The sequence below is a fragment of the Vreelandella indica genome (genome assembly GCF_037070225.1).
GTDB lineage: Bacteria > Pseudomonadota > Gammaproteobacteria > Pseudomonadales > Halomonadaceae > Vreelandella > Vreelandella arctica.
In genome coordinates this window covers 1-57671 of record NZ_JBANSO010000027.1, presented here as the reverse complement: position 1 = coordinate 57671, position 57671 = coordinate 1, and the positions used below count along the sequence as shown (strand labels likewise).

Here is a 57671-nt window from a genome sequence, read left to right as displayed (position 1 = left end):
TGTTTAACGACACCCGCGTAATTCCGGCGCGGCTGCACGGCCATAAGGCCAGCGGCGGCAAAGTGGAGATGCTGCTGGAACGCCCGCTGGATGCCCACCGCGGCTTGGCGCATATTCGCTCGAGTAAATCGCCCAAGCCCGGCACGGAGCTGATTTTCGAGGGTGACGTTCACGCCATCGTAGAAGGCCGCCGTGACGCGCTGTTCGAGCTGCGATTTTTAGGCGATACGCCGATGATTGCGCTGCTTGAAAAACACGGCCATATGCCGCTGCCGCCGTATATCACCCGCAAAGACGAGCTTAGCGACCGTGAGCGCTACCAAACGGTTTACGCTCGGCGTGACGGTGCCGTTGCGGCGCCGACCGCTGGGCTGCATTTTGATCAGCCGCTGCTGGATGCGCTGGCAGATAAAGGCATTAACCGTGCCTTTGTGACGCTGCACGTGGGCGCGGGCACTTTTCAGCCGGTGCGCGTCGACAACATCCTTGAACACCACATGCACAGCGAATGGATTGAGGTCACGGAAGCCACCTGCCAGCAAGTGCGCGAGACCCTGGCAGCCGGCAAGCGAGTGATCGCTGTAGGCACCACCAGCGTGCGCTGCCTGGAAAGCGCCTGCATGAAAAGTAGCGATGGCCAGATCGCGCCTTATAGTGGCGATACCGATATTTTTATCTATCCCGGTTACCAGTGGCGCTGCGTGGATGCTTTAATTACCAACTTCCATCTGCCTGAATCGACCCTGTTGATGCTGGTGTCCTCCTTTGTGGGCTACGACACCACCATGCACGCCTACCAACGGGCAGTGGCCGAGCGCTATGCGTTTTTTAGCTATGGCGACGCCATGCTGCTGACCCGCTAGTTACTGACTGCTGATTGTTGCCCCGCTTGCCCTGCTCCAGTCGCGCCAAACGAACGAGATTAACGAGTTACCTTTATGCGAAACGAATGCTTTATGCGCTTTGAGCGCTTGGCCGACGATGGCCGCGCCCGCCGTGGCCGCCTCCACTTTCCCCGTGGCACGGTCGAAACCCCAGCCTTTATGCCAGTGGGCACGTACGGCACGGTAAAAGGCATGACGCCGGATTCGGTCAAAGAGATCGGCGCCGAGATCATCCTGGGCAATACCTTTCACCTATGGCTGCGCCCCGGCACCGAGGTGATTGAAGCTCACGGCGACCTGCACGACTTCGCCCAGTGGGATAAACCGATTCTGACCGACTCCGGCGGCTTTCAGGTCTTTTCCCTGGGCGAAACGCGCAAAATCACCGAGCAGGGCGTGCACTTCCGCTCGCCGGTGGATGGCAGCAAAGTCTTTATGGGCCCGGAGGAGTCCATGGCGGTTCAACGTTCGCTGGGCTCCGATGTGGTCATGATCTTTGATGAGTGCACGCCCTACCCGGCCACCTTTGAGGAAGCCGAAAAATCCATGGAGCTGTCGCTGCGCTGGGCCAAACGCTCGCGGGATGCCCACGGCGACTCCCCTTCCGCGCTGTTCGGCATCATTCAGGGCGGCATGCACCCTGAGCTGCGCGAACGCTCGCTCAAAGGGCTGTTAGAGATCGGTTTTGATGGCCTGGCGATTGGCGGGCTTTCCGTCGGCGAGCCGAAAGAAGAGATGATCAAGGTGCTCGACTATCTGCCCACCTGGATGCCGGATGAGAAGCCGCGCTACTTAATGGGCGTCGGAAAACCTGAAGACCTGGTGGAAGGCGTACGTCGCGGTGTGGATATGTTCGATTGCGTAATGCCCACCCGCAACGCGCGAAACGGCCACCTATTCACCTCGGAAGGCACGGTCAAAATCCGTAACGCCAAGCACCGTTTTGACACCCGTCCGCTCGATGAAGAGTGCGACTGCCATACCTGCAAGAGTTTCTCGCGGGGTTACCTGCACCACTTAGACCGCTGCAATGAAATGCTCGGTTCAATGCTCAACACCATCCACAACTTACGTTACTACCAGCGTGTGATGGCTGATTTGCGCGCGGCAATTGAAGCGGGTACATTGACGACCTTTGTGGAAGGCTTCTATGCACGGCGCGGCCTGCCGGTGCCTCCCCTTGCTACCTAAAACCTAGCGAATTAATCGCCACGCGCCATGGCGGGTGGTTTAAACTGTTTGGTCATATTTAATAACCAAGCTTTTAAAAACTAAGCCTTTCAAAACCAGGCATCTAAAAACCTAAGCTTTTTCTAACTCAGGAGCTCTCTACAATGCTGGATTTCTTCATCTCACCAGCCCATGCCCAAGAAGCCGCCGCTGGCGGTGGTATTGCGCAAATCGTCATGCTGGTCGGCTTCGTGCTGATTTTCTACTTCCTGTTGTGGCGCCCGCAAGCCAAGCGTGCCAAGCAGCACAAGCAACTGGTCAGCAACCTGGACAAAGGCGATGAGATCGTCATTGGCGGCGGTTTGGTGGGTCGTATCACTAAAGTGAGCGACGAATTCCTGACCATCGAGATCTCTGAAGGCACCGAAGTTAACGTGCAGAAGAACGCCGTTGCCGCCGTACTGCCTAAAGGCACCATCAAGTCCATCTAAACCTTGTAGTACCCCTGCCGAGCCAGTGCCAGCCACCCCGGCAGGGGTGACATGGTATAAATGATGGTGAACTTTGCTGTGCACGGCGAGTCCGTGCACAGCATTCCGTTTGTAATTGAAGGCAGGGCTTGCATGCTCAACCGTTACCCCCTGTGGAAGTATCTGCTGATACTGGTCGTCCTGGTGGTTGGCCTTATCTACTCGCTTCCCAATCTGTTCCCCGAAGATCCCGCTATTCAAATCAGCAGCGCCCAAGGCGATTCGCTGAATGAGCAACAGATAGACCGTGTTGAAACCGCGCTCAGCGAAAACGGTATTGCGATCAAAGCACTCGAAGAAGAGAACGGTCAGTGGCTCATTCGTTTGCGCCAAGACGATGATCAACTCCCCGCACGCGACATTGCCGCCGACCTATTGGGCGATGAGGCAACGGTAGCGCTAAACCTTGCTGAAGCAACGCCGGAGTGGCTACAGGCATTCTCTGCCTCCCCCATGACGCTAGGCCTTGATTTGCGCGGTGGCGTGCACTTCCTACTGGAAGTGGACATGGATGCCGCGTTAACCCAGCGCCTTGAAGTCAATGGCAGTGCCATGCGTGAGCTACTGCGCGATGAGCGTATCCGCTACCGCAATACTGAAGTCGAAGAGCGTTCGCTTTCGATCGATTTCGCCAGTGCAGAAGATCGTGATACGGCACGTAGCCTGATTAGCCGTGACTTCCCTGAGTTTGAGTACAGCAGCGAAGGCGATGGCCGCGCTTCCACGCTGGTCATGACGCTTAGCGATCAGTCGGTGAACGAAATCCAGGACTACGCGATCAACCAGAACTTGACCACCTTACGCAACCGGGTCAATGAACTGGGTGTGGCAGAGCCCATGGTGCAGCGTCAGGGGCCCAACCAAATCGTAGTGGAACTGCCCGGCATTCAAGACACCGTGGCCGCCAAGCGGATCGTGGGTGCCACCGCCAACCTGGAATTCCGCCTGGAAGCCCGCCCTGACACCCCGGAAAACGAAACAGAAACCCTGACGTTTCGTAACGAGCCTGGGCGCACCGCTGAGCTAATGCGCGATGTGATCATTACCGGTGATAGCGTTTCCAGCGCCAGCAACAGCTTTGATGAAAATGGCCGCCCTCAGGTCAATATTGACCTGGATGGCACCGGCGGCACGCTGATGAACCGCGCCACGCGCACCAACATTGGTCGCAACATGGCGGTGCTGTTCATTGAGCACAAGAGCGAAGATACCGTGGTGACCGACCCGGAAACGGGTGAAGAAACCATTGAGCGCGAGCCCTATGTTGAGCGCGGCCTGATTAGCTTGGCAACGATTCAAAGCGCTTTGGGTAACAGCTTCCGGATCACCGGCCTGGACTCGCCGACAGAAGCCGCTGAACTGGCGCTGCTGCTGCGTTCGGGCTCACTCGCTGCCCCCATCTACTTCGTGCAAGAGCGCACGATTGGGCCAAGCTTGGGCGCTGAAAACATTGAGCGCGGTTTGCTCTCGGTCCAGATCGGTCTGCTGCTGGTCGTGCTGTTCATGCTGGTGCGTTACAAGGTGTTTGGGGTGTTTGCCAACATCGCCCTGGCGCTGAACTTAACGCTGCTGGTCGCGGTAATGTCGATGCTGGGCGCCACGCTGACGCTGCCGGGTATTGCCGGTATCGTGTTGACGCTGGGCATGGCGGTCGATGCCAACGTGCTGATCTTTGAGCGAATACGCGAAGAGCTGCGCAATGGCATGTCGGTGCAACAGGCGATTCAAGCCGGTTATGAGCGCGCCTTTACCTCCATCGTCGACGCCAATATCACCACGCTGCTAGTGGCCGTTATCCTGTTCTCGATTGGCTCCGGCCCAGTGAAAGGGTTTGCCGTCACGCTCTCTATCGGTATTTTGACGTCGCTGTTCACCGCTCTGATGGTGACTCGCGCCATGGTCAATCTGGCCTATGGCAGCAAACCCGTCAAAAAGCTGTGGATCTAATCCGCGTGCTTAGCCCAGAACTTAAGAGGTGGTAATGAAACCCCTATCACACCTGCGAATCGACTTTATGGGACGGCGCAAAATCGCGTATATCGTCTCCGCACTGCTTTTGATCGTGTCGATTGGCGCCATCCTGATCCAGCAGCTCAACCTGGGGCTGGATTTTACTGGCGGCACGCTGATTGAGGTGCGCTATGGCGCGGCGCCCTCACTCGATGCTATTCGCGTGCTTCTCGAAGAGAGCGGCTTCCAAGATGTTTCGGTGCAAACCTTCGGCGCATCCACCGAGGTACTGATTCGCCTCCAGCAGGCGTTTGATGCCGATGTGGGTGGCGAAGTCGTTAACCTACTACGTGCCGATGGCGACACGGTCAACCTGGTACGCTCTGAGTTTGTGGGCTCCCAGGTAGGTGACCAGCTTCGCGACCAGAGCGGCCTTGGCCTGCTGGTCGCCCTCGGCGTGGTCATGGTTTATGTAGCGTTCCGCTTTCAGTACAAGTTTGCGATTGGCGCACTGCTGGCGTTGCTGCATGACGTCGTGATCGTGGTCGGCGTTTTCGCGCTGTTTCAGCTCGATTTCGACCTCACCGTGCTCGCAGCAATCCTAGCGGTTATCGGCTACTCGTTGAACGATACCATCGTGGTTTATGATCGTGTCCGCGAAGCCATCCGTACCTCGCGAATCGATGATATGCCGCAGATCTTCAACGAAGCGATCAACGCTACGCTCTCGCGTACATTGGCAACCTCGGGCACGACCGTGCTGGTGCTGCTCGCGCTGCTGCTGTTGGGCGGGGATATGATTGAGAACTTTGCCATTGCGCTGCTGGTCGGCATCGTCGTGGGTACGTTCTCTTCTATCTATATTGCCGCGGCGCTGCTGCTACCGCTGAAGCTGTCGAGGGAGGATTTGATTCCCACCAAGAAAGAGCTTGATGAAGAAGAGGAGGAGTTGCCTTAACGGCTCCTCCATTTAGATGGCTTCTTTAGCCGACAAAAAAGCCCCTGCTGGTAACCCAGCAGGGGCTTTTTTCATCTTTACAGCTTTTATCTTTAAAAGCTCAGCATTGCTGCTTAAAAGTGCGGCGTTAGCTGCTTGATCAGTGCCTTGTAAAGACGCGGTCCGGCGGCCATTAGCTGTCCTTCCACTTTCACCGTGGGCTGGCCGTCTGGCGTTCCCATCAAGGCGCCCGACTCTTTCAGGAACAGCGTGCCTACCAGCATGTCCTGCTCTTCCAAGCCGAGCACAAAAGCGCTGTCTACTCGCCCAGTGGCCAACTCACACAAATCCAGCAGTCCACAGCCTGTTGCCAGCAGGTTTTCTACCTGTGGGGCAAGCTGCTGTGAAACGGTTAGATAGGCAGGCAAATTGCGGGGGCGCAGCCAAACTTCTGGCAGGCTCATGGCCATGCGCGTACCGCTAATGGCGGTAGGTTTGCTCACACGCATGCGCTTGTCATTGTGCTGGGCACCGCGACCGCGGCTGGCGATATATTCGTCGTCGGCGAACGGGCAGATAATCACCGCGTGCTCGGGACGACCTTTGATAAGACACACCACTGAGAGTGCAAAGCCCTTACCAGCAACGGCTAAATTGGAGTAACCGTGCATCGGTTCAATTTTCCAGACGGTATCCGCGCCTTCGCCTTCACCCGCGCGATGCGGCGTAAAGCGGCCGGTAACACCGTGCTGGGGATAACCGCGTTCCAACTGCTGAACAATCGTCGCTTCGGCCTTGCGCGCTGTCTCATCGAGCAGGCGGTCAAGGTTAAATTCATCGTGAGCGTTTTCAATACGTTCGCGTACGCGCAGGAAGTGTTCAACAGCGCCACGCGCAGCGCGCAGCGTAAATTGGACCATCGGATTCATGGTTGGGCCTTGTGACAGTGATGTTAAAGAACGTGATGCTAACAATAGAGCATTAAGTAGGCGCAGGTGCCGCCTTTGGCGCGCAATTCTAGCAGACCACTCTCGGGCATGCCATCGACTCATGCTAGACTGCGCGTTTTACGCGATAATCATCACCCTCTTTATTCACCGAGCCTTTTTATTCACCGAGCCTTATTCATGCTTGAGCGCATCCGCATTATTTTAATCGGCACTAGCCATCCTGGTAACATCGGCGGCGTCGCCCGCGCCATGCACAATATGGGCTTGGCAGATTTAGCCCTTGTTGCCCCCCGCTGCGAAGTCATTACCCAGGACAGTATTTCCCGCGCGTCCGGCGCTGACCACCTGCTTCATCAAGCCAGTGTGCACGCTACTCTTGAAGACGCAGTGGCTGATTGCACCCTGGCCGTGGGTGCCAGTGCGCGCTCACGCACTCTGCCCTGGCCAATGCTCTCGCCCAGGGAATTAGCCGACCGGCTGCCCGCCGAGTGCAAAGCGGCTGAGTCACGCGTGGCGTTGGTGTTTGGCCGCGAGGACAGCGGCCTGACCAATGCTGAGCTACAGCGCTGCCACGCCCACGTGCATATCCCGACTAATGCCGATTTCAGCTCGCTCAATTTGGCGGCGGCGGTGCAGGTGCTAGCCTATGAGTGTCGGATGGCTTGGCTAAGCCAGGCAGATGCGCCCTCAGCGACGCCGAGCGATGACGCTGAACTGGCTACCCACGCGGAGCTTGAGCGTTACTTCGAGCACCTGGAGCGCACGCTGATCGGCATTGATTTTCACGACCCTGACCAGCCGCGGCAACTGATGGCGAGACTGCGCCGGCTCTATCTGCGCGCCCGCCCGGAGCGAATGGAAATGAATATATTGCGTGGCATACTGTCGGCCACCGAGAAGGCCGCCAACACCAAGCAAACCAAGTCATAATTTATTAGGCTTGAAGATGCTGACTTGAAGACGTTACCTAACGCCCCCACGTTGAAGGTCTGTTTAGTTATCTTCATGCGATGCACTTTCAGTTGAGTGACTGCACCTCTACCGCCCAAGGATCACCTCATGTTTCAACGTCTACGTGAAGACATCAACAGCGTATTTGACCGCGACCCAGCCGCACGTAACTTTCTTGAGGTGCTGACCAACTACCCCGGCCTGCACGCTCTACTGCTGCATCGCTGCGGCCACTGGCTGTGGAAAAAAAACCTCAAATGGCTAGCGCGGACGCTATCGACGTTTTCACGCTGGCTGACCGGCATCGAGATCCACCCGGGCGCCACCATCGGACGGCGCTTTTTCATCGACCACGGCATGGGCGTGGTGATTGGTGAAACGGCTCAGGTCGGCGATAACGTCACGCTGTACCAGGGAGTTACGCTGGGCGGCACCAGCTGGAACAAAGGCAAGCGCCACCCAACGTTGGGCGATGGGGTGATTGTCGGCGCGGGCGCCAAGATACTAGGCCCCTTTACCGTGGGTGCGGGAGCCAAAATTGGCTCTAACGCGGTGGTCACGAAAGAAGTACCGCCGGGGGCCACGGTGGTTGGCATTCCCGGCAAAATTGTCAAACGCACCGACCCTGATGTGGAAGAGGCGCTGGATGTCGACCCCGCCCGTCGCGAGGCTATCTGCCAGAAATTTGGCTTTGATGCTTATGGTGTCAGCCAGGATATGCCCGACCCCGTAGCCCGCTCGATGCAGGCCATGCTCGACCATATGCACGCCGTGGATGAACGAATTGAGCGCATGTGTTCGACCCTGCGCAAGCTTGATGACAACTACCGTGACGGCCAGCTACCGGCGCTACGCGAAGAAGATTTTGCCGGCATTCTGGATGAGCACGACACCGGCTGCCCAGGCGTTGGCAAACGCTCGGCCACACCGCCATCAGCTAAGCAAGAGGCTGGGCAAGAGACCGAGCAAGAAACACTGCCGCCGCGTAATGGTTGACCAAAGCACTCAGGTTTTCCCATAATGGCAACACATTTGCCGTCAGTGCGCTGAGCGTTCAGCGTCGAGGGGCTTGCCATGCGCTTGACCACCAAAGGCCGTTACGCCGTTACCGCCATGCTCGATTTAGCCTTGCATGCCCACAACGGCCCGACCAGCCTAAGCGATATCTCCCAGCGCCAAGAGATATCGCTCTCCTATTTAGAGCAGCTTTTTGCTCGCCTGCGCCGTGCAGGCTTGGTCAACAGCGTACGCGGCCCAGGCGGCGGGTATCTGCTGTCACAACCTGCGGAAGAGATTAGCGTTTCCAAGGTGATTGACGCGGTGAATGAAAGCGTTGATGCCACGCGCTGCCAGGGGCTTTCCGATTGCCAGCAGGGCGACACCTGCCTGACACACCACTTGTGGTGCGAGCTTTCCGTTCAGATACGCCATTTCTTTGACGAGATGACGCTGGCACAACTGATGCTGCGCCCTGATGTCATACGTATTGCATCGCGACAGAAACAGCGTGCCGAGGCGGGTATTCTTGCCTCCTCACCCTGACCCAACGCTCCCTGACCGACAAACTGCTGGAACATAACGATGACCACACCCACGCTGCCCATTTACCTAGATTACGCCGCCACTGCGCCGGCTGATGCCCGCGTGGTTGAGGTTATGCAGCGCTACCTAACGGTTGACCAACTGTTCGCCAACCCGGCTTCGCGCAGCCATATGTTAGGTTGGCAGGCAGAACAGGTGGTTGAGCAGGCCCGCCGCCAAGTGGCCGACGCGATTGGCGCTGACCCACGAGAAATTGTCTGGACCAGCGGTGCCACCGAAGCGGACAACCTGGCGCTGATCGGCTTTATGCGCGCTAACCGCGAGCGTGGCCTACACTTGGTGACCTCGACGATTGAGCATAAAGCCATCGTAGACACGGCCCATGCGCTGGAGAAAGAGGGGTTTGAGGTAACGTGGCTCACGCCTGGGCGTGACGGCTGTATTCAGCCTGAAAAGCTGCGCGAAGCCATGCGCGACGATACTGCACTGGTCTCACTCATGGCGGTTAATAATGAGCTGGGCAGCATCAACGATATTGCCGCCCTGGCGGCCGTTGCTCATGAGTTTGGGGCGGTCTTTCATACCGATGCCGCCCAGGCGGTAGGTCGCATCCCCTTAGACGTAATGGCCCAGCAGATTGACCTGATGTCGCTCTCCGGTCACAAGACCTACGGCCCCAAAGGTGTCGGCGCGCTGTATGTGAAGCGCCACCCGGATATCCGCGTAGAGGCGTTAATTCATGGCGGCGGTCACGAACGTGGCATGCGTTCCGGCACGCTACCGACGCACCAAATTGCAGGCATGGGTGAAGCTTTCGCGCTGATGCAACAGCAATACGATGACGACAACGCTCACATTACACGTTTACAGCAGCGCTTTTTGCGCGGACTTGAAGGCGTAGAAGGTGTTTTTGCTAACACACCGCTAGATAATGCGGTTCCCAATATTCTCAATCTGGCGTTTGAAGGCGTCGACGGTGAGTCATTACTGATGGCGCTGCGCGATGTAGCGGTCTCTACTGGCTCCGCGTGCAACTCGGCAAGCGTTGACCCTTCTTATGTACTGCTTGGCATCGGCACGCCCCGCTCGCTGGCGCTCTCGTCGCTGCGCTTTAGCTTCGGGCGTTTTACTACCGAAGCAGAAATCGATCATGCGCTAACGCTCATACGCCACGCAGTTAGCGGTTTACGTACACCGCCCGGTTAAGCGGCTGACTATTTTTAAGGAGAACGCCTCATGGCAACACTCAACATTACCCCGGCTGCCGCACAACAGATTCGTCACGTGCTTGATGAGCGTGGACAAGGCCTAGGCCTGCGCGTTTCGGTCAAGCCAAGCGGTTGCTCCGGCTACAGCTACGTACTCGATTTCGCCGACACCGTTAGCGAAGAAGAAGTCCATTTTCAAGAGCACGGCGCAAGTGTCTATGTGGCGCCTGATGCGGTCGAAATGCTCAACGGTAGCGAAGTGGATTATGTCAGCGAAGGTTTAAACCGCTTTTTCCGCTTCAACAACCCTAACGTCAAAGACGAATGCGGTTGCGGCGAAAGCTTTACTGTTTAGCCTTTGCGCGGACAGCTCTTCTCATCGCCGGTATTCATCCCCCGGCTTAAGCGTTATAATCGCGCCCCTGAATACCTAACATCAGGCAGCCGGGTACTCCCGTGCGCTTGTAAAACGCTAGCTGCTGAAACGCTATTAGCCGAATTATTTTCTAGGCCGCCCCGGCTTTACTGGGGCGGCAATTTTGCTTAGCCCCCATTTATGGAGACCATTTACATGGCTACTGAACGCACTCTTTCTATTATCAAGCCTGATGCCGTTGCTAAAAATGCGATCGGTGAAATCATCGCCCGCTTTGAAAAAGCCGGCCTGAACGTTGTTGCCGCGAAGATGGTTCACCTCTCTGAAGAGAAGGCTGGCGGTTTCTACGCAGAGCACAAAGAGCGTCCTTTCTTTAAAGACCTGGTCGGTTTCATGACCTCTGGCCCGGTCGTTGTACAAGTGCTTGAAGGTGAAGGCGCCATCGCTAAAAACCGTGATCTGATGGGCGCAACCAACCCGAAAGAAGCCGCACCTGGCACTATTCGCGCTGATTTCGCGGAAACAATCGATGCGAACGCTGTCCATGGTTCTGATTCTCCGGAAAGCGCTGAGCGCGAAATTAGCTACTTCTTTGGCAACGACGAAATCTGCCCGCGCTAAGCCTTTCAGGTAGCGCCGCCGCATCTACTTCCGTTGCCGGCCATTTTGCGGGGGCCTCGCCCCCGCCCCTTTCTAAAACGCTGACCGCCATGACCACCACTGTAGCCCAACATACGCCCGCCCCCCGTACTGACGCTGATAGCTCAGACGCCGCCAGCACGCCTGCTGCCAAAGCGACGCCTGAACGTCACAACCTGCTTGGCATGTCCCGCGAGCAGATGGAAGACTTCTTTTTGTCCATCGGCGAAAAGAAATTCCGTGCTGCGCAGCTGATGAAGTGGATTCACCAGGAAGGCAGTGATGACTTTGCTGCCATGACGAATCTCTCCAAGCCGCTGCGTGAAAAACTGGCGCGGGTAGCTGAAATTCGTGGCCCAGCGGTGATCTACGAAGGCACCTCTAGCGATGGCACTCGCAAGTGGGTGCTCGAAGTAGAAGATGGCAGTTACGTCGAAACGGTGTTGATTCCGGCCGAAAATGGTAAACGCCGTACGCTGTGCGTTTCATCTCAGGTGGGCTGTTCGCTGGATTGCAGTTTTTGCTCGACCGGCAAGCAAGGGTTTCAGCGCAATTTAACCGCCGCTGAAATTATCGGCCAGGTGTGGGTCGCCCAGCGTAGCGTTGGCCCGCGTCGCGATACGGCCAACCGCCCTGTCACCAACGTCGTAATGATGGGCATGGGTGAACCGTTGCTCAACTTCGACAACGTCGTACCCGCCATGAAGCTGATGCTTGACGACAACGGCTATGGTTTGTCCAAACGCCGCGTGACGCTGTCGACTTCCGGTGTGGTACCGATGATCGATAAGCTCGGCGATGAGATGGATGTCAGCCTGGCGATTTCGCTGCACGCCTCGACCGACGAGCTGCGCAACGAGCTGGTACCGATCAACCGCAAATACAATATTCGTGCCCTGCTGGATGCGTGTCATCGCTATCTGGCCAAGTGCCCGGACAATCGTCAGGTCACGATCGAATATACGCTGATCAAAGACGTTAACGATCAGCAGGAACACGCCGAGCAGCTCGCGGCACTGCTTAAAGAGCTGCCGTGCAAGATCAACTTGATCCCGTTTAATCCGTTCCCCAACTCAGGGTACGAAAAGCCATCGCGCAACCAAGTCATGCGTTTTCAGCAGTGGTTGTATGACTTGAATTACAACGCTACGGTCAGAACGACCCGCGGTGAAGATATCGACGCCGCCTGTGGTCAACTCGTTGGTCGCGTGAAAGACCGTACCAAGCGCAGCGAACGCTATATTCAGTCGGTACAGCTTGATGCTGACTAAACGTAAACAGGGCTTATCTTGACTTCCGCCTAGCACGGCGCTTTGATGGTCACGGTTTTTATGTAGCATCAGGTTAGTTGTTGGACGTTCACCACAAGAGGATTTACATGATCGCTCACCGCAGGCGCCTACACCCATCACGGGTGCCCATGCTAGCCGTTCTTATCGGCAGCTTGTGGCTAGCCGGCTGTGCTTCGTCCAGTACTCAGACACCTCAAGCCAATCCAGAAGCGGCTGACGCCTACACGCAGTTAGGCGTTGCTTACCTGGAACGTAATAACCTTCCTCGCGCACTCAATGCACTGGACCGGGCACTAGAGATTGCTCCACGCCATGCAGAAGCACTGCAAGCACTAGCGCTGGTTTACCAACGCCAGGGCGAGCGCGCGCTTGCCAACGACTATTTTCAACAGGCGGTTAACGCTGAGCCGGATTACACACGCGCCCGCAACAACTATGCGGCGTTTTTATACGGGCAGGGCAATTTCAACGCTGCCTGCGAACAGTTAGAAACCGCATCAGAGGATGCCCAGTACGCCAACCGTGCCCAGCTATTTACTAATTTAGGGCAGTGTTATCTGGCACTGGAAGAATTTGATAAAGCGCGCGCTCGGTTGGAGCGCGCGCAGAGTATTGATCCGCGTAATGCACGCGGCTATTTAATGTTAGCTGAACTCGAATATTCGCAGGGCCGTTACACTCAGGCCTGGGCGCCGCTGCAAACCTATTTACAGCTCGCCGAGCCCGACCAAGCAGCGCTAAGAATGGCGGTTGATATCGCCCACGCACGCGGCGAGCATGATGTTGCCGCCGAATACCAGCGCTTGCTAGGCAACGACTGACTGATTGACGCCCTGATCACCGCTTATTTAATGAAGGATGCTCAGCCATGAGCGATACACAGTCACAAGAAAACATTATCGATAGTCCTAACACTACTGGTAGCGCTTCGCCTGGCGAACTGCTTGCTCGCCAACGCGAGCAGCTCGGCATTCCACTCACCGATGCGGCCCGGGCGCTGAATTTGCGCCCCGCCGTGGTGGAAGGGCTTGAGCAGGATGATTATCAGGAAATCCCCGTCGCCGCTTATCGGCGCGGCTATCTGCGCTCTTACGCCAAATACCTGGGCATGGATGACCGGCTGGTGCTTGAGGCGTATCAAGCCCGCAGTGGCGGTACCGACACCGAACGCAAAGTGACGCCGGTCTCCACCGCCAGGCCGCCCTCCCGCGTTGGCGCTTGGCTATTTAAGCTGGTTACCCTGCTAGTGATCGCAGGCCTTATCGCCGTAACCGTGATGTGGTGGCAAAGCCGGGGCGGCAACGAGCCGCCGGGCTTTGGCTCAACCTCTACGGAAGAAACCGCCAACACCCAGGCGGAGCCAGCCAATGAGCCAGCTGAAGCAGAAAGCCCCACGGCTGGCTCAAGCTTCACCAGTGGCGATGAGAACGCGACGCTGCCGAGCAATGCCACTAACGTGTCGCCTTCGCCGTCAGTTGCCCAGGATCAAGCCCCCAGCGCGCAGGATGACGCTGACGCCGTTGCGGGTCTTAACGAATCAATCCTGGATAGTGACAGCGGCACGTCCAGCACTGCCGCAGAAAGCGATGAAGCGAACAGTACCGAGCAGAATGACAGTGCAGATCTCGCAACCGAACAAGAGAGTAACGCTGACAGCGAGCAAACCGCCGCTGCAGAGCCAGCCACCAATGCCAATGTGCTTGAGCTGACGTTTAACGAGCAGTCGTGGACTGAAATTTTTGATGCCACCAACCAGCGCATTTTCGTTGGCTTACAAACGCCCGGCACCTCGACAAGTGTCGAAGGTGAACCCCCTTTTCGTTTAACCGTGGGTAATGCCACCGGCGTTGAACTGCGCTACCAAGGCGAGGTAGTTGATCTTCCCGCCCGCGCAGGCGCCAACAATGTTGCCCGATTCACCTTGGGAGAGTGACCCGTCCTATGCACGCCCCTTCTCCGATAAAACGCCGCCATTCCCGTCAGATTCAGGTTGGAAATGTAGCCGTGGGCGGTGATGCGCCCATTGCCGTACAAAGCATGACCAACACTAACACCCTGGACGTGGCCGCGACCGTAGCGCAAATTCAGCAGCTGGAAAAAGCCGGCGCAGATATCGTGCGCGTCTCCGTGCCGGATATGGACGCCGCCGAAACCTTTGGCCAGATCAAAAAACTGGTCAATATCCCACTGGTTGCCGACATCCATTTTGATTACAAAATTGCCCTGCGCGTTGCCGAGCTAGGCGTCGACTGCCTGCGTATCAACCCAGGCAACATCGGCCGCGAAGACCGAGTACGCGCGGTGGTAAGTGCGGCCCGTGACCATGGGATTCCGATTCGCATCGGCGTCAACGCTGGGTCGCTTGAAAAAGACCTGCAAAAGAAATACGGCGAGCCAACGCCTGCCGCGCTGGTGGAATCTGCCATGCGCCATATTGACTACCTTGATCGCCTCGATTTCCAAGACTTTAAGGTCAGCGTAAAAGCCTCAGACGTGTTTATGGCGGTCGCCGCCTACCGCGACCTTGCCGAGCGCATTGAACAGCCCCTGCACCTGGGCATTACCGAAGCAGGTGGACTGCGCTCAGGCACGGTGAAATCATCGATTGGCCTGGGCATGCTGTTGATGGACGGTATCGGCGACACGATCCGTGTGTCGCTTGCCGCTGACCCAGTGGAAGAGATTAAAGTCGGCTTCGATATGCTGCGAAGCCTCAAGCTGCGCTCTAAAGGGATTAACTTTATTGCCTGCCCCAGCTGCTCACGCCAGAACTTTGATGTTATCAGCACCATGAACCAGCTCGAAGAGCGGTTAGAAGACGTGATGACGCCGCTGAACGTCTCAGTAATTGGCTGCGTGGTTAATGGCCCCGGCGAAGCCAAAGAGACCGATATCGGCTTAACCGGCGGCAGCCCCGCCAATCTGGTCTATATCGATGGCAAACCGGCCAGCAAGCTACGTAACGACCACTTGGTCGACGACCTGGAGCAGCTGATTCGTGAGAAAGTGCGCGAAAAACAGCAGCAGCAAGACGCTATGATCGCCCGCAGCGTTTAACCGCTGGGGCTAGCTGCCAGCCTGGGCAACCAGCGCTAAACGGCAGAATAAGGAGTTTTCATTGAGCAAGTCCGCCGTTAAAAAGATTCAAGCCATCCGTGGTATGAACGACTTATTGCCCAGCGACAGCCCGCGCTGGCAATTTTTTGAAGCCCAAGTACGCCAGCTCATGCTGCGCTACGGTTTCAATGAAATTCGCACGCCGATTGTTGAGCAAACCGCGCTGTTTGCGCGCTCTATCGGTGAAGTGACCGATATCGTCGAAAAAGAGATGTACACCTTCGACGATCGCAACAGCGAAAGTTTGACGCTGCGCCCTGAGGGCACCGCCAGCTGCGTGCGCGCGGCAATGGAACACGGCCTGCTGTACAACCAAACCCAGCGGTTGTGGTACCAGGGCCCCATGTTCCGTTATGAGCGCCCGCAAAAAGGCCGCTACCGCCAGTTTCATCAAATTGGTGTCGAGGCCTTCGGTTTTGATGGCCCGGATATCGACGCTGAGGTGATTCTGCTTTCAGCGCGGCTTTGGAAAGAGCTGGGGCTAATGGAGCACGTTACCCTTGAGCTTAATTCGCTGGGCTCATCTGAGGCGCGTGCGGCCTATCGCGACACGCTGGTGGCCTATTTTGAGCAGCATCATGACGTGCTTGATGAAGACTCCAAACGCCGTTTGACCAGTAACCCGCTGCGCATTCTTGACTCCAAAAATCCGGCCATGGCCGAGATGCTGGATGCCGCGCCGCAGTTGATGGATCACTTGGACGTGGAATCCCGCGAACACTTCGAGCAGCTCACCAAGATGCTTGAAGCGGCAGGTATAGATTATGTAATCAATCCCCGTCTAGTGCGTGGGCTCGACTACTACTGCCGCACCGTGTTCGAGTGGACCACCACCGCACTGGGCAGCCAAGGCACTGTTTGCGCCGGTGGCCGCTACGACGGTTTGGTCGAACAGCTGGGCGGCAAGCCTACCCCGGCGGTTGGCTTTGCCATGGGCATTGAGCGGCTAATTCTGCTGCTCGACACCCTGGAACTGATTCCTCAGGAGGCGCTCGGCGGCTGCGATGTGTATGTGCTACCGATGGACGATAACGCCACCACGGCGGCGATCACGCTGGCTGAGAATTTGCGCGGTGAACTGCCTGAACTGCAACTGCAGCTTCACTGCGGGGGCGGCAGCTTTAAAAGCCGGATCAAAAAAGCCGATAAGAGTGCCGCCTCAATGGCGATCCTGCTCGGCGAAGATGAGATTGCGCAGCAGTCGGCAACGCTCAAGTTTTTACGCGATGATCGCGAACAACAGCGTGTGCCGTTAGCCACTTTAGGCGCTACGCTGCGTGAGCTATTAGCCCCAGGCGCTTAGCCTACGACTGTTTGTGTCTACGACAATAGAGAAATAGGAGCCCGCCCGTGGTGGAGCTGAGAAGCGAAGAAGAGCAGCTAGACGCCGTTAAGCGCTGGTGGAAAGAGAACGGCATGTCGTTGATTGCAGGCGCTGTCCTGGCAGCGGCGGGGGTATTCGGCTGGAATGCTTGGCAGAACTATCAACAGGGTCAGGCCGAAGCCGCCTCCATGCGCTACCAGCAGTTGGTCAATATGACCGCTGGCAACGAGCTTGAAGACGACCAACTGGCAAGCGCGCGTGAAATGGTCGTTGAACTGACCGACGAGCATGGCAACACGCTCTATGCCGAGCTCGCCCTGCTGCTTGATGCTCGCCTGGCGGTACAGCAAGGCGACCTGGAAGGTGCGCGTACCGCGCTGGAAAGTGCTGCCGACTCATCGCGCCGCTACGTACAAAGCCTGGCATGGCTGCGCTTAGCGCGTGTTGAGCTTGCTGACGGCAACCCCACACAGGCCCTTGCGCTATTAGACGAGCCCATTAGCGACGCGTTAGCCGCCCAACGGGCAAACGTGCGGGGCGATGCCTTTGCTGCTCAAGGCGACACTGACGCGGCCCGTGACGCCTGGGAGACCGCGATGGAAGTGTCTCAAACCCAAGACCAGCCGCTTTACGGCGTGCAGTTCAAGCTTGACGATCTCGGCGCTGAGGAGGCGACACAATGACGATTAGCACAGCACTTAATCAGAGCATCTCCAAAAAGCTGATGCGAGTGAGCCTGGGTGCGCTGACACTGGCACTGTTGGCCGGTTGCGCCAGCAAAGGTGACCCCGCTTTTACGCCCAAAGAGTTGCGCAGTTTCGATGAAACCTCCTCGCTAGACACCCAGTGGGATCGAAACGTGGGCGATGGTTTAGGCCATGCTCGCTACCCTATCGCGCCTTCCCGTGAAGGCGACACTGTGTTTGCCGCCGACGTTGAAGGCGTGGTGATGGCCATGAATGCCAATAGTGGCGAAGTGGAGTGGGAAATCGATCTTGATACCACCATCTCTAGCGCATTAACGGCGATTGCCGGTCAGGTTTATCTAGCGACCGGTAACGGCGAAGTGATCGCACTGGATCAAAGCGATGGCAGCGAAAGCTGGCGTTCACGGGTCTCTAGTGAAGTGCTTGCCGCGCCCCAGGCCAATCAGCAACTGCTGGTCGTGCAAAGTGTCGATGGCCGCGTGACAGCCTTGGACCGCGCCACTGGTGAAGAGCGCTGGGTATACACCAGCTCACAGCCTTCACTCACCCTGCGCGGTACCGGCACGCCGATGGTGATTGACCCGGTTAGTTTTGTTGGCCTGGCCAATGGCCGTCTCGCCACGCTGGATAACCGCAGTGGCCAACCGCTATGGGATATGCAGATTGCCACGCCGCAGGGGCGTAGCGAAGTCGAGCGCCTAGTTGATCTTTCCGGCCAGCCGATCATCAGCCCCGATGGGCGCCTGTTCGTGACCAGCTATAACGGCCGCGTCGTTGCGCTTGAAGCCACCCAAGGCGATCTACTCTGGGAAGCGAACCTGTCTAGCCGCCATACGCCCATCCTGGTCGGCGATTTACTGTTTGTGGTTACCGATAACAGCCAAGTCGTCGCGTTAGATGCTAACAGTGGCCGTGAAATCTGGCGTAATGACGATCTTGAAGATCGTTGGTTGACCGCACCCGCCTTTGCCGATGGCCGTTTGGTCGTGGGCGATTTTGACGGTTATCTTCACCTGATTGACGCTCGTGAAGGCAATATCGTAGGCCGCACTCGCGTGCACAGCTCGGGCATCAGCGTTCGCCCGGTCACTGAAGGCAGCACCATTCATGTCCAGGCCAACAATGGTCGCCTGGAAACCCTGGAAGTAACTCCATGACACCCGTCATTGCTTTAGTCGGTCGCCCCAATGTGGGCAAATCGACGTTGTTTAACCGCCTAACGCGCTCGCGTGATGCCCTAGTGGCCGACTTTCCCGGCCTCACCCGCGACCGCAAGTACGGCAATGGCATGCTGGGCGACAAGGTCTATACGGTGATCGACACTGGCGGCATCAGCGGTGACGAAGAGGGTATCGACGCCGCCATGGCGGAGCAGTCGCTTGCTGCCATTGATGAAGCCGATATTGTGCTGTTTATGGTCGACGCTCGCGCCGGTCTTATCGCCGCAGACCAAGCGATTGCCAACCACCTGCGGGTTAATCAGAAAAAAACCTGGCTGGTGGTGAATAAAACCGACGGCCTGGAAGAGCACTCGGCGATGGGCGACTTCTGGTCGCTGGGCCTTGGCGACCCCTGGCCGATTGCCGCCGCCCACGGGCGCAACGTTTCTACCCTGATTGACGTGGTACTAGAACCGTTTCCCGAGCGCGATGCCAGCATCCCTGCCGATACCGGCAGCAAAGGCGTTCGTATCGGCGTGATTGGTCGCCCGAACGTGGGCAAATCAACATTGGTCAATCGCCTGCTGGGCGAAGACCGTGTGGTGGTTTTTGATGAAGCGGGCACCACCCGCGACGCCATCGAGATCCCCTTCGAGCGCCGCGGCAAGCCTTACGTACTGATTGACACCGCGGGTATCCGGCGGCGTAAGAACGTGAGTGAAATCGCTGAGAAGTTCTCCATCATCAAGACGCTGGATGCGATTAAAGAGTCGCATGTAGTGATCATGGTGCTGGATGGTTCCAGCGGTCTGGTGGAGCAGGATTTGCACCTGCTGGACTACGTATTAACCACCGGGCGCGCGCTGGTGCTGGCGGTTAACAAGTGGGACGGCCTGGAGAGCGAAGCCAAGGACAAGATGCGCACCGAAGTGAAGCGCCGCCTGGGCTTTGCCGATTACGCCGAGCTGCACTTTATCTCCGCTCTGCACGGCACCGCGGTAGGTGACCTTTACCCCTCGATCGACCGCGCCTTTGATGCCGCTAACGCTCACTGGTCGACCAATCGTTTAACGACCCTACTGCAAGATGCCGTCAGCCAGAATCCTCCGCCGATGGTACAAGGCCGACGGATCAAGCTGCGCATGGCTCACCAGGGTGGCAGCAACCCGCCGATTATCGTCGTACACGGTAACCAAACAGAGTCATTGCCTGAAGCGTACCGTCGTTATCTCACCAATACGTTCCGCAAGGTATTGAAGGTACGCGGCACGCCTATTCGCTTTGAGTTTCGCTCGGGCAGCAACCCGTTTGACACCATGGCGGGCGCCAGCGACAAAGAGAAAGCCAAAAAGCGCGAGCTTAACCGCACCAAAGAAGCGCGCAAGAGCCGTCGTTAATTCGCTATCTTGGTTATTCAAATTCGCCCGTTTGCACCGTCAAGCGGGCGTTTTGGTTACCCCCTATCCCAGGTAACACCCGCGATAACAGTTTCGCTTGACAGCGTCCGGTTTCGGCCCTCAAATAGCCGCGATTTTACTGGGCTGTCATTCATGCCCACTCCATATCACCCACCCCCATCACCACTCTTGCTGCCCTACTTGTATGCTGCTTATGCGCTGCGTAGGGGGAGAACGTTATGCTTTATGCTGCTCGCCGTTGGCTAATTCTATTGGGCTTAACCAGCCTGTTAACGGGCTGTCTCGCCCTGCCCCAAACCGGCCTATTTGCGTTTCGCTTGGCGGTGACCTCCCTGGGGGTCGAAGATGTACGCATTGGCCCTTACAGCATTAATGCTGGGTTGGATACGAGTGACCTAACCAGCCTGATTGCTTCCAGCCTGGGCGCGGGCAGCCTGCCCATACAAGCCACTATTGCCATGGGCCTTGGCTTACCCGCAGGCATGCCGCCGGTGGAAATGTCAGGCTTTCGCTGGTCGTTAGATATGCCGGGCGTTGACCCTGTGCAGGGCAACTATGAGCAGGATGTCACGCTCACCTCCGGCGACGATGCCAATTTACGCCTGCCAGTTGCCTTTGATGTGCTGGGAACCGACACTCAACGCATGGCGCCCATGCTGGAGCTTGCCAGTCAGCTGGCGTCTCAAGGCGAGCTACCGCCCGGTAGCCAACTGGCTATCACGCCAGGCGATCTGCGCGGTTTAGGTATGCGGCTCCCTGCAGGTTTGTTGACGCCCACGATTCGCCTAAACGTGGGTGCCGATGGGCAGCTAGTCCCTCAGCGCTGAGGGTTGCTCAGTTCAGCCTCCATGTCCGCCCTCCAGGTGGGTTATGATGGGAGGGATTGATTTACTGTTATCAGCGGTTATCTTGTGAGCAAGAAACCCACTCGTCTATAAGGAAACCGTCTCATGCGTTGGCTTCGCCCTATCGCCGTTACCGCTTTATGCGCTTCTATCGCCGCTTGTACCACGTCTCCCACCGGTCGTTCGCAGCTGTTGCTGCTTTCTGATGGTGAGCTTAATGAGATGGGGCGGCAGGCATTTTCTCAATATCAGCAGGAGCTTCCTACTGCCAACCAGTCTAGCCAGCGCTATGTACAATGCATCGCTGATGCCATCGTCGCGGAATTGCCTGCTGAGCAGCAGCAGCTAGATTGGCAGATTCGCGCATTTGAATCGGAACAGCCTAATGCTTTCGCCCTGCCCGGCGGCTATATGGGCGTGAACACTGGCATGTTGGATATCGCTACCACCCAAGACCAGCTGGCGTCCGTCATCGGCCACGAGATTGGCCACGTGCTAGCGAACCACGCGAATGAGCGCGCCTCTACCGAGAACGCTACCTCATTGGGCCTGTCGGTAATCTCCAGCACTTCTAGCATGCAGTCCGCCGGTGGCCAGCAGCTCATGGGCTTGCTTGGTATGGGCGCACAGTATGGCATTGTGCTGCCGTTCTCGCGGGCGCATGAAAGCGAGGCCGATGTGATTGGTCTGGACCTAATGGCACAAGCTGGCTTCAACCCACGTGAAAGCGTCACCCTGTGGGAAAATATGCAGGCAGCCACAGGCGGCGGTGCTCCGCCCGAGTGGATGTCGACCCACCCAGGCCAAGGCCAACGTATTGAAGGCCTGCAAGGCAACATGGACCAAGCGATGGCCCTCTATGAGCAAGCCCGCAACAATGGTCGCACGCCGAACTGCCCACGCCCTTAACGGTTTACGTTGAGGTTTGACATTCGGCTCTTGAGGTTTCAATGATTAGACTAGGGTTACTGCTGCTGGTATTGCCGCTGTTTGTGCTGATGGGCGTCTTTTTCTGGGAGTTAAACGATGTACGTGCCTGCCAGCTAGACGGCGGTCACTGGAACTATATCGAGAGTGTTTGCGTCGATACCCCGCAGCCGTTCGTCTCCTGGCTGCAGCGCTCGCCACTGCTCGTCAACGGTGGCATGGTGCTCTCGGTGGTAGGCCTGGTGATGTGCATGGTGGGGCTATATGTAAAACGCGCTAAGTGAAGCGTTTTTAGCATCAAAAAAGCGGGACGGATACACTATCCGGCCCGCTTTTTTTCGCAACACTCACCAGCAGCAATGATTACCAGACACAACGTTTACCAGACCTAATGATTAATAATTAAGCGATTGGCGCAGTATTTCCCGCACAGGAACGGTATCAGGCCTGACGTTACGCCAGAGAAAAAACGACTCGGCCGCTTGCTCTACCAACATACCTAAGCCGTCTAGCAGCTTCGCACCGCGCGGGCCTGCCCATTGCAAAAACACCGTCGGCTCGGCCCCGTACATCATGTCGTAAGCCCAGGCATTAACGGCAAAGAGCTCATCAGGTAGCGGCGGCAACTCGCCTGTAAGGCTGGCGCTGGTGCCGTTTATCACCACATCAAAGACGCCGCTGACGGTGTCAAAACTACCGCCATGAATGCTTCCCAGATCGGCAAAATCGCTGGCCAACTGCTCTGCTTTGGCAGCGGTGCGATTAACCACGACGACTTCGCTGGGCTGCTCGGCAAGCATTGGTTCCAGAATGCCACGCACTGCGCCGCCGGCTCCTATCACCAATACACGCTTTCCCGCTAACGCCACGCGGTGGTAGGCCAAATCACGCACTAGGCCAATACCGTCAGTCGTATCGCCGTAGGTGCGGCCGTTGCCGCCAAGAATCAACGTATTGACCGCGCCTGCCCGACGGGCTCGATGGCTCAACGTATCGCACAGCGCGAAAGCATCTTCTTTGAACGGCACGGTGACATTGGCGCCGCGCCCACCTGCGTCGATAAACGCCCGCCAAGCACCCGCAAAGCCATCCACCGGTGCTTCTTCAGTGGTGTACTCAAGGGCTTGTTGCGCCTGATGGGCAAACTCAGTGTGGATCAGCGGTGATTTGGAGTGCTTAACGGGGTTGCCAAACACGCAGTAGCGATCGGTCATCAGAGCTCTCCGCTAGTGGTTAACGGTGTCTCACCAGTGGCTTCGCCGAGCCAGTCCCGGGGGTGTAAAAAGTCCTGCAAACGCGCTTCGGCGCTGCCGGCTTCCGGCTCAAAGGCGTACTCCCAGCGCGCCAAGGGGGGCATCGACATTAAAATGGACTCCGTGCGTCCGCCGCTCTGCAAGCCAAACAGCGTACCGCGATCCCACACTAAATTGAACTCCACGTAGCGGCCACGGCGATAAAGCTGGAACTCGCGCTCGCGCTCGCTCCAGGCATCGTTCTTGCGGCGCTCCACGATGGGCAAATAAGCCTCTAGGAAGCTGTCGCCCACCGCCCGCTGCATGGCAAAACAGTCGGCAAACTCGCCTTCATTTAAGTCATCGAAAAACAGCCCGCCAACGCCGCGGGTTTCATCGCGGTGTTTGAGATAGAAGTACTCATCGCACCAGGATTTGTAGCGGGCGTAAACGTCATCGCCAAAGGGGTCACAGGCGGCTTTTGCTACCCGGTGCCAGTGGACGACATCTTCCATCACAGGATAAAACGGCGTTAAGTCGAAACCGCCGCCAAACCACCATACCGGTGGCTCGCCGACTTTCTCAGCAATAAAGAAGCGCACGTTGCCATGGCTGGTGGGCACATGCGGGTTTTCAGGGTGCAGCACCCAGGAAACACCCACCGCGTGAAAACTTCGCCCAGTAAGCTCAGGGCGCGCGGCGGTAGCGGAAGGCGGCAGCTGGGTGCCATACACATGTGAAAAGTTGACGCCGCCCTTTTCAAATACGCCGCCATTAGTCATCACACGCGAGCGACCACCGCCCCCCTCTTCACGCTCCCAACTATCTTCTTGGAACTGGGCAGCCCCATCGGCTTCGGCTAATCCAGCACAGAGCCGTTCCTGCAGATCAAGAAGGTAGCGTTTAACGTCATCAAGGTGCTCGTGGGCCACGGTAACTCCTGAGGGGTAAAGGGTACATAAATCGACATGAAGGTCTGCTTAAGGACGCATGATTTTGCCAGTGGCTAAATCCCTAATCGTGCTGGGCTTGGCATTGCCGCCTAGCTCGCCTTTCACCACATAAGCCACTTCATCGCCAAAGATTGCAGTGATTTCAGCGGCACTCATGGCGGGCGGCTCTCCAGCCCGATTGGCCGAGGTCGACACCAGCGGGCCACCGAAGGCTTCGCATAAGGCTTTCATCAGCGGATGGTCGGTCACTCGTAGTGCGACTCGCTCATGGGCGCCTCGTACCAGCCCATGGCTGCGACCATAATCGGGCACTAGCCAGGTGTTGGGGCCTGGCCAGCTTGCCGCGAGAGGTGCATGCAGCGCGAGAGGAAGCTGGCTCAACCAGGGTTGGAATTGCTCGATACTGGCGGCAACGAGAATGACCCCTTTAGCCGGGTCACGCTCTTTCATACGCATCAGGTGCGCTAAGGCTTCGTCGTTTTCCGGGTCGCAGCTAAGCCCCCAAACTGCTTCTGTGGGGCAAGCAACCACTCCCCCGGCACGCAGCGCGCTAATCGCTGGGGCTAGATCAGTCGCCAAACTCATGGTCTCTCCTCACGGCTAACATGCCTTTAATGGGGTTATCCTATCATGGCCTCGGCAACCGCACCCAGCCTCCCGCCTGCTGGCTTACCCAACCGTCTAATTCAAGCATCAGCAGGCGTTGCTGGCAGTCGCTGACCGTCACGCCGGTGGTGTGCACCAAGAGATCAATCGGCGTTGGGGTGGCCGATAATGACGTTAACAATGAATCGGGTAAGCTATCGTCTGACAAGCTTTCGGCAGGCAAGCTTTCATTGGACAAGCTATCGGGAAGAGGTGCTTGCTCCGATGGCTTGTCTATCGTCGAGGGCTGGATAAACGCCTCCGCCCAGTGGCCAAGATCGGCGATGATATCGTCGACACTGCAGGCCAGATGAGCCGCCCCTTGACGCAGTAGTGCCAAACAGCCGCGGGCCTGCACGTTGTGCAGCGAACCGGGCAGCACGAACAGCTCGCGATTTTGCTCTAAGGTGAGCCGCGCGCTGACCAACGAACCGCTTTTTTCGGTAGCTTCGACCACCAGTGTTCCGAGCGAGAGACCGGTAACAATTCTATTGCGGCGCGGAAAAAACGCTGGGCGGGCCACGGTTCCAGGCGGGTGCTCTGACAACAACAGCCCACCGGGCAGACGACTGAGCTGTTCATGAAGGTCACGATGGGAGGCGGGATAGATCACATCCACACCGCAGCCGAGTACCGCCACCGTGCTTCCACCGGCGGCTAAGGTCGCACGCTGGGCAACGCCGTCTACCCCTAGCGCCATGCCACTCACCACGCACCAGCCGCGGCGGGCCAGGTCACGGGCAAACGTTTGAGCATTGTGGGTACCTTCCCCGGTCGGGCGGCGGGTGCCGACCATGGCCAGTTTGGGGCCTTCCAGCGCGCCAAGATCCCCCTGAGCCCAGAGCACTACGGGTGGGTCGGGCAACTCATTTAGTAGTGCAGGCCAAGCGGGGTGGTCACGATGCAGCAGATGCCGGTTTGGGCCGTTTTGCTGCCACGCCAGGGTCTCATCAACGACCTTTTGCAGTGGGCTACGGGCCGGGTGTTCTAACCACAGGCGCAGCTCGCTGGCCGCACGACTAGGTAATGCTGCCAACCACCCTTCTGGCCACTGCGGCTGGCGGGCTACTAATTGTGCAATACGCAGCGCGCCCATACCGGGTAATGCATTGACCGCCAGCCATGCCTGAGCGTCCATACCACCTCCTTAATCAACACGTTTGCCGCCCGCTAGTTAGCCGGTGACGCTACTTGATCACCTACTTCCAATACGCGGGACGCCTGCATCACTAATGCGTAGCTAACGTGATCATAGGGTTTAAACACCATCACAATGCCTGCCTCGGTGCTGGGTAGTCGCACCAGCTCCTGGGTCCGGGGGTCATTGATTAACTCCCCTTGCTGATTAACCCGCAGCACATGGCCCGCCTGCAAGCCATCCAGGGTGCCCAGATCCAACGCGACAATTTGGTAGCGGCCAATAAAACGCACGCCACCGGGTACGGCAATAATATGCCCTTCAACCGGGTTTAACGGTGCGCGGGGCATAAACTCACTGCTTAGCTCGCGCTCTTCCAGTGGCAAGACAATATCGTTAACGCGCACTTCCTGATGGGAGCTAATGACTTCAAGCTGGACAATATCGCCCTCACTGCTGATATGTCGGGCGACGCCTACATTGATCAGCTCCAGTCCAAGCGGTGTGCCATCCATCGCCTGATAGGGTTCCGATTGCCGGTAGATACCCACCTCACCATGGCGCGGCACCTCCCCTCGCACATAGATACGATCACCGGCACCGCTGATCAAGCGGCGATCATTACCGGCGACCACATAAGCCAGCTCCTGCAACTCAGCAGCATCATCCACGACGCGATGTTCGCGTAAAAAAGCCCGCGCCACCTCCATGGGAATCGGCGCAATCGCCTCCCGGTGAGGCAAGGTACGCACCTGCGGAGAAAGCTTCACCACATTTTGGCCACGTTCAAGCGCTAAACAGGGGGAACCCTGGCAATCATTAAGCACTAGTACATCACCTGGGTAGATCAAGTGCGGGTTAGCGATCTGGGGGTTGTGCTGCCACAACTGGGGCCACTGCCAGGGGGTGTGCAGAAAACGCCCGGCGATATCCCAAAGCGTGTCACCTGAAACCACCTGATAGCGTTCAGGCGCATCGCTACGCAGGCGCTCCCACGCGGCAGCATCGAAACTTACCAGCATCACTGCACTCAGCAGCAAACCACTTAAAGCCCCGCCATAGGCGTGTCGTTTCGCCGCCATCCTACCCTCCCCTGTGAGTGTGTCATTATGAATGTTCTATTATTGATAACACGCCCCTCGCCTTGGCCACCCATGCCCAGAAACGTTGACAGCATGATATAGTGACCCATCATAAAGTACCTAGGTGAGAAGACGCTCGTCACCACCTAGCTTGACTTAATTTAGACTCAGCATAACGGTGATTGTAACGCCATGGCCAAACTCCCTATTCTTGAATTCCCCGATGAGCGCCTGCGCACCAAGGCTGCTGCGGTGGAAACCGTCGATGATGAAGTGCGTAAACTCGTCGACGATATGCTGGAGACCATGTATGACGCCCGTGGTATCGGTCTCGCCGCGACGCAGATCGATGTCCATCGGCGTGTGGTCGTCATGGATGTCAGCGACGATAACTCCCAGCCGCTGGTGCTCATCAACCCGCGCTATACCCCGATTGGCGATGAAAAAGAGCCTTTGTCAGAAGGCTGCCTGTCGATTCCTGACTACTACGCTGAAGTGCCCCGCTATCTCAAAGTGCAGCTCAATGCGCTTGATCGCAATGGCGATGCCTATGAACTAGAGGCCGAAGGCCTGCTGGCACACTGTATTCAGCATGAGTATGACCACCTTGAAGGCGTGCTGTTTGTTGACTACCTGTCGCCGCTAAAGCGTGACCGCATCCGCAAGAAAATGCAGAAACGCCATAAGCAGATCCAGGACGCCTAAGCCCTTTTCTACCGATCTCTTTTCCTACTTACATTCCAGATACGCCAGGTAGCCCTCAACTTATGTCACGATTGCGCGTTGTTTTTGCCGGCACGCCTGAATTCGCCGCCTCAAGTCTTGCAACGCTGCTGGAAAGCCAGCATGAGGTGGTCGCGGTGTATACCCAGCCCGACCGCCCCGCTGGGCGCGGGCGCAAACTCACGCCCAGTCCAGTCAAACAGCTGGCGCTGGAGCACGGTCTGCCCGTTTATCAGCCCCAGACGCTAAAAGAGCCCGCGGCTCAGGCCGAGCTGGCCGCGCTTAATGCGGACATCATGGTCGTTGTCGCCTACGGGCTGCTGCTTCCCCAGGCCGTGTTGGATATACCGCGCTTAGGCTGCGTGAACGTGCACGCCTCGCTACTACCCCGCTGGCGCGGCGCTGCCCCCATCCAGCGGGCAATCGAAGCGGGCGATAGTGTATCGGGCGTGACCATCATGCAGATGGACGCTGGCCTGGATACCGGCGCAATGCTTTCAGAAGTACGCACACCAATTACGCCACGCACCACCGGCGGCGATTTGCACGACCGCCTCGCGATTCAAGGCGCCAATGCGTTGATCAACACGCTGGATGCCCTGGCCACCGGCACCGCTCACGCCACGCCTCAGCCGGATGAAGGCGTGACCTACGCTGCCAAACTCAGCAAAGCGGAAGCCGAACTCGATTTCACTCAGCCCGCGCAGCAACTCGCCTGCAAAATTCGCGCTTTCAACCCCTGGCCGGTGGCTTGGTGCGCACTAGGGGATGATCGTTTGCGCCTGCTAATGGCGAACGTAGAGGAAGGCGTGCAGCCACCAAGCGTCCCAGGCACGCTGCTTGAGCATGGTGACGATCATTTACGCATTGCCTGCGGCACCGAAGGACGCGAAGTATTGTGTATCACCAGCGCGCAACTGCCCGGCGGTAAAGCCATGGCCGTGCGAGAGCTACTTAATGCACGCCACGCGCGCCTTGCCACCGGCACTCGTCTTGGTGCTCATCTTGACACTCGTCTTGATAAACCAGCGGCTCAGGCCAGCGAAGGAGAAACACCATGAGCCAAAAACGCTCCCCTCAAAGCGGCGGCAGCGGCCAGGAAGTACGCGCTGCTGCAGCCCGCGCGCTGGCACCGGTACTCAGCGACCAAGGCTCACTGGCGGGGTTGGACGAGCACAGCGTGGTCGCTCGCGACCGCGGGCTGCTCAAAGAGCTCTGTTTTGGCACCTGCCGTCGCTTACCGCGTCTTGAAGCGTTAGCGGGCGTGCTGCTTAAGCAACCGTTTAAGAAGCGCGACAGCGATGTTCAGGCGCTGCTGCTGATAGGTATCTATCAACTGCTCTACATGCGCATCCCTGCACACGCAGCGGTAGGCGAAACCGCGGGCGCTGCGCGCTTACTGAACAAAGAGTGGGCCACCCGCGTGCTCAACGGCTGCCTGCGTCGCCTGCAGCGCGAATCCGAGGCGCTCCAGGCCCAGGTAGATCGGGATGAGAGCGTCGCGCTAGAGCACCCGCCGTGGCTACTCAATGCCTTGCGTCAGGCGTGGCCGGAGCAGTGGCGGGTGATTATTGAAGCCAACAACCACGCTGGCCCGATGACATTAAGGGTGAACCAGCACCACAATGATCGTGAAGCCTACCTGTCGCTGCTCACCGAGCAAGGGCTAAGTGGCCACCTGTGCCCTCACGCACCAGACGCCATCACGCTGGAAACACCCTGCGATGTGATGTCGCTGCCTGGCTTTGAAGAGGGGCATGTCAGCGTTCAGGACGAGGCCGCTCAGCTCTCGGCGGTGTTGTTAGGCCCGGTGCTCGCGCCACGGCCAGGCGCGCACGTTTTGGATGCTTGTTGCGCGCCCGGCGGCAAAACAGCCCATTTGCTCGAACAATTCGACATCAACCTAACCGCGATCGATAGCGATAATCAGCGCCTGGCACGGGTGGAAGACACTCTTAACCGACTAGGCGTAGAGGCCGTTCTTCAGCATGCCGATGCCACCGAGCGCGACTGGTGGAACGGCACACCGTTTGATGCCATTCTGCTCGATGCCCCTTGCTCGGGTACTGGGGTCATTCGACGCCACCCGGATATCAAAAAGCTGCGCCGTAAAGACGATATTCGCCCACTGGCCAAGCTTCAGCGCCAGTTGTTGGATAATTTGTGGCCAATGCTGCGCGAAGGCGGCACCCTACTCTACGCCACCTGCTCGGTACTGCCGGAAGAGAACAGTGAGCAGATCGAAGCGTTTCTTGCCCGCACGCCTGACGCTCATGTTACTACACCTAACGACGTTGCCTGGGGCATTCCCAGCGGAGCGGGGCGCCAATTGTTTCCGGCGCAGAGCAGTCACGATGGCTTTTTTTATGCCAGACTAGAGAAGCGGTCTGCCTAGGCGCTAACTGATGCCAGGGCAGTGAATTTCAGACAAGGAAGGAGACATTATGAGTCATCACACCTACAAGCATGTAGAACTGACCGGATCTTCCGAGAAAGGTATTGAAGAAGCGGTACAGAATGCATTGGCCAAAGCATCAGAAACGATTAAGCACATGCGTTGGCTAGAAGTGGTCGACACCCGTGGCCACATTGAAGATGGCCAAGTGGCTCACTGGCAGGTCACGGTCAAAGTCGGCTTTACGCTAGAATAATCCTCACCTGCTTTTCAGCGGCGGCTGGTTTACACTGGCCGCCGTCTTTATTGCAGCGCATGATAAACGCTCCTGAATGAAAGTTTACGTCTTGAACGTCAGGACTGGGTCTTAAGACTGCCTCCTGGTCTTAGCGACATCGCGCTGGCGCTTTTAATGGAACCGATGCTCAGCAATGAAAATCATCATTCTCGGCGCCGGCCAAGTCGGCGGCACCCTGGCAGAACACCTCGCTCGCGAGGAGAACGACATCACTGTCGTTGATACCGACGCCAAAAAACTGCGCGACCTACACACCAAACTCGATATCCGCACCGTGACCGGCGCGGGCTCTTACCCTATTGTGCTGCGTCAGGCAGGCTGCGAAGACGCCGATATGCTGATCGCCGTCACCAACAGCGACGAGATCAATATGATCGCCTGCCAGGTCGCCCATACGCTGTTTCGCACTCCGACCAAGATCGCCCGGGTGCGTGCTACGGCGTATTTAACCCGTAAAGGCCTTTTTGCCCACGAAGCGATTCCCATTGATGTCCTCATCAGCCCCGAGCAGGTGGTCACCGACCACGTGCGCCGCCTGATTGAACACCCCGGTGCGTTACAGGTATTGGAGTTTGCCGGTGGTCTGGTGCAGCTGGTGGCGGTAAAGGCATTCTACGGCGGCCCGCTGGTGGGTCAGGATTTAGCCTTTCTACGCCGCCATATGCCCAACGTGGATACCCGCGTGGCCGCCATCTATCGCCGTAGCCGACCGATTATCCCCCGCGGCGATACAGTCATCGAAGCCGACGATGAGGTTTTCTTCCTGGCCGCTCGCCGCGATATTCGCGCGGTGATGAGCGAGCTACGCCGGGTCGAGCGTGATTTCCGCCGCGTCGTCATTGCCGGGGGCGGTAATATCGGCGAGCGGCTGGCGGAGCATTTGGAGCATAGCCACCAGGTCAAGATCATCGAGCACAACTTGGAACGCTGCACCACGCTCTCTGAGCGGTTGGATCGCACCGTGGTGCTCCATGGCAGCGCCACCAGCAAGCGCCTGCTGGAAGAAGAGAACATCGAAGAGTGCGATATCTTCTGCGCGCTGACCAACGACGACGAAGTCAATATCATGTCGTCGTTGCTCGCCAAGCGTTTAGGCGCCAAGAAGGTGCTGACACTGATTAACAACGCCGCTTACGTAGACCTGGTGCAGGGGGGCGAGATTGATATCGCCATTTCGCCCCAACAGGCGACCATCGGCAGCCTGCTGACCCACGTGCGTCGCGGCGACATCGTCAACGTGCACTCGCTGCGACGGGGTGCCGCCGAGGCCATCGAAGCGATTGCCCACGGTGACAAGCAGTCCTCTAAAGTGGTCGGCCGTACTATCCGCGAGATCGGTCTGCCCGAGGGCACCACCATCGGCGCGATTGTGCGCGGTAAAGAGGTCATCATTGCCCACGGCGATGTGATGGTTGAGAGCGGCGACCACGTGATTCTGTTTGTGATCGACAAGCGCCGCATCCGAGACGTAGAGCGCTTATTCCAAGTCGGTCTCACGTTCTTTTGATAACCCCCGAACCACTGCCGCTGGCAGCCAATAACAGGAGCATGCGACAACCATGAGTCTGCGGGTTATTTTGCGCATTTTAGGGCTGTTGCTGATGCTATTCAGCCTGACCATGCTTCCTCCAACGCTGATTTCACTCTGGTTTCGCGACGGCGTATGGAGTGCCTTTATTAGCGGCATTGCAATTTCGGTGGTGACCGGATTGCTGCTTTACCTGCCTAACCGCCGCGCGCAAAAAGAGCTGCGTATCCGCGATGGTTTTATTATCGCCGCAATGTTCTGGACGGTGCTGGCGCTATTTGGCTCGCTGCCGCTAATGCTGTTTGGCGAAGGCTCACTGAATATTACCGATGCGGTATTTGAATCGTTCTCCGGTTTAACCACTACCGGCGCTACCGTGATTACCGGCATCGACTTTTTACCCGAATCGATTCTCTACTACCGCCAGCAGCTCCAGTGGCTGGGCGGCATGGGGATCGTCGTATTGGCCGTCGCCATTTTGCCCACTCTAGGGGTTGGTGGCATGGCACTTTATCGCACCGAAATACCGGGGCCGCTGAAAGACTCCAAGCTCACCCCACGTATTACCGAAACCGCCAAGGCACTGTGGTATATCTACGCCACGCTTACCCTCGCCTGCATGATCGCCTATATGTTGGCGGGCATGAGCTGGTTCGATGCGTTAAGTCATAGCTTTTCGACCGTCGCCAACGGCGGGTTTTCTACCTATGACGCCAGTATCGGCTATTTTGATAGCGCCACGATTGAAATGATCTGCATCGCCTTCATGCTTATTTCTGCCTTCAGCTTTAGCCTGCACTTTATCGCCTGGCGGGAAAAAAGCCTGTTGCACTACTTTCACGACCCTGAAGCACGTTTTTTGATGCTGTTTCTGCTCGCCTTGTCTGTAATCACCGTGTTGTCGCTGTTGTTAACCAATACCTATGACACACTGCGCGGGCTACGCCACGGGGTTTTCCAAGTCGTCTCGGTCGCCACCACGGCGGGTTATAGTGTCGCCGACTTCTCCATGTGGCCTGGCGCCCTACCCTTTCTGCTGTTTGTCGCGGCGTTCGTCGGTGGCTGCTCCGGTTCTACCGGTGGCGGCATGAAGGTCATTCGGATTATCTTGATCCTTAAACAGGGCATGCGCGAGATTATGCGGCTGATCCACCCCAATGCGGTGATTGCGGTCAAAGTGGGCAAAGTCAGCGTGCCCGACAGCATTGCCCAAGCGGTATGGGGGTTCTTTTCGGTTTACATGTTGCTGTTCTTTATCATGTTGGTCGGGGTGATGGCGACTGGGGTTGACCAGGTAACGGCTTGGTCCACTGTGGGGTCAGCGCTCAACAACCTAGGCCCAGCGCTGGGTGAAGCAAGTACCCACTATGGTGAGATGCCCACGCTAGCAAAATGGATTCTGGTACTCGCCATGCTGCTCGGGCGACTGGAAATTTTCACGGTTCTAGTGCTGTTTACCCCCGCTTTTTGGCGGCGTTAAGCCCTGCATATCAGACATGCACTTCAGACCCCTTATTGATCTTGAGAGCCATTAATGTCCCACGAAGAAACGTCCCATCAAGACACGCCTCACCAAAAGACTGGGCCGCAGGCGGAAATGCCGGCCGCACTCCCGGCCACCAGTGGGCCATTAACAACGTTCACTATCGGTGAAACCCGCTACACGCTGTTGGGTACGGCCCATGTGTCGGCAGAAAGTGCCGACGATGTGCGCAAACTGATAGATAGCGGCGCCTTTGATGCGGTGGCCATCGAACTCTGCGATGCTCGTCACCACAGCATGTCGAACCCAGACGCCATGGGCGAGCAGGACCTGTTTCAAGTATTCAGGGAAGGCAAAGCGGGCATGGTCGCGGCGAGCTTAGCGCTTGGCGCTTTTCAACAGCGTATTGCTGACCAATCCGGCATTCAGCCTGGGGCCGAAATGCGCGCTGCCGTTGAAGAAGCCAGTCGTCTCAAGCTGCCACTGCTGCTGGTCGACCGCGATGTAGGCGTGACGCTAAAGCGCATCTACCGCAACGTGCCCTGGTGGCAGCGCTTTTCGCTATTTTCAGGGCTTATCGGCAGCGTGCTCTCGCGTCAGGATGTCTCTAAAGAGGACATCGAAAAACTCAAAGAAGGCGACATGCTGGAAGCCACCTTCAGCGAGTTTGCCACCGAATCCGAAGCGCTCTATACGCCGCTGATTCGCGAGCGCGACCGCTACATGGCGCTACGGTTAGCCGAAGAGGCGCCGCCAGGGCGCTACCAGCACGTGCTGGTGGTGATTGGTGCAGGCCACTTAAAAGGCACCGGCGAACACTTGGAAGCACCACTGCCCGCCGACCCGAAAATAGAGCGCGAATCGTTGGAGGCCACTCCGCCGCCGTCCAAACTGTGGAAAGCTCTGCCTTGGCTGATTACCGCGTTGGTACTCACCGGCTTTGCGATTGGTTTTTCGCGCAATACTGACCTTGGCTGGCAGCTGGTACTTGAGTGGTTCTTGATTAACGGCATTCTCTCTGGTGGGGCGACCATCATTGCCCTGGCGCACCCGGTGACCGTGATTGCGACTTTCTTTGCCGCGCCGCTGACCTCGTTGAACCCAACGATTGGCGCTGGCTTTGTCGCCGCTGGGGTTGAGCTCTATATGCGCAAACCCAAAGTGCGCGATTTTTCATCGCTGCGCCACGATGTGACGCAATTAAAAGGCTGGTGGCAAAACCGCGTATCGCGCACCCTGCTGGTGTTTATTCTCGCCACACTAGGCTCTGCGGTGGGCACCTGGGTAGCCGGGTTCAGAATCGCCGGCGCCCTGTTTGGCAACGCGTAAAACGCCCTCACAGCGCTCATTCCTCTATGGGCGCTGCTTCTTGTTTGGCTAACAGGCGCCGCATCGCCGCGGTCGGCGAGTCGATTTTGTGATGCAGTCGGCTCGCCGCGTAGCTATCGTTAAACACCTCAAAGTAATCATCCAGCACATCCGCAGCGACCGTATCTCCGCCCTGACGCAGCAGCTCAATCGCCACTTCCGCAGTACAAAGGTGCGATTTTGACGCCGGTTTGCGCAGCCGATAACGCGTCTCCCGCTCGGTTCTCAATGGCAGCACAGGCAATGCATCCAGATAGGCGCTTTTACGGAACATGCGCCGCGCCTGACGCCAGGTGCCATCCAGAATGATAAATACCGGAATGCGCGTCTGCGCTTTCGCCGCATGCACCGCTTCGATACCCACCACCCGATCCGCGTAGTCGGGCTGGTCATCGGGAAAAATCACAAAGGGAGCATAGCGAGGGTCTTTCAACAGCGCTGACAGCTGTGCATCCGGCGCCGTACGGTACCAGGTAAAGATTCGCGTCTCGCTAAGCACATCACCAATCAAGCGACCGGTATTCGTCGGTTTGTAGTGCTCGATCGAATGCGTTAACAGCCATACCTGAGCGACGCTTTCCGCCTTCACTTGATAGGGGCACAAACAATTAAGCACCGGTAAATTGCACCCTTCACAGCGCGTGACAAAACTGCCGCGCGCTTTGAATTCACGCCTGGGCGGGCGCGGATGCTCATTGCTGGGACTGTTAACACAGCCCTTATCAACACAGTCCTTATCAATAGAGCCCTTATCAGCAGAGCTTTTAAAAGCAGACATCCGCGCTCCAAAGAGTGGGGGAAACTAAGAGTGAAAAAGGGCGCAGAGTTTGACATCCTCCCCTCCCTCAGCTTGCGCTGCCGCCTTGCGGCGGAAAGGAAGGGGATTCCCTGGTTGTCACCTCCCAGGTTCCTGCTTCGTTGTTCGCCGCCTTCAATGCCTTGGCATTGCCGGTCTTACACAAACTCCACAGGCGTAGATTCCCGAGTGCCCCTCGGTATTTACTTCAACTGTCGGCACCGGCTAACAGCGCGGTGCCTGCTTGTAGGATATTGCGGGCGGCATTGAGGTCACGGTCAATGCCCTGGGTGCCGCAGTCTGGGCAGTCCCAGGTGCGGACATTCAGCGGCAGAGAGGCCATCACATACCCGCAGCCATGGCAGCGCTTGCTGCTAGGATACCAGCGATCAATTTGGACGAACTGCCGTCCCGCCCAAGCCGATTTGTACTCAAGCTGGCGCACCAGCTCACCCCAGCCGACATCGCTAATGGCATTGGATAGATACCGGTTTTTGACCATAGTCTTAACCTGCAAACTCTCCGCCGCGATCACTTGGTTCTCGTTAACAATCTGGCGGGTGAGCTTGTGCAGGTGGTCAAGCCGGGTATCGGCAATTTTAGCGTGGCATTGGGCGACCTTTAGCCGCGCCTTGGCGCGGTTATTCGAGCCTTTTTGCTTGCGGCTTAACTGCTGCTGCGATCGCGCCAGTTTTCGGGCATAGCGTGCCGTATGCCGCGGGTTATTAACCCGCATTCCGTCGCTGGTCACGAACAGTTCTTTCAACCCAAGATCAATGCCCACCATCTTCGGCGTGATCGGCAGGGCATCGGCCTCCACTTTGCACAGACAGCTAATGAAGTAGCGTCCGGCGGCGTCTTTGGATACCGTAACGGTGCTAGGGGCAGAAGGTAGATCGCAGCTCCAGCGAATGTTCAGTGGTTTGCTGCACTTGGCCAGCGTGATCTGTCCGTCACGGTACGAAAATGCCGAACTAGCAAAGGTGGCCGATTGGCGATGCTTTTTGGATTTAAAGCTCGGATAGCGAGCCCGCTTGGCAAAGAAGTGTTTGAACGCTGATTGCTGATGTCGCAGGCATTGTTGCAGCGGCACCGAACTGACTTCGGCTAGGAACACGGTGTCAGGCTGCTTTTTCAACTGCGTTAGAAACGCGCTGGCGTCGTTGTAGCCGATCTTTTCCTGACGCTGATAGAACGCATCGGTGCGATAGCGAAGCACCGCGTTCCAGACAAACCGCACGCACCCAAACGTCCGTGCCAGCAAGGTTGCCTGCTCGGGCGTGGGGTAAAAGCGGTATTTGAAAGCACGTTCGGTTACCATATTTTACAATTTATACTTTTTTATGTAAGAGCGCAAGACGCAAAGCGTCCTAGCGGACGCCGCGCTATCCATCATCGCACTAAAAGTACGAGGTTTTCCGCTCTGACTGATAAGGCTCCTGTAAATACAGCAGCACTGAAGGTAGGAACCGCGCGCCAATAGCGCCCTGTAACTTACCAAACCTAAGCACAAACTGATTCAAACTTTGAATCTCCGCATCACTTAGTAACGCAAGTCGTTCACCGGTTAGTGGCAGCGATGTTTCCAAAGACGACAACGCATAGTCAATGAAATGGCGATGGCGCTGACACTCACGCCAATCGTCAAGTAAACGATGCTGAGGAATATCTTGATTCATAACGGTATACCCGACTGTTCGGCGATGCTGGATATAGGGGGAAATGATCTCGGCCTGGATAGTCGATCAGCATATCGATATTTTGCTCACCAAGCGCTTTCTGAAGCTGCACTTGGCAACGCATCTCGGCTCGCACAATATCGTTAACATCCTGCATCTCGTTGGTGATGAGTAGATCGATATCACCGCCTCTACGGGCGTCATCTGTACGGGAGCCAAACAGTTTGACTCCCGCCTGAGGGCCGAAACAGTTTTTACTGACTGGACGATCATTTGGCGCTGATAGTTACTCAAGCGCATGTCACTCTCCTCGCCGCTGCTTCAAAAGCTATTTTTACAAAGGCTAGCATTTATCCACACAACACCTGTAAACCTAAAAAACTCTCAACATTGACACCCAAAGCGCAACGCCGCTAAAGTCTCGTCAACTAATACAGATAATAAGGTTTACAGATGACCGTACCTCACGAACAGTTCCTTAATGAACAACGCCACGACTGGACGCTAGAAGAGATCAACGCGCTTTTCGCGCTGCCGTTCAATGATCTGCTGTTTCAAGCCCAGCAGGTTCACCGTGCCCACTTCGATGCTAACGCCGTGCAGGTCTCTACCCTGCTATCGATCAAGACCGGCGCCTGCCCGGAGGATTGCAAATACTGTCCGCAGTCCGGCCACTACAACACCCAGCTGGAAAAAGAGAAGCTGCTGGAAATTGAGAAGGTCGTCGAACAAGCCAAGGCAGCGAAAGAAGCCGGTGCCAGCCGGTTTTGCATGGGCGCCGCCTGGCGCAGCCCGCGGGATAAGGATCTACTGCTGGTCGAAGAGATGGTTCGTCAGGTGAAAGCCGTGGGCCTGGAGACCTGCATGACGCTGGGGATGGTCGACGGCGAACAGGCCAGCCGACTGGCCACGGCGGGGCTCGATTACTACAACCACAACCTGGATACCTCACCGGAGTTCTACGGCGAAATCATCACCACCCGCACCTACAGCGACCGGCTGGAAACGCTCTCCAACGTGCGTGATGCAGGCATGAAAGTGTGCTCCGGCGGCATTCTCGGCATGGGCGAAGATGCCAAAGATCGTAGCGCCCTGCTGCAACAGCTGGCCAAGCTCTCCCCGCACCCCGAATCCGTGCCGATCAATATGCTGGTGAAAGTGCCCGGCACACCGCTGGAAAACGTCGAGGATCTAGACCCCATTGAGTTCATCCGCGCCATTGCGGTCGCCCGCATTATGATGCCGCAAAGCCATGTGCGGCTCTCTGCTGGCCGCGAGCAGATGAACGAATCGACTCAGGCGCTGGCATTTTTGGCAGGCGCCAACTCGATCTTCTACGGCGACAAACTGCTGACCACCGGCAACCCCCAAGTAGATCGTGACCGTGCGCTGTTTGCCAAGCTGGGCCTGCACCCTGAGAAGCGCGAGACCTGCGAAAGCGAAGATATCCAAGCGGCACGCCTTGCCCAACAGGCACAGCAGCAGGTGCACGCCGAACGCGTTGCCGAGCTGGCGGTAGACGCCAGTGTCTGAAGCGTGGCAACAGCGTCTGGCCGACGCCCGCGCTGATCGTCAACAGACGGAGCGTTGGAGAACTCGGCAGGTAGCCAAAAGCAATACCCTCGACTTTGCCGGTAACGACTACCTAGGCCTCGCTCAAGACCCGCGCGTTAGCGAGGCCCAGGCAGCGGGCGCTCGCCGTTACGGGGCAGGTGCAGGCGCTTCGCATTTGGTCAGCGGTCATCTGGAGGTTCACGACGCCTTGGAAGAAGCGTTAGCGCGCTGGACAGGCCGCGAACGTGCGCTGCTGTTTTCTACCGGCTATATGGCCAATCTAGGCGTGCTGCAGGCGTTGGCAGATCGCCATACCGCTATTTTCCAAGACCGACTCAACCACGCGTCGCTAATCGATGGCGCCGTATTAAGCGGTGCCCGCTCGCGTCGCTTTCATCACCGCGATGCTATTGATCTGGAAAGCCTGCTGGCGCGCAGTGAGTGCGCGCATAAGCTAGTGGTCAGCGATGGCGTTTTCAGTATGGATGGCGATATCGCCGACATTGCCACGCTGGTCGAAGTCAGTCGGCAGCACAACGCCTGGCTGATGATCGATGATGCCCACGGCGTAGGGGTGCTAGGCGACAATGGCAGCGGTTGCGTGGGCAGCACCTGGAACAGCACCGAAGTACCGATTTTGGTTGGCACCCTGGGTAAAGCATTAGGCACCGCTGGGGCTTTTGTAGCCGGGGATGCCGAGCTAATCGAGCACTTGATTCAGTTTTCACGTAGCTATATCTATACCACCGCCCAGCCTCCGGCCATCGCCGCCGCGACGTTAAAAGCGCTGGAGATCGTTCAGGGTGAACCGGAACGCCGTGACCAGCTAAACGCCAATATCGCTTACTTTCGCCATGAGGCGCTGCAACTGGGGCTACCGCTCAGCGAGTCGGCCACCCCCATTCAACCGCTGATCCTGGGCGATGAAACGCGCACCTTAAGCTGGGCGTTACAGCTACAGCAAAAGAGCATACAGGTGGGGGCGATTAGACCGCCAACGGTGCCCAAGGGTGAATCCCGTCTGCGTGTGACTTTAAGCGCTCGCCATCAGCACGACGACATTGATCAACTGTTAGCCGCGCTCCACCACTGCCAGCACCAAGAGGCGTTATGCAGCCCCTTCGTTTAATTCTGCTCTCCGGCTGGGGAATCGACCAGCGTATTTGGCAGCCGCTCGAGGCGCACTGGCCAAGCGACCTAGCTGCAGCTGCCCAGGCAGTAGAGTGGCCCGGCTACGGCGATACGCCTCCCCTTGCGGCCAACGCGACGATACAAGAGCTGGCAGACGCGATGGACGAGTCGTTAGCCAGCGATGCGGTCTGGGTCGGCTGGTCATTGGGTGGGCTACTGGCGACGGCGCTACTGGCATATCTCCCCCCACCTCGGGGCCTGATTCTGCTCGGTGCGGGGGATGCATTCTGTGTCAGAGACGAGGTCAGCGCCAAAGGTGGCGTCACTAGTGCCGAGCTGAGTGCCTTTCAGCGCGCCTTTCAACGCGCTCCCACCGCGACGTGGCAACACTTTTTGCGCTGGCAAACCCAAGGGGAGCCCAGCCCTCGGCAGGCTTACCGGCAACTGCATGATTTGCTGGGTGATACGCCCCCCGCCGACAGCACCACCCTGGCTACCGGACTGCACTGGCTGGCGTCGATTGATAATCGTCCACGCTTAGCGGCGCCCCCTTGCCCGGTTGTACGCCTTATCGGGGAGCATGATCCATTAATCAGCCCCGCCCAGCGCCGCATCGGCGAACCCTTAAGTAATGTCGGCCACTGCCCGATGCTCTCGCAGCCCCAGGTGCTCGCCGCCGAGATTGTCCGTCATGCTAATCAGATGACTAACGTCAGCACGGCGGCTTTATGAACGATCTAACGCTGAAGACTGAGGCAAACTGGCAGGCACGGGTCGCCCACGCTTTCTCACGAGCTGCTCCCCGCTACGATACGCTAGCCACTGCACAACGCCATATAGGTGAGATGCTTTGGGGGACGTTACCTCCACACGCTTATAACGTGTTGGATATGGGGTGCGGCACCGGTGTCTGGACACAGCGGTTGGCTGAACGTTACCCGAATGCTCGTATAACGGGGTTAGATCTAGCCCCTGGCATGCTGGGACAGGCCCGCCAACGCTATGGTGAAAGCATCCACTGGCAACCGGGTGACGCTGCTGCCCAGCCATTTGATAAACGTTCATTCGATCTGGTGTTTTCCAACTTGGCGGTGCAATGGTGCCCCGACATTGGCGCGGTGATGGAGGAGCTTTACCGGGTACTCACGCCCGGTGGGCAGGCGCATATCACCACGCTGCTGCCCGGCACCCTGGAGGAGATAGCCTTTGCCTGGCAGCGTCCGGAGGCGCTGCTGCAAACACCTGATCGCGCCAGCGTCGAGAGTGCCATTCTTGATCACGGCTTAACCATCACCCGGCAGACGACCACCGTGGAACGATTTTATTACCCTGATTTAAAGGCGGTGATGGCGTCGATCAAAGGTGTCGGCGCCCAGATTGCCCGGCCACAAGCCAGCCTTAGCCGAAATGACATCGCCGCCGCACAAGCGCGCTTTGAACAACGCCGCCAGCCGGAAGGCTTACCCGTGAGCTACCACTGCTTAACGCTGCAATTGGAAAAATCGCTATGAACATCTGGTTTGTGACGGGCACCGATACCGATGCGGGTAAAACCTTGGTGACCAGCGGATTGCTATATACCGCCCACCAACAGCAGTTGAGCACGCTGGGCTTGAAACCCATCGCCTCGGGCAGCCAAGCCACGCCTAAAGGCCTGCGAAATAGTGATGCCCTCGCTCTTCAGCACCAAAGCGTGCCGCCGGTCGACTACGCCACGGTGAACCCCATCACCTTTGCCCCCGCCATTGCGCCTCATCTTGCCGCATTAGAGGCGGGTCAGCCGCTTGAGGTTAGCGCCATCGTTAGCTTGTTGCGCGAAACGCTTAGCCAAACACCTAGAGACGTCACTCTGATTGAAGGCGCCGGTGGCTGGCGCGTACCGTTAAACGAGCAGGAAGATTTTGCCGATCTGGCGATGGCGCTTGAGCTGCCGGTGATTCTAGTGGTTGGCCTAAAGCTGGGCTGCTTGAATCATGCCCGCTTAACGGCGGAAGCTATTCGCGCCGACGGCTTGGTAGTAGCAGGCTGGGCAGGCAGCGTAGTTGACCCCGCTTTTGCGGCTAATACAGCCCGTTTTGAGGCCAATATCGCTCATTTAAACGCCAAACTCGCGGCCCCCTGTTTAGGCATCGTTCCTCATCTAGATGACCCCGACGCCGCAACTGCCGCCCCCTACCTCTCCCTGGAGCCGTTATGAACACGCCGGTTTGGCATCCTTATGCCCACTTAAAAACCCAAACGCCCGCGCCCAAGGTGGTGGGCGGTGACGGTACTCACTTTGTGCTCGAAAGCGGCGAGCGTCTGCTGGATGCTACCTGCTCCTGGTGGTGCATGATTCACGGCTATGGCCACCCGCGCCTTGTATCGGCCATCCGCGAACAGGCAGGTGAGCTTTGCCATGTGATGCTCGGCGGCTTAACCCACGACCCCGCCGATCAATTAGCGCGTGAGCTGGTGCGCATTACCCCCGCCGGGCTGAACCATGTGTTCTACTCGGATAGCGGTTCGGTGGGCATGGAAGTGGCGATGAAAATGGCCCTCCAGTATCAGGTACTCACCGGCAACCCCGGCAAGCAAAAGATGCTCTCGTTGATGAAGGCCTACCACGGCGACACCACCGGCTGCATGGCGGTATGCGACCCGGAGGAAGGCATGCATAGCCTGTTCGCCAGCCTACTGCCACAACACCATTTCGCCCCGGCGCCCACGGCCCCTTTTGATGCCACCGCTGAACAGGTCGAGCACGACCTTAGCGCCCTGCGTCGCGTACTTGAGCGCCACCATGATGAAATCGCCGCCCTATTGATGGAACCGCTTTTACAAGCAGCAGGCGGGCTCAACATGACCTCGCCGGACTATGTCACTGGCGCCAGGGAACTGTGCGATGAGTTTGGGGTGCTGCTAATTTTTGATGAAGTCGCCACCGGCTTTGGCCGCACCGGCAAACTGTTTGCCGCCGACCACGCGGGCATCACGCCGGATATCATGGTGCTCTCCAAAGGCTTGACCGGCGGCTATTTGGGTCACGCCGCTACGCTCGCCACGGATCGTGTCCATGACGCCTTTATCGGCGACACTCCCCAGCACGCTTTTATGCACGGGCCTACCTTTATGGGCAACCCGCTGGCCTGCCGCGTGGCGTTGGAGAGTCTGCGCGTCTTCGAGGAAGAGAATTACCTGGACAAGATTGCCAAGCTCAGTCAGCAACTGCAGCGTGAACTACTCGAAGATCAGGCACTGAATGCACATCCGGCCGTGGCTGACGTTCGCGTGCTCGGCGCCACCGCAGTGATCGAAGCGCACTCCGCTGAAGCGTTAAAGGGCGTAGGTGACTTCGCCCGCGAGCGCGGCGTATGGCTGCGTCCCATTGGTCGCTGGCTCTATACCATGCCCGCCTACATTACTTCTGAAGCGGAAATCTCCCAGATTACCGATGTAATGAAGGCGTGGTTTAGCCGCAGCTAAAGCGAGGGCTATGACAATACAAGATTACCCTGCTGCTTCCAGCGGTTTACCAACGCTGGAACGCCTTCTCCAGCCGTGGTATTGATTGCCAGCACGCCCGGCGGGCTGAGCATATCCGCCTCCGGGTCGACCAGGGCGCAGGGCGTGTCGTAGTCAATGTACGAGAGCAGCGAAGCAGCGGGCATGACGGCCAGCGACGTGCCAACGACCAGCAGAAAGTCAGCCTGGCTAACAAGGTCGCAGGCCTCCGCAAACAGCGGCACCGATTCGCCAAACCAGACCACGTCGGGCCGCAGTTGGCTGCCCTTGTCGCACACATTGCCCAGCTCGATGCCCCCTTTCGGCAGCGGGTAGCGCATGCGTTCATCAATTGACGAACGGGCTTTTAAAATCTCGCCATGCAAATGTAATACATGGCGAGAGCCTGCACGTTCATGAAGGTCATCAATATTCTGGGTAATAATGCTAACGTTAAACCCCTCTTGCTCCAGGGCAGCCAGCGCCTTATGGGCCGCGTTGGGCTTGGCACGACGTATCTGTTCACGACGCTGGTTATAAAAATCCAGCACTTGCTGCGGATTGCGCCGCCACGCCTGAGGGGTGGCGACATCTTCAACCGGATGGTTCTCCCATAGTCCGTCGCTGGCACGGAAGGTCTTGATGCCACTCTCGGCACTAATCCCAGAGCCGGTAAACACCACCAAATGCGGGCTTGCTGCCATGCTTACCTCGTCGCTTGTGTTTCATGGGCCTAAAATAGAAGCCTAATATACCAGTTGGCCTATCGTACCCACGAAACGCTGCTTATTTCGATAGGGGTATACGTCGATGACCCGGCCATCGATAATTGCCTGCTGCAGTTCCAGCCAGTAATCCGGGTCGAATAACTCTGGATGCTGCTCCATAAACAGGCGGCGCAATTGAGGGTTGGCAAACATGAAAGGGCCAAACTCCTCCGGGAAAATATCGTTAGGGCCGATGGATAACGTATCGCCCCCCTGGAAGTCATTGCCATAGGATTTCGGAAGTTGCCGGAAACGGCATTCAGTGAGGTAGCAGACCTCATCGTAGTCGTAGAAGATCACCCTTCCATGGCGCGTCACGCCAAAGTTTTTCAGCAGCATATCGCCAGGAAAGATATTCGCCGCAGCCATCTGCTTGATGGCATTGCCGTAATCCTTAAGCACCATCTCCTTCTCTTGTTCGCTGCACTGCTCTAGATAGATATTCAGCGGCGTCATCATGCGCTCGGTGTAGCAGTGTTTGATAATGACCTTATCGTCTTTCAACACAACGGTAGAGGGCGCCACTTCCAGTAAGTGCTCCAGGCACTCCGGCGCAAAATGATCCTGGCGGACAATAAAATTGGAGAACTCTTGAGTATCGGCCATGCGCCCTACCCGGTCATGGCGTTTTACTAGCCGGTACTTTTCGCGCACCACGGCGTGGGTCACGTCTTTAGCCGGGTCGAATTTATCTTTAATGATCTTAAACACGGTGCGAAAGCTGGGTAACACAAACACTGCCATCACCATGCCGCGCACGCCAGGGGCGATAATAAACTGATCTTCGCGCTTGGCGACCTGACGGTTCAGGGCTCGGAAAAACTCAGTTTTGCCATGTTTGAAGAACCCGATGGCAGCGTAGAGTTCCCCTTCGGGTTTGTGCGGCATCAGCTGCTGCAGGTAATCGACAAACTCCCTGGGCACCGCCACCTCCACCTGAAAATAAGCGCGGGTAAAGGAGAAAATAATCGACACTTCATCGGTTTCGATCAGCACCGTATCCAGGTGTAGGCAAGGGTCGCCCCCCTGCTGCTCGCCAAATCCCTCGCCGTGGAGTACCGGCAGCACCAGCGGTACTTGCTCTCCACCGCCACGAATACGCCCGACCAGATAAGCCCCTTTATTGCGGTAGAAAACGCTATTCAGCAATTCGATTTCCGCATCGCCGGTGTTCAAAATCGCTGAGGGTAAGTGCTGCTGTAAGAAAGTGGCGCCGAGATGGGTATCCTGGTCTATTTCCGCAAAACGGTTTTCGAAAGGCGCATCGATAAGTGCCCATTTGAGCGCGCCCTGCCAGTCGCCATTCACCTGTTTGCGACGGCATAGGTCAATTCCCGAGCGATGGGCAGCATCCTCCCGGGAGCTATACACAAACATCCACTCATTGCGGATATGGCGATGATGGAAAATGGCGCAGAACAGCGAGTTAAAGAAGGTCTCAGCGAGTTCGTAATCGAGCCGGTGGCTGATCAGTTCAGCATAGTGGTTGCGCGCCTCGCGCCAGCTCTCGCAGTGGGACACCACATCAGGATCGAAAGTGCGCTTTAAGCGCCCAAGCGTAACGTCGATCTTTTCCTGATAAAGATTAATGCGCTCCGCCGACGCCTGTTGGGTATCACGCCACGCCGCATCACGGAAACGACGGCTGGCATCGGCAGTGATCTCTTTAAAGCGCGCACGGTACTCATCAAAACCGTGCAAAATCGTCGTGGCTAAGCGGTACGCAGGTGCGTGTTTCAAGGGCCGTGCTCCTGATCATTTTTACCAGCTTCGCGTAACTGGAAGCTACATGCGAGACGACCTTGGTGGGTAGCCAACGCCAACTTAGCGCAGGGGCTCGATTAGGTTGATCTGAAGGCAAAAAGGCCCCGCGGTGCGGTCAGCGATTAAAAAGCCGACCTGGTGAATCTCACTAGGGGTTACGGCAGGGGCGTCACTCAATAGCGTTCCCCGTCGCACTGCTTCAAAAGCATCCCATGAAAAGTGCAGTGTCTCCCAGGCATCTTGAGAAGGCGTAAATTTCACTCGGTACGCTGAAGCATTGCCAAGAGAGGTACTTTTCAGGCGCAGTTGATAGGTACGTCCGTCGCCCCGCACGGTCAACGCTATCCCTTGGGCATCCGCTAGCGTTGGCTCGAAACCGTTGGGCTCGCGGCGAACGGAAGCAAAACCACCGCCGTTTTCCAGCGACACCTCGCCATGAAAGCGACCTTCGTTGTCAGTAACGCTAAACGTGCTCTGTGAAACACCGCCCATCACGCCATCATCCACTGCGTACCAGCGCTGCTGCTCGTTTGGGCTATCAAATGTCAACGCCATGCTTACTCCTTATCATTAGCCAAAAAAGCCTCTTTGCCGCAGGGCAAAGAGGCTTGGTCAGCCTAGGCGATTAGCCTTGTAAATTACAGCTTCGCTGTCGTGACCGCTGGGTCTGAATCACTATCATCCAGCTCCTCAGGTGACGCGACTACCAGTGCAAACTCCTCCTCGGCGGTTTTGGCTACGAGGTGATTCTTGCTGTAGAGGAAGAAGTAGGCTGCGCCAACAATGAACAGCACGATGGTGTAGTTAAAGGCGCGTGGGTCGAAGGCGTATACCCCAGTGAGCGCAACCAGGGAAAGTACCAGTGCAATCCCTGAGGTGACGACACCGCCAGGCGTTTTATACGGGCGCGGCAGGTCGGGTTGTTTTACCCGCAGCAGAATATGGCTGAGTGCCATGAGCGCATAAGAGATCGTCGCACCGACCACGGCCATTCCCAGCATCAAATCGCCTTCCCCGCTCAACGACACCAGAAAACCAAACACGCCGGGCACGATCAGTGCCAAATAAGGCACTTTACGGCCACTGGTCAGCGACAACGGTTTGGGAAGGTACCCCGCCCGTGAAAGCGCAAAGACCAACCGGCTGTAGCCATAAATAATCGAGAAGAAGGAGGCGATCAGCCCCGCCAAGCCCAGCACGTTCACCAACGTGGCCAGGGTCGGGTTGCCCGCTGCGTTCAACGCATCCACCAGCGGCACGCCGCTCTGGCCGATCATCTCAGCGCCCGCCGCCCCGGCCAGCAGCACCACGACCAGCAGCGCGGTGAACAGCAGGAACAGCATCGCGCCGATAATGCCTTTGGGCATGTCCCGGGCGGGGTCTTTGGCTTCTTCCGCGGCCAGCGGTACACCTTCCACCGCCAGGAACAGCCACATACCAAACGGCAGCGCCGCCCAAACGCCGTACCAGCCAAACGGCATAAAGGTGCTGGCCCCCGCCGAATCGGTGGGGGCAATATCAAACAGGTTGGCAGCGTCGAAACTGCCAATTAGCGCGACAGCAGTTGCCAGAATAGCGAACACCGCCAGGCCGCTAATCACCATCATGACCTTGAGCGCTTCCCCTACGCCTGCCAAGTGGATACCAATGAAAACGGCGTAGAAAATCAGGTAAACCAGCGGGCCGTTAATGCCGATTAACGCCTCTACCGCGGCACCGATAAAAATCACAATCGCCGCTGGGGCCAAGGCGTACTCGATCAGTACCGCAAGGCCCGTTAAATAACCACCGGCAGGCCCCATTGCTTGGCGGGCAAAGCTGTAGCCACCGCCCGCTGCAGGAATCGCCGCGGACATTTCCGCGAGGGACAGCACCAGGGCCAGATACATCAGCGCCATCAAACAGGCCGCTATCGCAAAGCCACCCCAGCCCGCTTCTGCAATACCAAAGTTCCAGCCGGCGAAGTCACCGGAAATAACGTAGGAAACCCCAAGCCCCGCGAGCAATATCCAGCCCGCGGTGCCTTTACGCAACTGACGTTTCGCCAGGTACGCCTGATCAATCGATGGTTGTGTCATCGTTTTGCCCTTTTAGTGTGGAACGAAATCGTCGTCAGCGGCGTGCTGTTGTTTATCAACGTTGTTCCGTTTTGTTATGTGATCGTTGTTATAGAATGTCGCTTTTGGGTGACGTTAATCCGCCACCAGGAAGTTACGCGTCGAGCCTGATGCTGAGTCCCCTTCCAACACATCGTCCTCGCTGCGGTCTTTCAACTTAACGCCAGACAATTTGAGCTGACGGGCCTCTTTTAACAGCAGAAAGAAACGCCGGGCGGCCTCCTCTATTTGCAAACCCGCCGGGCGCACGTTGGAAATGCAGTTTCGCCGATCATCCTTGAGCCCCGGTTCCGGCGCCCAGGTCATATACAATCCCAGGCTATCCGGTGAGCTCAGCCCCGGCCGTTCACCGATCATCACCAGCACTGCGTCCGCGTTGAGCAGCCCACCAATCTCATCGCCAATGGCCACCCGCCCCTGCTCAACAATCGTTAACGGCGCTAGCTGCCAATCAGCGGTGTCGCTGCTCAACATCTGATAAAGCGTGCTAAGAAACGGCGCGCTGTTTTGCTGCACGGCGAGCGCGGAAAGCCCATCGATCACGACAATCGCAAGGTCATAGTGCTGCTGGGACGCGGCGGCTTGCTGCAGGTGCTCACGGCTCTCGTCGTTAAGGCGTCGGCCATAATCGGGCCGCTGCAGGTACATGGCACGATCCTGGGCATGGCTGTGCAGGCGCAGCGGCGCCTCAGACACATTTAGGGCTTGGGTCAGCTCGGTGGAGAGCGCTTCGACATCCAACGGACAGTGAACCGCATCCTGGGCCTGGGCGTGAGCCAACTGAAACGCCAGCAGCTTGCTGGTCGGCAGGCTAACCCCAGCGCGCCCCAGGCCAATGCGCGCGTCGGTAAAAGCATTCAGCCTCTCCCAGGGGTTCTCCACCACGATGGGGGATGACGAATCAGGTGCCATGGCGCGACTCCTTGGGCAGATGGCGCAGGCTATTGGCAAAGGCGGCCGGAAGCTGGTCATTGAGCCGGTGGGTGCTGACATCCTGGAAAATCTGCATCTCTTCGAGCCAGTGCTCAAATTCCGGCGCGGCCTTCAGTCCCAGCACCCGCCGTGCATAGAGCGCGTCGTGGAAAGAGGTGGTCTGGTAGTTGAGCATGATGTCGTCAGAGCCCGGGATGCCCATGATGAAGTTGCAGCCCGCCACGCCGAGCAGCGTGAGCAGGTTATCCATATCGTTTTGATCGGCTTCGGCGTGATTGGTGTAGCAGACATCACAGCCCATAGGCACACCCAGCAATTTTCCGCAGAAGTGATCCTCAAGCCCTGCACGGGTGATCTCTTTGCCGTCAAAGAGATACTCCGGGCCGATAAAACCCACCACGGTATTGACCAGCAAGGGGTTGAACTTGCGCGCCACCGCATAGGCGCGCGATTCGCAGGTTTGCTGATCGAGCCCGTGATGGGCATCGGCGGAAAGCGAGCTGCCCTGCCCCGTTTCGAAATACATCACGTTGCGGCCTACGGTGCCACGATTGAGCGACTGCGCGGCCGCTTCGGCCTCGGCGAGAGTGCTCAAGTCAAAGCCAAAGCTGCGGTTGGTGGCCTCGGTGCCCCCAATCGATTGGAAGACCAAGTCGACCGGGGCGCCTTGCTCGATCGCCTCCAAAGTGTTCGTTACGTGGGTCAACACGCAGGACTGGGTGGGGATTTGATACTTCTGAATCACCTCATCCATCAGGCGCATCAGCTTGACGCTCTGGGCGACGTTATCAGTCGCAGGATTGATGCCAATCACCGCATCGCCACTGCCATAGAGCAGGCCATCCAGGATACTGGCGGCAATACCGGTCACATCATCGGTGGGATGGTTGGGCTGCAGTCGTGTCGAGAGCCGCCCCGGCAGTCCAATTGTGTTGCGAAAGGCGGTGGTGACCCGGCACTTTTTGGCCACCAGAATTAAGTCCTGATTGCGCATCAGCTTGCTGACGGCAGCGGCCATTTCCGGGGTAATCCCCGCTTTCACTTCCGCTAATACTTCACTGGTCGCGTGATCAGAGAGTAGCCAGTTACGAAAATCGCCCACGGTAAGATGACGAATGGGAGCGAAGGCGTCGGCGTCATGATCATCCATAATCAGCCGGGTGATCTCATCCTCTTCGTAAGGAATCAGGGCCTCATTCAAAAAGGTGGTCAGCGGGAGTTCGGCGAGTACCATTTGAGCGACCACCCGCTCTTCGGCACTCTCCGCCATTACGCCAGCCAATCGGTCGCCAGAACGAGGCGGTGTGGCTTTGGCCATCAGCTCGGCTAGGCTTGCGAAGCGGTAGCTGCGACTCCCCACCGTGGTGTGATAGGTCTGCGCCATGGAGCTTTCCTTTTTTACGACTGCTTTTTTTATCGCGCTGACTGCGCGTTGGGGTATAAAACTTGCTTGTTTCCACCATAGCGCTATCACTAGAGAGGGAGTATCGAGTTTTGGCAAACCCGTGAATATTTAATAAATTTAAATAAATACAGAAAGTTAAGGCGTTTAGCCAGCAATATTGGGCTCATATAACGCCTCGAGGAGAGCCCCATGACCACGCTCGAAAGCGCATTTGCACCAAAAAGATACGTTCAGGAAGCGTTCGATGCCGATGAGCACGCGCAAAACCTGACGCGCTGGCAGCAGGAGTACGACCAGCTCAGCCCTGGCAGCTTCTATGGTCGCCTGGATGAAGTGGCATTAGAAACGATGCAGGTGTTTAAGGAGCACACTGGGCAAGCGCTACGCCAGCAGTGTCGGGTATGGCCAAACTCGCTATGGATCGGCATTCCCACGACGCGACATGGCACGCGGATCAATGGCCAAGCGCTTAGCGAGGGCGACGTAATGTGCCGCCCCGGTGGGCGGGATTTTGAATTGGTGACGCCGGAAGAATTCGATATCTATGGGCTGGTGATTCAATTGCCAGCGTTAGCAGAGGCCGCTAAGCGACAGGGGATGAGCTTGGATACAGGCTGGGACGTCATGCCCCGTCGGCAAGCAGCAAGCGAAACGCTCAAGGCCGTCGCGTTTCTTATCGAGCGCCTGCTGATTAGCCAAACGCTGACCATTGCTAGCCATATCCATCAAGACATTCTGCTGATGGCGCTGCTGGAACTCCTGCAAGTCGAACAGCCTAGTGCAGAGCTGCCACCCAGCTATGCGCACCGTAAAGAAGTGGTTGACCGGGTAAAACGCTACGTGGACGAGCACATGGATGGCCCGGTAACCATGGATGAACTTTGCCAGCTAACCCATGTTAGTCGGCGCACGCTGCAGTACAGCTTTACGGCCATTCTAGGCATTAGCCCGCTGCAGTATTTACGTTTAACGCGGCTCAATCGTGTCCGTCGGGCGCTGCGTGCCGCATCACCCGAGCAGTCAGTAACGGAAATAGCCACCTACTGGGGCTTCTGGCATCTGGGCCAATTCGCCCATGACTATAAGCAGCAGTTTGGTGAATGTCCGTCACACACGCTTAACGCAAAATTAAGCTTAGTTAAAGGTCGGTAAATGCGTGGATTCGCGCCCTGGCAGACCCAACTCAAACCAACTGCGATGCGCCTTGCTGTCGACCCATAGGTGATAGTGCAATTGAGACATCATCACTGGATCATCTAGAAAATCCAGCCGCTCCAATCGACTCATCCCCGCTGGCCCCATCAATACGGCGCGAGAAACCCGCTCGGCTCGGCGCTGGCGTATGGGCTCGACATCGGTGTGCCGTGAAGTGCCTAAGGCCGTTGCCAACGCATTAGGCACGGGCTCTACCACCACTCGGACAAAAGAGGGGGCCGACATCCCGGTGTTCATCTGGGCAAGCAAGCTCACCATGCGTCGCAGCACCCTTGGTGGCTGCGTTTCTTCAGGAATCCGGAACAGCCGCTTTTGAAAGCTGAGCTGCCCTAGCGAAACACGGCTCGATAATGCCGATACCGGGATGGATAGCATCAAAGCAACGACAATGGGCGAGAGCCACCAGAGAAAGGTGGGTTCCATCACGTAAACACCCGCTGCCCACACAGCTCCTATGAGAGTCTGTGTCCAATGAGCGCGGATAGCATCACCCCACGTGGTGTCGCTATTTTCCCGGGACGGTGAGCGCCACTGGACCGCCCATCCCATTACAGACGTCAGTACAAAGCGGGTGTGAAACAGCATTCTTACCGGCGCTAACAACATCGAGAACAGCGACTCGAGAACCATGCTCGCCAATACCTTAAGCGGCCCACCAAATTGACGGCTGCCCTTTATCCAAACCAGCAGTACGCTGAGCAGCTTAGGCAAGAACAGCAGTAGCGCCGTCACACCGAACAACCCCACCGCTAAGGTTGGATTCCATTGTGGCCAAACAGGAAACAACATTCCCGGTTCAGGAAAATAGTCGGGCGTGCTAAAGGTATGCACGGCTAGAAGTGCGGTAGAAAGAACTAAAAAAAGACACCATAGCGGCGCTGACAGATAAGACATTAAACCGGTCAGGAAGACGGCGCGGTGAACGGGATGAATACCTTGCGAGAAAAACAGCCGGAAATTCATCAAATTTCCGTGGCACCAGCGCCTGTCGCGATTGAGCTCATCAAGCAGGTTAGGCGGCATTTCTTCATAGCTGCCTTCCAGTTTATAGGCAATCCATACCCCCCAACCCGCGCGCCGCATCAGCGCCGCCTCGACAAAGTCATGGGATAGTATCTCACCGGACATGGAGCCTTTACCGGGCAGCGGCGCCAGTATGCAGTGCTGCATAAACGGGGCTAGACGAATGATCGCGTTATGGCCCCAGTAGTGCGACTCGCCCAGCTGCCAAAAATGGAGCCCGGCGGTAAACAACGGCCCATAAACCCGCGTCGCAAACTGCTGCATGCGAGCGTACAGGTTGAGGCGCCCCGAAGCGCGGGGCGCTGTTTGGATAATGCCAACCCTCGAGTGCACCTCCATCATTTGCACCAACCGGGTCAGGCATTTGCCGCTCATGACACTATCGGCATCCAGCACCACCATGTAACGATAGAGTGCCCCCCAGCGGCGGCAAAAATCGTCCAGATTACCGCTCTTGCGTTTGACACGGCGTTGTCGTCGGCGATAGTAAACTTGGCCGAAAGCATCCAGGTCACGGCACAACACCAGCCAAGCGTAGGTTTCTTGAATGGCAATATCGGGATCGGACGTATCGCTCAGGATAAAGATATCGAAATGCCGGTCATTACCCGTGCTGCGCAGTGACTCCAGGGTGGCGCGCACGCCGGCAAAGACCCTGGCAACATCCTCATTACAGATCGGCACCAGCAGTGCAGTGCGCGCCTCATCATCAATAGGCTCGTCGCCCACTTCGCTGTCAATGGCGTAGCGATCATGGCTTCGTAATAGTTGGAAAAACCCCATCAAAGCGGTCCAAAATCCCGCGGACACCCAGGCGAACAGCAGCACAAACAGCGACAGGATAGTGACCTCAAGCCACTGCAGGCCCTGGCCGGGGAGTACGGTACGCATCTGATTGGCAGCGATGATACTTTGACCGAAAATCAGCACCAGCAAAATCCAACGACGCCTTCTGGCGACCCACTTCCAGGACGCGGAGGGTGACTCTCTTCTGCGCTTTCGAAAATCACCGTTAGCCCAGCGCTTGAAACGGCGCCCAATATTGACGAAAGGATTGGTCGACCACTTCTGGGGCGCCAATGGCGTTCGTTTCATCGGCGGCGACGTTCGCAGGCGCGTAATGCCAGACGTGTCCGTTGACAGTACCTCTGGTGGTGCTAATGGCGGCTCTGCATAGGCAAGCGCTAGGCGTCGACCCACTGATAATGCCGCTGGGTCATCATTATTTTTATGCTGCCAATCACCTTCGCTCTCGCTATCTCCACCCAACGCAGCATGCAGTGAAGCCATATCAAGTTTATCAAGGTCACCGGCTAATAGCGTGTAGCGCTCCTTACGATCCTGGGTTTCCAACGCCAATCGCTCTAGATAGAGATCCGTTGGCGTTGCCTGGGAGGAAGACTTTTTTTCAGCCATTAGCGGGCAGCCTGTAGTACCACGTTTCGGACATTTGTTTGCCATCGAGCATTAGCTTGGCCCTGATATCCAAAGGCTGGCTGCCATTACTGCGCTTCACGTTGACAAATACACGCCAGCCGTTGGTCGCCGGGTTATGAACAACGCGACTATTGGCTAATTCGCCATTATCGCCAACACTTGCCTCAACGCTCATATTTGCATCGCGGCCGATACCGGAAAGCGAGGGCCCGATAAAATCGAGAACGAAAGCGAGCGTACCGTCGGGCTCGCGCACCAGGTTATCGCGAATCACCTCTCCCCGTGAGCGACGTGTTTCTTCAACCCACGCAAGCTGAGGATCAAGGTGACGGCTTTCATCGGTTGTGAACGTAATACGGTAATCGAACGCCAGCGGGGTTTCAGGGTCATGTGCTTCATCAGCCAGCCACATCGAAACGATGTTGTCGTTGGTCTCGTTGTCTGTCGGAATCTGAATCAGCTCAACACTGCCTGCCCCCCATTCATTTTGTGGCTCAACCCAAGCGCTTGGGCGTAGGTCATAGCGTGCGGCAATATCCTGATAATCGCTAAAATTGTGGCCACGTTGCATCAGACCATAACCGCGTAACTGAGGCGTTGCCTGTCGATTCATCATCAATCTGGCTGGATTGGCTAGCGGGCGCCATGTCCAACCATTTTGCGCATCATTGATTAATAGGCCATTAGAGTCATGGATTGCCGGGATATAGTGTTGTGTCGAAGAGGGCTGCTCTGGGCCGTAAAGGTACATGCTGGTGAGCGGTGCTATCCCCAATTTCTCGACCGCCCGGCGCAAATATAGCCGCGACTGCACGTCGACTAAGGTGTCTTCTCCAGGACGCAGCACGAAGCGGTAGGCGCCAGTAACGCTAGGCGAGTCAAGCAGGGCGAAAATCGTCAAGTACTGGCTCTCTGGGCTAGGTTCGATGATCCACATTTCTGTAAAACGAGGAAACTCCTCGCCTGAAGGCAACCCTGTATCAACAGCCAGTCCGCGCCCTGAAAGACCATAAACCTGCCCTCTGCCAATAGCGCGGAAATAGCTTGCCCCCAGAAAGACCATTATCTCCTCATTGCGGCCACCTTCATTGAGCGCATGGTTGATCTTAACACCGGCAATACCAATGCTATCGCTGTTCTTCACTTCGTCGGAGATGCCTAAATCACCGTAAGTGAAGTCATCAGGGTTGTAAGCAAAGCCATGAACCTCGCCTTCCTGATCAATACTGTTTAACTGGATTGCGCTGTCGTAATGCATCCCTTCATGGATAAAGCTCAGGGTGAAAGGTGCGCCTCTACCGCTCCACACGTCGCGATCTCGCTTGTACTGTATTTGCGCATATTCCGCAAAACTGAGTTCTCGCAGCTCATTGGGCAACGACGTTTCTGGAGCACGATAGCCCTGCTGGGCTAGCTCTTCTGCTTTTCTAGCGACATCTTCAAAGCCAAACGCAAAAGCCTCAAGAGGGAAGCTTCCAACCAGCAGCCCGCCTAGAACAGCTAGAGAAAAAAAATCGTTGCGGCGTGAAAATTTGCTTAGCGGGGTCGATCCACTCATTTAGCGTAATCCTCCTGTACAATCCTTTGCCTGAAATCAAATACGCTTATTTGCCGAATCGACATACGTGAGAGACCATTCGATCAGCTAATTGCGTCCTTCTGCTATTGCTCGCCATCGCCAAAACACACGCCATGCGCGTATGTAACGATTAGATTACATTTTAGGTATAGCATGAGTCTAGACTACTTGGCACCCTGATTGGCCGAGCTTTTTGAAAGGACTGAGGCAAAAAAATTAGAACTTACTCAATATGTTGAACCGCGTGGAGAGGCGCTACATTAAGCGGGTGGTCTATTACAAGCCGTAGTTTTGCGAAAACCCTGCGCCAATACTTAGCCAACATCTACCGGTTAGATTAGCAGAGCCAGCGCTGAACAAACTGCTCGGCGGCCAGTGGCCGGTCAAAGTAGTAACCTTGACCTTGGTTGCAGCCAAGTGAAAGCAAGGCGGCGATTTGATCTTGGCTTTCAATACCTTCGGCAATGGTTTCAAGCCCTAACGTGTTCGCCATGGCAATAATCGTCGCCACGATGACACGGTCATTGTCACTAGTGAGCATATCGCGGACGAAGGAGATATCGATTTTTATTTTATCGGCGGCAAAGCGCTTCAGGTAGGCAAGCGATGAGTAGCCGGTGCCAAAATCATCGATAGATAGCCCCAACCCCTTTCCCTTTAATACTTCGGTCATGGCGATCGCTTTTTCAGGATTTTCCATGATGCCGCTTTCGGTAATTTCCAAGCTAAGTTGCGAGGGCTCGATGCTGAAACTAGCACAGCTATCAAGCAGGTTAGCGACCAGGCTTTCTTCCTCGAACTGCTGTGCGGCTATATTGATCGCTAGCTGCCCCGGCATTGAATGGCCCTGCGCCCGCCACTCAGCCAGCTGTCGGCAAGCTTCTTCAATCACCCAATAACCAAGCGCTACAATCATCCCACGCTCCTCGGCGATGGGAATGAATTTACCCGGCGATACGTCGCCAAGCTCTTCATCGTGCCACCGGCACAGCGCTTCGGCGCCAATTAATTGGCCACTGTTTAAATCAACCTGGGGTTGAAAGTGCAAGCTTAACTGTTTTTCTGCAATAGCGGACGCTAAACGCTTGGCGATATTCAACTGCTCAGCGACGACGCGCCCCATCCAGGGTTCAAATATACAGGTGGAAAGCTTTTGTCGTTTAGCCTGGTACATGGCGATGTCAGCATGCTTCAAAAGCTCCAAGGGCGTTGCCGCATGCTGGGGATAAAGCGAAATACCGATGCCCATTGAGAGTTCAAAGGAGTGCTCCTCAACCAGCATCGGGTATGCAATGCTATCGCACAGCCGCTGAGCGGCAGCTAACGCACCAATCGCTCCTACGCCAGGGCAAACGACGACAAACTCATCGCCCCCTAATCGGGCCAAAAACTCATCCTTCGTTAGCGCCGCAGCAAAGTTGCGAGCAACGGCCTTCAGAACTAAATCGCCCAGATCGTGCCCTGCGGTATCGTTGATCTCTTTAAAATGGTTCAGATCCAGCAGCAATAGCGCCAGCTCAGGGGTCTGCGTATCGGCGAAGACTCGCTCTAAGTGGCTCATAAAAGCGGCCCGATTAGGCAATTGAGTGCCAGGATCACAAAAGGCTAATTGCCGTATTCGTACTTCGTCTCGCTGACGCTCAAGCTCTGACGCTGCACGCGCCGCAAATATCTGCAGCACATTACGCACGATATCCACTTCGTCTAGCGGCTTTTTAAACATGACGCCCATAAGGCCCATCGGCTGACCATGACTGTTATCAAGCCGACGTCCTACATAGCCGTTCACCCAATTTAGCGCCCAATTGCTCTCCTTAGGCAGCATGATGGCGGCACCCTCATGAACGATACACTCCTGCTCAACCATCACCTTATGGCAGGGAACCCCAGGCAGATAAGTGCCTATTCAAAATTAATCGCGTGATCAGTTCCGTAACCACCGAGTAAGCGGTGTACCTCTTCATGTAGACGTTCAAACGAGAGATAGGCACTCAAGGGCAGCCAGGTGTACTTCAT

The 57671-nt window shown here is 56.9% G+C and carries 55 protein-coding genes and 1 pseudogene (1 of these 56 running past the window's edge); 37 read left to right on the top strand and 19 right to left on the bottom strand.

The features are described from left to right. The 5 genes from queA to secF all read left to right on the top strand — a co-directional run. Nucleotides 1-863 carry the 3' portion of a tRNA preQ1(34) S-adenosylmethionine ribosyltransferase-isomerase QueA gene (gene queA, locus V8L71_RS16850; protein WP_336274866.1) on the top strand. Its footprint begins 169 nt before the window's first position, so the window shows 863 of its 1032 coding nt (coding positions 170-1032); the start codon falls outside the window, past its left edge; the stop codon is at nt 861-863. Between the two features lie 93 nt (nt 864-956). Continuing rightward, nucleotides 957-2075: a tRNA guanosine(34) transglycosylase Tgt gene (tgt, locus tag V8L71_RS16845; RefSeq protein ID WP_431313188.1), complete on the top strand. Its 1119-nt coding sequence runs from the start codon at nt 957-959 to the stop codon at nt 2073-2075. A gap of 143 nt (nt 2076-2218) precedes the next feature. Further along, nucleotides 2219-2545, top strand: a complete 327-nt coding sequence (gene yajC, locus V8L71_RS16840) for a preprotein translocase subunit YajC (RefSeq protein WP_071695382.1) — start codon at nt 2219-2221, stop codon at nt 2543-2545. Between the two features lie 132 nt (nt 2546-2677). Then, nucleotides 2678-4531: a protein translocase subunit SecD gene (gene secD, locus V8L71_RS16835; RefSeq protein ID WP_336274864.1), complete on the top strand. Its 1854-nt coding sequence runs from the start codon at nt 2678-2680 to the stop codon at nt 4529-4531. 34 nt (nt 4532-4565) lie between these two features. Beyond that, nucleotides 4566-5492 (top strand): protein translocase subunit SecF, encoded by a 927-nt coding sequence (gene secF, locus V8L71_RS16830; RefSeq protein ID WP_101147308.1) that lies wholly within the window; start codon nt 4566-4568, stop codon nt 5490-5492. 113 nt (nt 5493-5605) lie between these two features. Here the strand turns inward: secF and V8L71_RS16825 are convergent, their stop codons facing one another. Beyond that, the gene (locus tag V8L71_RS16825) at nt 5606-6400 is read right to left on the bottom strand and encodes an inositol monophosphatase family protein (protein ID WP_035564573.1); all 795 of its coding nucleotides are present in this window, start codon (nt 6398-6400) and stop codon (nt 5606-5608) included. A 198-nt stretch (nt 6401-6598) separates the two neighbouring features. Between V8L71_RS16825 and trmJ the strand changes: the two genes are divergently transcribed. The 17 genes from trmJ (at nt 6599) to V8L71_RS16740 (ending at nt 22211) form a co-directional block, all read left to right on the top strand. Next, on the top strand, nt 6599-7351 hold the full coding sequence (gene trmJ, locus V8L71_RS16820; RefSeq protein ID WP_336274863.1) for a tRNA (cytosine(32)/uridine(32)-2'-O)-methyltransferase TrmJ: 753 nt from the start codon (nt 6599-6601) through the stop codon (nt 7349-7351). A 129-nt stretch (nt 7352-7480) separates the two neighbouring features. Then, complete coding sequence (gene cysE / locus V8L71_RS16815; RefSeq protein WP_336274862.1) at nt 7481-8368, top strand: serine O-acetyltransferase; 888 nt, start codon at nt 7481-7483, stop codon at nt 8366-8368. A 78-nt stretch (nt 8369-8446) separates the two neighbouring features. After that, entirely contained in the window at nt 8447-8914 is a 468-nt protein-coding gene (gene iscR / locus V8L71_RS16810) for a Fe-S cluster assembly transcriptional regulator IscR (RefSeq protein WP_035564577.1), read from the top strand. Between the two features lie 39 nt (nt 8915-8953). Next, complete coding sequence (locus tag V8L71_RS16805; protein WP_336274861.1) at nt 8954-10120, top strand: aminotransferase class V-fold PLP-dependent enzyme; 1167 nt, start codon at nt 8954-8956, stop codon at nt 10118-10120. 30 nt (nt 10121-10150) lie between these two features. Next, nucleotides 10151-10477 carry a HesB/IscA family protein gene (locus tag V8L71_RS16800; protein ID WP_008959762.1) on the top strand — a complete coding sequence of 109 codons (327 nt, stop codon included), beginning with the start codon at nt 10151-10153 and terminating at the stop codon, nt 10475-10477. A 216-nt stretch (nt 10478-10693) separates the two neighbouring features. Continuing rightward, nucleotides 10694-11119, top strand: a complete 426-nt coding sequence (gene ndk, locus V8L71_RS16795; RefSeq protein ID WP_008959763.1) for a nucleoside-diphosphate kinase — start codon at nt 10694-10696, stop codon at nt 11117-11119. Nucleotides 11120-11208: 89 nt separating this feature from the next. Next, nucleotides 11209-12408, top strand: a complete 1200-nt coding sequence (gene rlmN / locus V8L71_RS16790) for a dual-specificity RNA methyltransferase RlmN (protein WP_336274860.1) — start codon at nt 11209-11211, stop codon at nt 12406-12408. 107 nt (nt 12409-12515) lie between these two features. Beyond that, nucleotides 12516-13250, top strand: a complete 735-nt coding sequence (gene pilW, locus V8L71_RS16785; RefSeq protein ID WP_336274859.1) for a type IV pilus biogenesis/stability protein PilW — start codon at nt 12516-12518, stop codon at nt 13248-13250. A gap of 47 nt (nt 13251-13297) precedes the next feature. Beyond that, nucleotides 13298-14362, top strand: coding sequence for a RodZ domain-containing protein (locus tag V8L71_RS16780; RefSeq protein ID WP_336274858.1), 1065 nt, complete (start codon nt 13298-13300; stop codon nt 14360-14362). 8 nt (nt 14363-14370) lie between these two features. Continuing rightward, complete coding sequence (gene ispG / locus V8L71_RS16775) at nt 14371-15486, top strand: flavodoxin-dependent (E)-4-hydroxy-3-methylbut-2-enyl-diphosphate synthase (RefSeq protein ID WP_336274857.1); 1116 nt, start codon at nt 14371-14373, stop codon at nt 15484-15486. A 61-nt stretch (nt 15487-15547) separates the two neighbouring features. Beyond that, a complete protein-coding gene (gene hisS / locus V8L71_RS16770; protein ID WP_336274856.1) occupies nt 15548-16849 on the top strand; it encodes a histidine--tRNA ligase in 1302 nt (433 codons plus the stop codon). A gap of 47 nt (nt 16850-16896) precedes the next feature. Next, nucleotides 16897-17553 (top strand): YfgM family protein, encoded by a 657-nt coding sequence (locus V8L71_RS16765; protein WP_336274855.1) that lies wholly within the window; start codon nt 16897-16899, stop codon nt 17551-17553. Further along, nucleotides 17550-18734, top strand: coding sequence for an outer membrane protein assembly factor BamB (bamB, locus tag V8L71_RS16760; RefSeq protein WP_336274854.1), 1185 nt, complete (start codon nt 17550-17552; stop codon nt 18732-18734). The genes V8L71_RS16765 and bamB overlap by 4 nt, the downstream gene beginning before the upstream one ends. Then, nucleotides 18731-20134, top strand: coding sequence for a ribosome biogenesis GTPase Der (gene der / locus V8L71_RS16755; RefSeq protein WP_336274853.1), 1404 nt, complete (start codon nt 18731-18733; stop codon nt 20132-20134). The genes bamB and der overlap by 4 nt, the downstream gene beginning before the upstream one ends. A 239-nt stretch (nt 20135-20373) precedes the next feature. After that, on the top strand, nt 20374-20982 hold the full coding sequence (locus tag V8L71_RS16750) for a hypothetical protein (protein WP_336274852.1): 609 nt from the start codon (nt 20374-20376) through the stop codon (nt 20980-20982). Between the two features lie 123 nt (nt 20983-21105). Then, nucleotides 21106-21909 (top strand): M48 family metallopeptidase, encoded by an 804-nt coding sequence (locus V8L71_RS16745; protein WP_336274851.1) that lies wholly within the window; start codon nt 21106-21108, stop codon nt 21907-21909. 41 nt (nt 21910-21950) lie between these two features. Next, nucleotides 21951-22211 (top strand): hypothetical protein, encoded by a 261-nt coding sequence (locus V8L71_RS16740; protein WP_336274850.1) that lies wholly within the window; start codon nt 21951-21953, stop codon nt 22209-22211. 111 nt (nt 22212-22322) lie between these two features. Here the strand turns inward: V8L71_RS16740 and aroE are convergent, their stop codons facing one another. From aroE to V8L71_RS16715, 5 genes are read right to left on the bottom strand one after another with little or no spacing between them, the layout of a single operon-like run. Beyond that, nucleotides 22323-23141: a shikimate dehydrogenase gene (gene aroE, locus V8L71_RS16735; RefSeq protein ID WP_336274849.1), complete on the bottom strand. Its 819-nt coding sequence runs from the start codon at nt 23139-23141 to the stop codon at nt 22323-22325. Further along, nucleotides 23141-24091, bottom strand: a complete 951-nt coding sequence (hemF, locus tag V8L71_RS16730) for an oxygen-dependent coproporphyrinogen oxidase (RefSeq protein ID WP_336274848.1) — start codon at nt 24089-24091, stop codon at nt 23141-23143. The genes aroE and hemF overlap by 1 nt, the downstream gene beginning before the upstream one ends. A 48-nt stretch (nt 24092-24139) precedes the next feature. After that, nucleotides 24140-24697, bottom strand: a complete 558-nt coding sequence (tsaC, locus tag V8L71_RS16725) for an L-threonylcarbamoyladenylate synthase type 1 TsaC (protein WP_336274847.1) — start codon at nt 24695-24697, stop codon at nt 24140-24142. 43 nt (nt 24698-24740) lie between these two features. Beyond that, nucleotides 24741-25895, bottom strand: coding sequence for a DNA-processing protein DprA (gene dprA, locus V8L71_RS16720; RefSeq protein WP_336274846.1), 1155 nt, complete (start codon nt 25893-25895; stop codon nt 24741-24743). Between the two features lie 32 nt (nt 25896-25927). Further along, the gene (locus V8L71_RS16715) at nt 25928-26977 is read right to left on the bottom strand and encodes a LysM peptidoglycan-binding domain-containing protein (RefSeq protein ID WP_336268947.1); all 1050 of its coding nucleotides are present in this window, start codon (nt 26975-26977) and stop codon (nt 25928-25930) included. 192 nt (nt 26978-27169) lie between these two features. On the opposite strand from V8L71_RS16715, the gene def reads away from it, so the two are divergent. The 7 genes from def (at nt 27170) to V8L71_RS16680 (ending at nt 34733) form a co-directional block, all read left to right on the top strand. Next, the gene (gene def / locus V8L71_RS16710) at nt 27170-27682 is read left to right on the top strand and encodes a peptide deformylase (protein WP_176302615.1); all 513 of its coding nucleotides are present in this window, start codon (nt 27170-27172) and stop codon (nt 27680-27682) included. Nucleotides 27683-27744: 62 nt separating this feature from the next. After that, nucleotides 27745-28761 (top strand): methionyl-tRNA formyltransferase, encoded by a 1017-nt coding sequence (fmt, locus tag V8L71_RS16705; protein WP_336274845.1) that lies wholly within the window; start codon nt 27745-27747, stop codon nt 28759-28761. Continuing rightward, nucleotides 28758-30095 (top strand): 16S rRNA (cytosine(967)-C(5))-methyltransferase RsmB, encoded by a 1338-nt coding sequence (rsmB, locus tag V8L71_RS16700; RefSeq protein WP_336268945.1) that lies wholly within the window; start codon nt 28758-28760, stop codon nt 30093-30095. Before fmt ends, rsmB begins: the two co-directional genes overlap by 4 nt. Nucleotides 30096-30144: 49 nt before the next feature. Continuing rightward, complete coding sequence (locus V8L71_RS16695; RefSeq protein ID WP_008959783.1) at nt 30145-30351, top strand: dodecin; 207 nt, start codon at nt 30145-30147, stop codon at nt 30349-30351. Nucleotides 30352-30526: 175 nt separating this feature from the next. Then, complete coding sequence (gene trkA, locus V8L71_RS16690) at nt 30527-31900, top strand: Trk system potassium transporter TrkA (protein WP_008959784.1); 1374 nt, start codon at nt 30527-30529, stop codon at nt 31898-31900. 52 nt (nt 31901-31952) lie between these two features. Next, nucleotides 31953-33401: a TrkH family potassium uptake protein gene (locus V8L71_RS16685; protein ID WP_101147329.1), complete on the top strand. Its 1449-nt coding sequence runs from the start codon at nt 31953-31955 to the stop codon at nt 33399-33401. 54 nt (nt 33402-33455) lie between these two features. Beyond that, a complete protein-coding gene (locus tag V8L71_RS16680) occupies nt 33456-34733 on the top strand; it encodes a TraB/GumN family protein (protein ID WP_431313187.1) in 1278 nt (425 codons plus the stop codon). 16 nt (nt 34734-34749) lie between these two features. On the opposite strand, the gene V8L71_RS16675 is transcribed toward V8L71_RS16680, so the two are convergent. The 3 genes from V8L71_RS16675 to V8L71_RS16665 form a co-directional block, all read right to left on the bottom strand. Beyond that, complete coding sequence (locus V8L71_RS16675) at nt 34750-35550, bottom strand: tRNA-uridine aminocarboxypropyltransferase (RefSeq protein WP_336274844.1); 801 nt, start codon at nt 35548-35550, stop codon at nt 34750-34752. A 226-nt stretch (nt 35551-35776) separates the two neighbouring features. Then, complete coding sequence (locus V8L71_RS16670; RefSeq protein ID WP_336274843.1) at nt 35777-36889, bottom strand: RNA-guided endonuclease InsQ/TnpB family protein; 1113 nt, start codon at nt 36887-36889, stop codon at nt 35777-35779. 79 nt (nt 36890-36968) lie between these two features. Continuing rightward, complete coding sequence (locus V8L71_RS16665; RefSeq protein ID WP_336274842.1) at nt 36969-37247, bottom strand: hypothetical protein; 279 nt, start codon at nt 37245-37247, stop codon at nt 36969-36971. A gap of 43 nt (nt 37248-37290) precedes the next feature. On the opposite strand from V8L71_RS16665, the gene V8L71_RS16660 reads away from it, so the two are divergent. The 7 genes from V8L71_RS16660 to bioA all read left to right on the top strand — a co-directional run bounded on the left by V8L71_RS16660 (nt 37291) and on the right by bioA (nt 43397). Then, nucleotides 37291-37422: a hypothetical protein gene (locus V8L71_RS16660; protein ID WP_336274841.1), complete on the top strand. Its 132-nt coding sequence runs from the start codon at nt 37291-37293 to the stop codon at nt 37420-37422. Between the two features lie 278 nt (nt 37423-37700). Then, on the top strand, nt 37701-38780 hold the full coding sequence (gene bioB / locus V8L71_RS16655; protein WP_336274840.1) for a biotin synthase BioB: 1080 nt from the start codon (nt 37701-37703) through the stop codon (nt 38778-38780). Next, nucleotides 38773-39930 (top strand): 8-amino-7-oxononanoate synthase, encoded by a 1158-nt coding sequence (gene bioF / locus V8L71_RS16650; RefSeq protein ID WP_336274839.1) that lies wholly within the window; start codon nt 38773-38775, stop codon nt 39928-39930. The genes bioB and bioF overlap by 8 nt, the downstream gene beginning before the upstream one ends. Then, a complete protein-coding gene (locus V8L71_RS16645) occupies nt 39912-40664 on the top strand; it encodes an alpha/beta fold hydrolase (RefSeq protein ID WP_336274838.1) in 753 nt (250 codons plus the stop codon). The genes bioF and V8L71_RS16645 overlap by 19 nt, the downstream gene beginning before the upstream one ends. Next, on the top strand, nt 40661-41443 hold the full coding sequence (locus V8L71_RS16640; protein ID WP_336274837.1) for a methyltransferase domain-containing protein: 783 nt from the start codon (nt 40661-40663) through the stop codon (nt 41441-41443). The genes V8L71_RS16645 and V8L71_RS16640 overlap by 4 nt, the downstream gene beginning before the upstream one ends. Next, nucleotides 41440-42129 carry a dethiobiotin synthase gene (gene bioD, locus V8L71_RS16635; RefSeq protein ID WP_336274836.1) on the top strand — a complete coding sequence of 230 codons (690 nt, stop codon included), beginning with the start codon at nt 41440-41442 and terminating at the stop codon, nt 42127-42129. Before V8L71_RS16640 ends, bioD begins: the two co-directional genes overlap by 4 nt. Beyond that, nucleotides 42126-43397 carry an adenosylmethionine--8-amino-7-oxononanoate transaminase gene (bioA, locus tag V8L71_RS16630; protein ID WP_336274835.1) on the top strand — a complete coding sequence of 424 codons (1272 nt, stop codon included), beginning with the start codon at nt 42126-42128 and terminating at the stop codon, nt 43395-43397. Before bioD ends, bioA begins: the two co-directional genes overlap by 4 nt. An 8-nt stretch (nt 43398-43405) precedes the next feature. Here the strand turns inward: bioA and V8L71_RS16625 are convergent, their stop codons facing one another. The 6 genes from V8L71_RS16625 to V8L71_RS16600 form a co-directional block, all read right to left on the bottom strand. Then, nucleotides 43406-44119, bottom strand: coding sequence for an SIR2 family NAD-dependent protein deacylase (locus V8L71_RS16625; RefSeq protein ID WP_176302605.1), 714 nt, complete (start codon nt 44117-44119; stop codon nt 43406-43408). Between the two features lie 42 nt (nt 44120-44161). Further along, nucleotides 44162-45922, bottom strand: a complete 1761-nt coding sequence (gene aceK, locus V8L71_RS16620) for a bifunctional isocitrate dehydrogenase kinase/phosphatase (protein WP_336274834.1) — start codon at nt 45920-45922, stop codon at nt 44162-44164. Nucleotides 45923-46006: 84 nt separating this feature from the next. Next, on the bottom strand, nt 46007-46501 hold the full coding sequence (locus V8L71_RS16615; RefSeq protein WP_336274833.1) for a CIA30 family protein: 495 nt from the start codon (nt 46499-46501) through the stop codon (nt 46007-46009). 83 nt (nt 46502-46584) lie between these two features. Continuing rightward, the gene (gene eat, locus V8L71_RS16610) at nt 46585-48024 is read right to left on the bottom strand and encodes an ethanolamine permease (RefSeq protein WP_336274832.1); all 1440 of its coding nucleotides are present in this window, start codon (nt 48022-48024) and stop codon (nt 46585-46587) included. A gap of 114 nt (nt 48025-48138) precedes the next feature. Continuing rightward, nucleotides 48139-48975, bottom strand: a complete 837-nt coding sequence (gene eutC, locus V8L71_RS16605; protein WP_336274831.1) for an ethanolamine ammonia-lyase subunit EutC — start codon at nt 48973-48975, stop codon at nt 48139-48141. Continuing rightward, nucleotides 48965-50380, bottom strand: a complete 1416-nt coding sequence (locus tag V8L71_RS16600; RefSeq protein ID WP_336274830.1) for an ethanolamine ammonia-lyase subunit EutB — start codon at nt 50378-50380, stop codon at nt 48965-48967. Before V8L71_RS16600 ends, eutC begins: the two co-directional genes overlap by 11 nt. Nucleotides 50381-50590: 210 nt before the next feature. Here V8L71_RS16600 and V8L71_RS16595 point away from each other — a divergent pair, with 210 nt between their 5' ends. Next, nucleotides 50591-51553 (top strand): helix-turn-helix domain-containing protein, encoded by a 963-nt coding sequence (locus V8L71_RS16595; protein WP_336274829.1) that lies wholly within the window; start codon nt 50591-50593, stop codon nt 51551-51553. On the opposite strand, the gene mdoH is transcribed toward V8L71_RS16595, so the two are convergent. From mdoH to V8L71_RS16575, 4 genes and pseudogenes are all read right to left on the bottom strand, one after another. Further along, nucleotides 51536-54055 carry a glucans biosynthesis glucosyltransferase MdoH gene (mdoH, locus tag V8L71_RS16590; protein ID WP_336274828.1) on the bottom strand — a complete coding sequence of 840 codons (2520 nt, stop codon included), beginning with the start codon at nt 54053-54055 and terminating at the stop codon, nt 51536-51538. The two genes, V8L71_RS16595 and mdoH, sit on opposite strands and share 18 nt — an antisense overlap. After that, nucleotides 54048-55634: a glucan biosynthesis protein G gene (locus V8L71_RS16585; RefSeq protein WP_336274827.1), complete on the bottom strand. Its 1587-nt coding sequence runs from the start codon at nt 55632-55634 to the stop codon at nt 54048-54050. Before V8L71_RS16585 ends, mdoH begins: the two co-directional genes overlap by 8 nt. 358 nt (nt 55635-55992) lie before the next feature. Then, nucleotides 55993-57480 (bottom strand): putative bifunctional diguanylate cyclase/phosphodiesterase, encoded by a 1488-nt coding sequence (locus tag V8L71_RS16580; RefSeq protein WP_336274826.1) that lies wholly within the window; start codon nt 57478-57480, stop codon nt 55993-55995. A 77-nt stretch (nt 57481-57557) separates the two neighbouring features. Then, nucleotides 57558-57671 (bottom strand): annotated as a pseudogene (locus V8L71_RS16575) (IS630-like element ISHsp2 family transposase); the annotation flags it as partial.

Bases quoted from the DNA above. Each gene is read 5' to 3' on its own strand.
- tgt (WP_431313188.1), top strand. From the start codon at position 957: ATGCGCTTTGAGCGCTTGGCCGACGATGGCCGCGCCCGCCGTGGCCGC.
- yajC (WP_071695382.1), top strand. From the start codon at position 2,219: ATGCTGGATTTCTTCATCTCACCAGCCCATGCCCAAGAAGCCGCCGCT.
- secD (WP_336274864.1), top strand. From the start codon at position 2,678: ATGCTCAACCGTTACCCCCTGTGGAAGTATCTGCTGATACTGGTCGTC.
- secF (WP_101147308.1), top strand. From the start codon at position 4,566: ATGAAACCCCTATCACACCTGCGAATCGACTTTATGGGACGGCGCAAA.
- V8L71_RS16825 (WP_035564573.1), bottom strand. From the start codon at position 6,400: ATGAATCCGATGGTCCAATTTACGCTGCGCGCTGCGCGTGGCGCTGTT.
- trmJ (WP_336274863.1), top strand. From the start codon at position 6,599: ATGCTTGAGCGCATCCGCATTATTTTAATCGGCACTAGCCATCCTGGT.
- cysE (WP_336274862.1), top strand. From the start codon at position 7,481: ATGTTTCAACGTCTACGTGAAGACATCAACAGCGTATTTGACCGCGAC.
- iscR (WP_035564577.1), top strand. From the start codon at position 8,447: ATGCGCTTGACCACCAAAGGCCGTTACGCCGTTACCGCCATGCTCGAT.
- V8L71_RS16805 (WP_336274861.1), top strand. From the start codon at position 8,954: ATGACCACACCCACGCTGCCCATTTACCTAGATTACGCCGCCACTGCG.
- V8L71_RS16800 (WP_008959762.1), top strand. From the start codon at position 10,151: ATGGCAACACTCAACATTACCCCGGCTGCCGCACAACAGATTCGTCAC.
- ndk (WP_008959763.1), top strand. From the start codon at position 10,694: ATGGCTACTGAACGCACTCTTTCTATTATCAAGCCTGATGCCGTTGCT.
- rlmN (WP_336274860.1), top strand. From the start codon at position 11,209: ATGACCACCACTGTAGCCCAACATACGCCCGCCCCCCGTACTGACGCT.
- pilW (WP_336274859.1), top strand. From the start codon at position 12,516: ATGATCGCTCACCGCAGGCGCCTACACCCATCACGGGTGCCCATGCTA.
- V8L71_RS16780 (WP_336274858.1), top strand. From the start codon at position 13,298: ATGAGCGATACACAGTCACAAGAAAACATTATCGATAGTCCTAACACT.
- ispG (WP_336274857.1), top strand. From the start codon at position 14,371: ATGCACGCCCCTTCTCCGATAAAACGCCGCCATTCCCGTCAGATTCAG.
- bamB (WP_336274854.1), top strand. From the start codon at position 17,550: ATGACGATTAGCACAGCACTTAATCAGAGCATCTCCAAAAAGCTGATG.
- der (WP_336274853.1), top strand. From the start codon at position 18,731: ATGACACCCGTCATTGCTTTAGTCGGTCGCCCCAATGTGGGCAAATCG.
- V8L71_RS16750 (WP_336274852.1), top strand. From the start codon at position 20,374: ATGCTTTATGCTGCTCGCCGTTGGCTAATTCTATTGGGCTTAACCAGC.
- V8L71_RS16745 (WP_336274851.1), top strand. From the start codon at position 21,106: ATGCGTTGGCTTCGCCCTATCGCCGTTACCGCTTTATGCGCTTCTATC.
- V8L71_RS16740 (WP_336274850.1), top strand. From the start codon at position 21,951: ATGATTAGACTAGGGTTACTGCTGCTGGTATTGCCGCTGTTTGTGCTG.
- aroE (WP_336274849.1), bottom strand. From the start codon at position 23,141: ATGACCGATCGCTACTGCGTGTTTGGCAACCCCGTTAAGCACTCCAAA.
- tsaC (WP_336274847.1), bottom strand. From the start codon at position 24,697: ATGAGTTTGGCGACTGATCTAGCCCCAGCGATTAGCGCGCTGCGTGCC.
- dprA (WP_336274846.1), bottom strand. From the start codon at position 25,895: ATGGACGCTCAGGCATGGCTGGCGGTCAATGCATTACCCGGTATGGGC.
- V8L71_RS16715 (WP_336268947.1), bottom strand. From the start codon at position 26,977: ATGGCGGCGAAACGACACGCCTATGGCGGGGCTTTAAGTGGTTTGCTG.
- def (WP_176302615.1), top strand. From the start codon at position 27,170: ATGGCCAAACTCCCTATTCTTGAATTCCCCGATGAGCGCCTGCGCACC.
- fmt (WP_336274845.1), top strand. From the start codon at position 27,745: ATGTCACGATTGCGCGTTGTTTTTGCCGGCACGCCTGAATTCGCCGCC.
- rsmB (WP_336268945.1), top strand. From the start codon at position 28,758: ATGAGCCAAAAACGCTCCCCTCAAAGCGGCGGCAGCGGCCAGGAAGTA.
- V8L71_RS16695 (WP_008959783.1), top strand. From the start codon at position 30,145: ATGAGTCATCACACCTACAAGCATGTAGAACTGACCGGATCTTCCGAG.
- trkA (WP_008959784.1), top strand. From the start codon at position 30,527: ATGAAAATCATCATTCTCGGCGCCGGCCAAGTCGGCGGCACCCTGGCA.
- V8L71_RS16685 (WP_101147329.1), top strand. From the start codon at position 31,953: ATGAGTCTGCGGGTTATTTTGCGCATTTTAGGGCTGTTGCTGATGCTA.
- V8L71_RS16680 (WP_431313187.1), top strand. From the start codon at position 33,456: ATGTCCCACGAAGAAACGTCCCATCAAGACACGCCTCACCAAAAGACT.
- V8L71_RS16675 (WP_336274844.1), bottom strand. From the start codon at position 35,550: ATGTCTGCTTTTAAAAGCTCTGCTGATAAGGGCTCTATTGATAAGGAC.
- V8L71_RS16670 (WP_336274843.1), bottom strand. From the start codon at position 36,889: ATGGTAACCGAACGTGCTTTCAAATACCGCTTTTACCCCACGCCCGAG.
- V8L71_RS16665 (WP_336274842.1), bottom strand. From the start codon at position 37,247: ATGAATCAAGATATTCCTCAGCATCGTTTACTTGACGATTGGCGTGAG.
- V8L71_RS16660 (WP_336274841.1), top strand. From the start codon at position 37,291: ATGATCTCGGCCTGGATAGTCGATCAGCATATCGATATTTTGCTCACC.
- bioB (WP_336274840.1), top strand. From the start codon at position 37,701: ATGACCGTACCTCACGAACAGTTCCTTAATGAACAACGCCACGACTGG.
- V8L71_RS16645 (WP_336274838.1), top strand. From the start codon at position 39,912: ATGCAGCCCCTTCGTTTAATTCTGCTCTCCGGCTGGGGAATCGACCAG.
- V8L71_RS16640 (WP_336274837.1), top strand. From the start codon at position 40,661: ATGAACGATCTAACGCTGAAGACTGAGGCAAACTGGCAGGCACGGGTC.
- bioD (WP_336274836.1), top strand. From the start codon at position 41,440: ATGAACATCTGGTTTGTGACGGGCACCGATACCGATGCGGGTAAAACC.
- bioA (WP_336274835.1), top strand. From the start codon at position 42,126: ATGAACACGCCGGTTTGGCATCCTTATGCCCACTTAAAAACCCAAACG.
- V8L71_RS16625 (WP_176302605.1), bottom strand. From the start codon at position 44,119: ATGGCAGCAAGCCCGCATTTGGTGGTGTTTACCGGCTCTGGGATTAGT.
- V8L71_RS16615 (WP_336274833.1), bottom strand. From the start codon at position 46,501: ATGGCGTTGACATTTGATAGCCCAAACGAGCAGCAGCGCTGGTACGCA.
- eat (WP_336274832.1), bottom strand. From the start codon at position 48,024: ATGACACAACCATCGATTGATCAGGCGTACCTGGCGAAACGTCAGTTG.
- eutC (WP_336274831.1), bottom strand. From the start codon at position 48,975: ATGGCACCTGATTCGTCATCCCCCATCGTGGTGGAGAACCCCTGGGAG.
- V8L71_RS16600 (WP_336274830.1), bottom strand. From the start codon at position 50,380: ATGGCGCAGACCTATCACACCACGGTGGGGAGTCGCAGCTACCGCTTC.
- V8L71_RS16595 (WP_336274829.1), top strand. From the start codon at position 50,591: ATGACCACGCTCGAAAGCGCATTTGCACCAAAAAGATACGTTCAGGAA.
- mdoH (WP_336274828.1), bottom strand. From the start codon at position 54,055: ATGGCTGAAAAAAAGTCTTCCTCCCAGGCAACGCCAACGGATCTCTAT.
- V8L71_RS16585 (WP_336274827.1), bottom strand. From the start codon at position 55,634: ATGAGTGGATCGACCCCGCTAAGCAAATTTTCACGCCGCAACGATTTT.
- V8L71_RS16580 (WP_336274826.1), bottom strand. From the start codon at position 57,480: ATGCTGCCTAAGGAGAGCAATTGGGCGCTAAATTGGGTGAACGGCTAT.